The organism is Streptomyces sp. SID13666 (genome assembly GCF_010548325.1).
GTDB lineage: Bacteria > Actinomycetota > Actinomycetes > Streptomycetales > Streptomycetaceae > Actinacidiphila > Actinacidiphila fildesensis.
The window spans coordinates 1-57417 of the sequence record NZ_JAAGLX010000006.1 but is presented as its reverse complement, the minus strand read 5'-3'; the positions used below and the strand labels follow the sequence as shown (position 1 = coordinate 57417).

Genomic DNA, 57417 nt, shown 5'->3' with positions numbered 1-57417 from the left:
ACGGGTGCGCCGCACCCTCGTCGACGAGCTGGCCATCGAGCCCGGCCCCCGGCTCCAGCGGCTGCACCGGCGCATTCTGGCCGGGGACGCGGCGCTGCTGAGCTCGGGCTCCAACGGTGGCAACGGCGGCGCAGTCGTCGTCGGAACGGCGACCGGGTCGGGATCCGGTGCTGCGGACGGGCCGGCGCAGAGCCTTCCCGAACGGCCCGCGTTCCAGGCCGTCACCTCGCTGCCCGCGGCGGACGGCGCGTTCACCGGCCGCGATGCGGTGCTCGCCGAGGTGGAGCGGCTGCTGCGGGACGCCCCGGCCGGGACCAGCGTCGCCCTCACCGGCAAGCCCGGCGTCGGCAAGACGGCGCTGGCCGTCGAGGCCGCGCACCGCAGCGCCGACGCCTTCCCCGACGGCCGGATCTTCCTCGACCTGGAACCCGACCCCGGACGGCCGCTCGGCGCGGCGGACGCGATGACCCGGCTGCTGCGCCGCGCGGGAACGCAGGTCACCCTGCCCGCCGAGGCGCAGGACCTCCAGGACGCGCTGCGCCATCTGCTCACCGACCGCCGGATCCTGCTGGTCCTGGACAACGCCACCTCCGAGGCGCAGCTGCGCCCGCTGCTGCCCGCCACCGCGGGCTCCACCGCTCTCATCACCGGCCGCCGGCTGCCCGCAGGACTCGGCGGCGTCCGCCCGGTGGTGCTGGACGCCCTCGGCCCCGAGGAGTCGCTGCGGCTCTTCGACGCGCTGGCGGGGCCCGGCCCGGCGGCCGCTGAGCCCGCTGCGGCGGCCGAGATCGTGGAGCTCTGCGGGCATCTGCCGCTCGCCGTGCACATCGCGGCCGCCCAGTTGCGCGCCCGGCCGCACTGGACCGCCGGTTCGCTCGCCGCCCGGCTGCGCGACGAACGCTCCCGGCTGACCGAGCTCCAGCTCGGCGATCTCGACGTGCGCGGCACCCTGATGGTCGCCTATCTGGACTCCTCCCCCGCCGCGCAGCGCGCGTTCCGTCTCCTGGGGCTGCTGCCCGCAGGACCGTTCGGGCTGTGGGCGGCGGCCGCCGTCCTCGGTCTGGAGGAGGGCGAGGCCGGCCGGATCGTCGAGAACCTGGTCGACGGGCGGCTGTTGGAGGCGTCCGTGCACGACGGGCTCCGCCAGGGCCGCTACCACTTCCATGAGCTGCTGCGGATCCTCGCCACCGAACTCCTCGCCGCCGAGGAGACCCCGGAGTCGGCACGCGCCGCCACCGAGCGGATGTGCGAGGCGTACACGCAGGCCGCCGAGCGCGCCGACGCGGCGCTCACCCCGCGACCGGTGACCGGACCGGTGGCTGTCCCCGGTCCGGTCACCGACCACCCGCAGGAATGGTTCGCCCAGGAGCAGCCGGCCCTGGTGCACGCGGTCCGCGCGGCGCACGCCGCCGGGCTGTGGTCCGCCGCGCTGCGTCTCGTCGACGCCATGACCGGTTATCTGGAGGCGCACGCCTCCTGGGCCGACTGGCAGGCCACCCACACCTTCGCGCTCGACGCCGCCCGGCAGAGCGGCGACCGGGCGGGCGAGGCCCGGATGCTGCGTTCGCTGGGTGACCTCGCCTGGCAGAACCGGCGGCTCGCCGAAGCCGCCGACCTGTACACGCGGGCCCGGGACACCGCGGAACTCTGCGACGACCCGTACGAGTACGGCCGCGCCCTGGTCGGCCTCGCCGACCTCCACCTGGACAACGGCGACACGTCCGCGGCCGCCGCCCTGCTCGAACCGGCCCTGGCCGCCCTCGCCGCCCCGGCCCGGGCCCGCGGCCGGTACGACGCGCTGCGCGCACTGGCCCTGCTCGCCCTGGAGGCGGAGGGCCCGGAAGCGGCCCGGGCCCGGTTCACCCAGTGCCTGGACCTCGCCACGGCGCTCAAGGACCGCCGGCTGGAGGCGTACGCCCGCCGAGCGCTGCGGGCGCTGCGTGACCCGGCACCGGCCGCAGGCAAGCCCACCGACCTCGAAGTACGCCCCGGCATCTGGCGGCTGCGGGCCCCGGCGCCACGCCGGTCGCCGCTCCCGGCGCCCGGCCGTCTTTCGGCCCTTACCGCCTGATCCGCACGCCCGGCGCCAGGTTTTAGTACTGCTTTGGCCGAGGGGCCGACCATGACCGCGTCCTATGAGGGCAGGGGGAACGATGCCGGTATCGCAGCAGGAACGGGAACGGCGGCACGACCGCCCGCAGGCCGGTCCTGAACGGTTCGGACCGCGCCGGAGTCTGGTCGGGCGGGAGACGGAAACGGTCGTACTGGCCGGGCGGTTGCGGGATCCGTCGGTGCGGCTGCTGACCCTGACGGGGCCCGCCGGGGTCGGGAAGAGCCGGCTCGCGGCGGAGGCCGCCGCCGGGGCGGCGGACTTCTTCGACGAGGTGCGGTGCGTGGACCTGGCGCGGGAGGCGCTGCCCGACCGGGTGCCGGACGGGCACGTGCTGCTCGTCCTCGACGGCTGCGACCAGCCGGACGTCCCCCCGGTCGCCGGGATCGGCGAACTCATCGCGTCCAACGATCACTTGGTGGTGCTGGCCACCGGCCAGGAGCCGCTGCGCGTCTACGGGGAGCGGCTGCTGCCCGTCGCACCGCTGCCGGTGCCGGAGACGGCCGCAGCGGCGGAACCCGATGTGCAGGAGGTCCAGGACGTTCCGTCGGTCGCACTGTTCATCCGGCGGGCCCGGGACGCCGACCCCGGCTTCGCGCTGACGGCGGAGAACGTCGCGGCCGTCGCGGAGATCTGCGCTCTGCTGGAGGGGCTGCCGCTCGCCGTCGAGCTGGCCGCCGGGCGGCTGCGGCTGTTCCCGCCGCACGTCCTGCTCACCCGGCTGCGGCACCGGACCACGATCCTGGCCGGCGGCCCGCTGGACGCGCCGGAACGGCACCGGTCGCTGACGGCGCTCGCGCGATGGAGCTGCCGGCAGCTGGACCCCGAACAGCGCGCGCACCTGGAGCAGCTGGCCGTCTTCGAGCGGGGATTCGGACTGGCGATGCTGGTCCGGGTGGGCGCCGAGGACGTGCTGGAGACGCTGATCGACAAGAACCTGCTGACCGTCGTCGACCAGGAGCTGGGCGAGCCCCGGTTCGCCGTCCCCGAGCCGGTGCGGTCGTTCCTGCTCACCGAACTGGAGCAGGCGGGCGGCACCGACGCGGCGCTGGACCGGCACGCGAGCGAGTACCAGCGGCTGGTGACGGCCACCGAACCGCGGCTGGCCGGCACCGAACAGGAGAAGTGGCTCGGGGTCCTGGCCGCGGAGAGCGGCAACATCAGCGCGGCGCTGCACCGGCTGCGCGCCCGGGGCGACCGGGAGGCCGTCGCGGCGCTGGTCACCGCGTGCCGGCAGCCGTGGCTCGTCCAGGGGCGGCTGCGCGAGGGCCTCGACTGGTGCGACGGCCTCGCCGAGGACGGGCCGGGTGACGGCGGCGGAACGCTGCCGGAGCCGGTGCGGGCCCGGCTCGTCGACCTGTCGGGCACCTTCACCGCGGCGCTCGGCGACCCGGACATGGCGGTACGGCGGCACCGCCGCGCGCTCGCGCTGTGCAAGCGGCTCGGCGACCGCCGGCAGGGCGCGCTGGTGACGGCGCGGATGGGCAGGGCGCTGCTGCTCCTGGGCGATCCGTCCGGGGCGCAGGCGGCGCTCGGCCCCGCGCTGGCCACCCTGGAGTCGCTGGGCGCGGCGGGACCCGCGGCCGAGGCCGGCACCGCGCTGGCCGGGGCGCTGCGCGTCCAGGGCGAGACCCGTAAGGGCAAGGAGCTGCTGGACCGCGCGCTCGACGCGTACCGGCGGATCCGCGACCCGCGCGGACTGGCGACCGCGCTGCGCGAGTCCGCGGCCTTCGCCGAGGACGCCGGGGACCTGGACGCGGCGGACCGTGCGTTGCGCGAGAGCCTGCGGCTGTACGACTCGATCGGCGAGCGCACCGAACTCCCCGCCACCCTGGAGTCGTTCGCCCTGCTGCTGCTCCGCGCCTCCCCCGGCCAGCAGCCGCGCGCCGTCCGGCTGATCGCGGCCGCCGACGCGCTGCGCCGCGGCTTCGGCGGCAAGGTGCCCGACGAGCGGTGGGGGGTGCTGGAGGAGGCGCTGGCCGGGCTGCGGGAGCGGCTGCACTGGACGGGCTTCGCCACCGCGTGGGCCGAGGGGCTGCGGCTGGCGCCCGGCGCGGCCGTGGCGGAGGCGCTGGCGGCGGCCGTGCCCGCCCCGCACGCCGAGCAGGAGAGCCCGGCGGCCCAGCCGCTCACCCCGCGCCAGGTCCAGGTCGCGATGCTCGTCTCGGAGGGTCTGACCAACCGGCAGATAGCCGGTCAGCTCGGCATTTCCGAATGGACGGTGGTCAACCACGTCCGCCAGGTGATGCGCCGGCTCAACTGCACCTCCCGGGTGCAGGTGGCCTGGTCGGTCGGCCGATGGCCGTAACCGTGAACGGGCGTACGGAGACGGCCGCGGACCCGGCGGAGCAGGCGACCGGACACCTGTCCGGGCTGCTGGCCGCCGTCGCACCGCCCGAGGAGGTGGCGGCCCGGTTCCGGGCCGAGGGCTGGTGGCGGGACGAGACGTTCCTGTACGACCTGTACCGGACCGCGGCCACCGATCCCGGCCGGCCCGCGATCGTCTCCCAGCGGATCCACCGCCCCGCCGACCGCCGTACGGTCACCGTCAGCTACGCACAACTCGCGCTGTACGTCGACCGGTTCGCCGCCGCGCTCGACAGTCTCGGGATCGGCGCGGGCGATCCGGTCGCCTTCCAGCTGCCGAGCTGGTGGGAGGCCGCCGCGCTCACCCTGGCCTGTCTGCGGGTGGGCGCGCTCGCCGTTCCCGTCCTGCCGACCGTGCGCGCGCACGGCCTGGAGCGGATCCTGGAGGGCAGCCGGGCCCGGATCTGTGTGGTGCCCGACGTCTGGGAGGGCTTCCCGCACGCGCAGGCCCTCGCCGATCTCGCCCCGGCGCTGCCCTGGCTGCGGCACCGCGTGGTGATCGGTGACGCCGCCGCGACAGGAGCCCTCGACTTCGCCGGGTACTTCCAGCGCACCCCGCACGAACGCGGCCCGCGGGCACGCCGGTTGGGCCTGCGCTCCGACCGGGCGGACCGGATCAGCCTCATGATCACCGTCATGAGCCTGGGCGACGCCTACGCCGCCGCCCTGCACACCCCCAACACCCTGTACGCGAACATCAGCACCCAGCGGGACCCTGCGGGACCGGGCCGGCGGCCGGGCGAGGTCTTCTACTCGGCGCTGCCGCTCACCTCCCTCGCCTCGCTGCTCTACAGCGTCTGCTGGCCGCTCGCGGTCGGCGGCACCGGGGTCTACCAGGACGTCTGGGATCCGGGCAGCTGCCTCGACCTGATGGCCGCCGCCGGGGTCAACCAGGCGTACGCGGCGCCCGTCTACTGGTCCGAGGTGCTCGCCGCGCAGCGGCACCGCCCCCGCGAGCTCGGCGCCCTGCGCCTGCTGCTCTCCGGCGGGCGCACCAGCACACCGGCCCAGCTGCTCGCCGATCTGCCGGGGGCGCTGGGCGCCCCGGTCCGTACCGTCTGGGGCGCCCCGGAGCTGGGCATGGGCACGGTGACCCGCGGCGACACCCCGGCCGAGCGCAACGCCGAGAGCGACGGGCGCCCGCTGCCGGGTCTTGAGGTCTCCGTGGTGCCCGCCGAGGGCGTCGGCGACGCGCGGACGTCCCAGCTCCGGGTCCGCGGTCCCTCCGTCTGCCTGGCGACGTGGCAGCGCGGCGGCGGACCGGCCCCGCTGATCACCTGGGACCGCGACGAGGGCTGGCTCGACACCGGGGACCTCGCCAAGGCCGACGGTCTCGGCGGCGTCCAGGTGATGCGGCGGGCCGGTGAGCGGCTGGGCGGCATCTTCCTGGTGCCGGTGGCCGAGCTGGAGGAGCGGCTGCTCACCCATCCCCGGGTGCGCGAGGCCGCGGTGGTCGGCTACGTCGATCCGGAGTACGGCGAGATGCCGTGCGCCGTCGTCGTGCCCACCACCGAGGCGGAACCGCCCGGCCTCGTCGAACTGCGGGACCATCTGGCCGGCCGGGGCGTCGCCGCCGCGTTCCTGCCGACCCGGCTGGAGCTGGTCGGTTCGCTGCCCAGGGACGACCGGGGCGAGCTGCGCAAGGAGGGCCTGCGCAGCTGGCTCGCCCGCATCCGGCCGGGCGTGCCCCGCCCGGTCCCGGTCCCCGCGCCCGACGCGTAGGGCCGGTTCATGGTGCGGGGGCCGGGTTACTCCGACAGGCCGGAGATCCGGATCGCGAACGCGGCGAGTTCGTCGCGCCAGCCGGGGGCGAGCGGCGCGGCGTCCACGACGCGGTCGGCACGGGCGACGAGCTGGGAGATGATCCGCTCCGCCGTGTCCCGCTCCTCCGTGCCGAGCAGCACCTCGCGCAGCATCTGGGCGTCCCAGTCGTAGCCGGGCCCGCCCTCCAGGAAGCCGCGCAGCCGCCAGGCGGCGTGCAGCGGGCGGGCGTAGTCCCGGTACGAGGCGGCGAGGTCCTGTCGGCCGGCCAGCGCGGCGCCGAGCTGCAGCGGGTGGTGCAGGGCGTACCAGCCCGCCCCGCAGCCCTTGGCGCAGCCCGCGATGCAGCGGCCCGGCCACGGGTCGTCGAGGTATTCGGTCGCGCAGGCGGCGTCGGTGTGGGCGCCGATGACACGCTCGGTGCGCAGCTCGTCCCACAGCTGCCACGCGGCGGCGGGCAGCCGGGACGCGAGCCGGTCCGCGTAGGCGAGCGCCAGATCGCCCGCGAGCACCGCGGTGCCCTCGCCGAAGCGCCGGGACTCACCGCGCCAGCCGCTGCGCTCGTGCTCGGCGGCGTGGCTGACGTGCAGGGTGGGGATGCCGTGCCGCAGCGGGGCGTTGTCGCGGATGTCGCTGCGGATGAGGAAGCAGGTGTCGAGCAGTTCCAGCGCGGCCGCCGCGTCGACGATCGCGGTCGAGGTGGGGTCGCCGCCCGCGGCGAGGTAGCCGGTGACGCAGATGGCGGGGCGGACCCGGTCGCCGCCCGCCCGCACCAGCTCGGTGATCGAACCGACCAGGCTCGCCGCCCTCGGGTTCACCGCGTGCCAGCGGTCGAACTCCCCGGCCAGCAGGCCGCGCAGCCGCTCCTCCACCTGGTCGAGCAGTCCGGCACGCAGTTGCCCGGGGACGGATGTCTTCGGCGGCAGAGGATGCGTGGTCATGATGAGCCTCCCTGGATCGGCTGCTCCGAGCCTTCCGGGGCGGTCGGTGCCGCTCAAGGGCGGTGGGCGGCCCGCCGGCCGAAACGGCCGCGCGGCGGCTTCCGAAGAGCCCGTTCCCTGCCATCCGCGGGAGCGCCCGGCAGGGGGTTGCTATGCGCTTGTCATGGCGCCGTGGTCCGGCACAAACCCCGCGCATACCCGGCTTTAGCGCGGTGTCGGTTCATGGGGGTGCTGCTCGACGCGGGCAGACCGGGCACCACGCCCGACCCACAGCACTGCTGCAGGAGGACTCGTGTCCAACAACTCGTCGAACAACAACAACGACTCGAACAACAGCAACAACAGCTCCAACAACAACGCGAACGTGAACAACAACGCGACCACGAACTTCGCGGACAACAACAACAGCAACATGAACAACAACGACTCGAACAACAACGGCAACAACAACGCCAACACCCCGCGCCTGCAGAGCGTCGTCCCGGCCGACCTCGCGCAGATCCTCGAGGACATCGACGCGGACAACGGCGACGCGTGACACCGCCGGGGCGGTGCGGTCCTGACGACCGCACCGCCCCGCGCGCACGCACCACCCCGCGCACAAGCACCGCCCCGCGCACCCGCACCCGCACCCGCACCACCCCGCCGTAGCGCGGCACCGCCACCGGGAAGGAACCGCGATGAATCGCATCAGGGTCGTCGGGCTCGGCGTCCAGGGGATCGAGCAGCTCACCCTCGCCGGACTGCGCCAGTTGCGGGAAGCCGAAGCGGTGCTCCACCTGGTCGACCCGGCCGTCGACGTCCGCGAACTGACCGACCGGCCCACCGAATCGCTGCACGCGCTGTACCTGGCCGGTGTACGCGACCACGACGACTTCGGCCGGCTGCTCGGCCGCATCCTGGACCGGGCACGATCCGACGGCGATATCGCCGTCCTGCTGCCCGGCGATCCACGGCTCGGCGTCACGGTCGTCCAGCAGCTCCAGCGACTGGCCGACGCGGGTGAGCTGACCCTGCATGTCGAGCCGGGCGTCTCGCACTTCACCACCACCGTCAACAACCTGGGGATCGACCCGCTGGAACGCGGCACCCTGGTCGTCGACGCCCATCGCCTGCTGCTCTTCCAGCAGCTGCCGAACCCCGCGTTCAACACCTTCGTCTACCACGTCGACGGCGCGGACCAGGCGGAACTGCTCCAGCGGCTGCTGCTGCGGTCCTACGCCGCCGAGCACCCCGCCTGCCTGGTCGAGGCGGGCCCGGCCGCGGACGGCACCTCCGCCGTGGCATGGGGCCGGGTCGGCTCGCTGTGCGAACTGCTCGCCAACGTCCCCTTCGCGAGCCCGCTCTACCTCCCGGCCGCCGTTCCGCACCGTGTCGACCGCGCCGTCCTGGCCCTGCTGACGCCGTTCCGCTCCGAGCCGGCCGAGCCGGCCACCTGGTGAATGAGCCCCCGGAACACCGCGGTTGACGCACCCGGCGCACGCGTACCCGCCGATGCCGTCTTCCCGGGCGACGCCACCGCCGTGGCCGCGTACCGGGACCAGCGCCGCCTGCTGCAGAAGGAGGCGGTCCTGGGGCGCGGCGAGCTGATCGAGAGCGTGCTGCGCGGCCGCCGGGCGGCCCTGGCCGGACTCCGCGGAACCCCTTGGCTGCGGCGGCTGATCGACAGCACCCACCGGCAGGTCCGGCAGGTGATGGCGCGCCCCGAGTACGCGGACGTCCTGCCGCTGCGCCGCTCGATGCTGACGTTCCTCGCCGAACTGCCGCTGCCCATCCCGGCCGACAGCGTCATCCTGCGTCACCCCACCCACGCGCCCGCCGCCGAGATCCTGGCCGGGCTGCCGGAGCTGCGGCACCGGCGCCCGGAGGTGACTCGGATCCTGGCCGAGTCCTCGCTCCAGGAGACCGGCACCCCGTTCCGCACGGTGGACGACGACAACGGCCGGGCGATCGTGCTGGGCCAGGACGCCCCCACGATCGACGCCCTGGCCGGCATCGCCCACGAGCTGGGCCACTGCCTGTACGAACGGGCCCGCCCGGGGCGCTCGGTCCGGTCGCAGTTCGCGTCGGAACGGCTCGCGCACTGCCTGGAGGAGCGGCTGGTCGCCGCGTACCTGCGGGAGCGCGGCAGCCCCGAGGAGTGCCGCGACTGGTGGTCCTACCAGCGCCGGGTGGACGCCCACAATCTGTACTTCTTCCGGCTGGAGCGGGCACTCATGTACGAACAGCCCGACTCCGTACCGGAGTTGATGCCCGAGTCGACGACGTCGTTCCGTGAGTCGCTGTTCATCCTGCCGGGCTACCAGGTGGTGTACGCCCGCGCGTCACTCGCCCGGCTGCCCGCTCATGGCGGCGCGTAGGCTCACCGGCCGCATGTCCGTCCAGTGCGCCTCGATGTGGTCCAGGCAGGCCTGCCGGCCGCTCTTCTCCAGGACGATCCGCCAGCCGGCGGGCACGTCGTTGGCGGCGGGCCACACGGAGTACTGGCCCTCGTCGTTGACCAGTGCCAGATAGGTGGCGTCCGGGTCCTCGAACGGTGTGCTCAACTGCTCGTCCTCTCCCTGGGTACGGGTTTTTCTGCGGTTTGTGGACTTCCAACAAGTGTGCGACGCACGTGAGTTCAGCGGTCACGCCATTTCGGTGACGCTGAGCTGAAGGTCCACCGGCAGCTCCTGCCGGCTGCTGATGCTGAGCTTGCGGTAGACCCGCGTCAGGTGCTGCTCGACGGTGCTGACGGTGATGTAGAGCTTCATCGCGATCTCCCGGTTGGTGTGCCCGTGCACCGCGAGCATCGCCACCCGCTTCTCGGAGTCGCTGAGCTTGGCCTCCAGGTCCGCGTAGGCCGCCACCGGCGCCGGATCCTCCGGCACCCCGCCCGCGGCGCTGTGCCCTGGGAGGGTCTTCTCGCGCAGCGCCTCGGCCCCGCACTCCTGCGCCAGGTGCCAGGCCCGCCGGTTGACCATGTTGGCGCGGGTGGGCTCGCCCAGTTCCTTGAGCACCTGGCCGAGTTCGGCCATGGACCGGGCCAGCTCGTAGCGGTCGCCCGAGCGGCGCAGCTCGTCGACGGACTTGGCGAGCAGGATCTGCCGCTCCCTGGGCTCACGCGTCGCGGCGCGCAGCCGCAGCGAGATACCGGACACCCATGGGTTGGCGGCGTCGCGGGTGGCGAGCTGGTCGGTCACGAAGCGCTCCGCCTGGTGCGCCTCGCCGAGCTGCAGCAGCGCCTCGGCGGCGTCGGTGCGCCACGGCAGCAGCAGCGGCCGGTCCAGCCCCCAGCGCTTGGTGCGCCGGCCGATGTCCAGGAAGTCGCCGAGCGCGGCGTGGTAGCGGCTGGTCGCCAGGTGGTACTGACCGCGGGCGCGCAGATAGCCGAGCCCGTGGAAGCTGCCGGCCAGGCCCTCGGGGACCGGCTGGCTGAGCACCCGTGCGGCCGCGTCGTAGTGGCCCATCGCGGTACGGGCGCGGACCAGTGTCGCCGCCACCCCGCACAGGAAGACGCTGCCGCCGCGTTCCGGCACCAGCTTGAGGGCATGCGCGGCCCGCTCCTCGGCGCCCTGCAGATCCCCCTGGCGCAGCAGGGCCTCGGCCCACAGCGAGGTGAACAGCGCCTGCCAGCCCGGGGCTTCGCGGCGGGCGGCCTCCTCGCCGATGACCTGGCTCCAGTGCACGGCCCGCTGCGCGCCGCCCAGGTGCAGCAGGACCCGCAGGGCCTGCACGATCGGCTCCACGGTGGCGGCCGCGAGGGTCGTGCCGCGCAGGAACAGTTCGGCGTCCTCGGCGGCCGTGCCGTCCTGCACGCCGTCCGGGATCGCCCACAGGGCGGCCGGCGCGACGGCCACCGTGGCGGCGTTGACGCTGGAGTGCGCGGCGGTGGACGGTGGCGGCGAGCCCGCGGCGCGGGTCCGCCCGCCGGACCAGCGCGGGAAGGCGGACAGCCCGTCCAGCGGATCGTCCCGGTGCCCCGGCAGCTGGCCGCCGGGTCTGCTGCCGAGCGCCGAGCCCAGCGACGAGACCGGTGCCGTGCCGTGCTGCGGGTCGGGCCGGCGGCCCGTGTCACCGGTCGCGGTCGCGAGCCGGGCGAGTACGTCGCCGGCCTCGTCGATCCGCCCTTGGGCGGCCAGCAGCCGGGCGAGCGGGCCCATCCGGGCGGGGGCGGGCCGGTCGGCGCGCAGCGCGTCCAGCGGTTCGGCGAGGTGCCGTTCCGCGGCGCCCGGGTTGGTCCGCCAGGTCACGGCGGCCAGCCGGGTGCGGAACTCCGCGCGCTGCTCGTCGTCGGTGCACCCCTGGTACGCCAGCTCCAGGCAGGCGGCGGCCGGTACGGCCTTGCCGTCGGCGAGCAGCTGCTCGGCCGCCGCCCGCAGGACCGGCACGGCCCAGTCCTCGTCCGCGTGCTGGGCGGCGAGCAGCTGGCCGGCGACGGCCGACGCGGGCATGCCGTACTGGTGCGCGAGCCGGGCGGCCCGCCGGTGCAGTCCGGTGCGGGCGGCCGGATCCATCCGGTCGAGGAGCGAGCGGCGCACCGCGGGGTGCCGGAAGCGGAAGCTCTCCAGGATCCCGGCGGCGTTCAGCGCGGCGACCCCCTGGACCGCCGCGGGAGGGGTGATGCCCAGCAGTTGCGCGGCCAGTTCCGCGGTGCCGGTCCTGCCCAGGACGGCCAGCGCCTCGGCCAGCTGGGTGGTCCGCGGCCCGCAGCGGTACAGGCACGCCAGTACCGCCTGGGTGAACGCGCCGCCCGCTTCCGGCTCCGGGATCGCGCCCGCCGGGGAGTTGCGCCGGGCGACCCGGTACTCCTCGACAAGCGCGCGCAGCAGCAGCGGGTTGCCGCCGCTGACGGTCCAGAAGTGGCCGGCGTGGTCGGCGAGCCGCTCGTCCCCCGCCGTGTCCGGCTGCCCGTCGAGTCCCTGGGCGAGCACCTCGGCGACGGCGTACCGGCCGAGCCGCTCCAGACGGACCCGGGTGAAGTTGGGCTGCCGCAGCAGCTCCGTGCCGAACACCGGGTCGTCGCTGCGCTCGTGCACCGGTTCGGTCAGCACCAGCAGGATCCTGGCGTTGCGGGCCCTGCGGGCCAGCTGCAGCAGATAACGGCAGGACAGGTCGTCCACCAGATGCAGGTCGTCGACGCAGATCACCACCGGCGTCCGCGTACTGAGGTCATGGACGGCGTCGCTGAACGCCTGCATGGCCTCGATCCTCGACGGGCCCTGGTTCTGCGCCGGTTCCGGCAGTGTCCCGGGCGGCGCGCTGTTGACGAGCTGCCCCAGTACAGCCAGTGGCAGGGCCCGTTCCGCCGCGGATCCCATCGCGCGCAGCACGACGGCACCGGCCTTCTCGGCCGACTCGGCGACGGTGTCGGCGAGTTCGCTCTTCCCGCAGCCGACCGCGCCTTCCACCAGCACGATCCGGGCATGTCCTGCCATACATCCGGCCAAGGCCGTATCCAGTAGCGCCAGTTCCGCCTCACGGTCGATCAGCACCATCTTCGCCCCACTGTCCCCGTAATCCAGTGCGGTCCTCGCTCCCACCGGCCGGAATAACCGGCCATTTTCCCCAGGGGAAGCGCATTGGCACTGGCGAATTGAAACGGAGGATTCTCCCCGTTGAATCAGGAATCCAGTGTAGGCAGGGAACTCGCGCCCCACGGTGGCCGGAAGTTGCCCTGCAGTAAGTACTCCAGCGGCGCGCGAGTGCCCGCCCGGGGTGCTGTCGGGCGGGGCAGGTCAGAGGGCCGTGGCGGGTTCCGGAAGGATCTGCCGCGGTACGTTCCTGGGGTGTCCTGGAGTGCGCCACTCACGGGGGTAGCCGACCGACACCTCTTCGAACCGAACGCCGTCGTACCAGGTGGTGCGCGGAATGTGCAGGTGCCCGTAGACGACGGCGGCGGCCCGGAATCGGGTGTGCCAGTCCGCGGTCAGCTCCGTTCCGCACCATTGGGCGAATTCGGGATAACGCAGGATATTCGTCGGGTCCCGCACCAGGGGGAAGTGGTTGACGAGGACGGTCCGCAGTTCGGGATCGCAGGCTTCCAGCCGCTGCGCGGTCTCCGCCAGCCGGGCCCGGCACCACGCGTCCCGCGACGGGTAGGGATCGGGGTGCAGCAGGAACTCGTCGGTGCAGACGATGCCGGCCTCGTAGGCCTGCGCGAGCGACTCCTCCTTCGTGCCCGCGGTGGGCGTGCGGAAGGTGTAGTCGTACAGCAGGAACAGCGGCGCGACGACGACCGGGCCACCGGGGCCGCTCCACACCGGATACGGGTCCTCCGGGCTGTGCACGCCCAGTGAGCGGCAGACCTCCACCAGATGCCGGTAGCGGGCCTCGCCGCGCAGCTGCACGGAATCGCCGTGCGGGGTCCACAGGTCATGGTTGCCCGGCGCCCACACGACATGGGCGTAGCGCAGGCTCAGCAGTTCCAGCGCCCACTCGATGTCCTCGAGCATCTCGCCCACGTCGCCCGCGACGATCAGCCAGTCCGACGGGTTGTCCGGGCGCAGCTCCTCGAGGATCTTCCGGTTCTCCGGATGCGCGACATGCAGGTCACTGATGCCCAGCAACTTCCCTTGAGACATCCGATGAGGGTAGAACGGCGAAGAGTGGGGAAGAACCCCTAAGTCCGGGCAGGCACCCCCTGCCCCCGGCCCCACGGGCCGCCTTGCCATGGCGTGTAGCAACCGCATGGCAAGCCGGCGCGCGCCCGTGCCTGCCGACCGGCAGGCCGTCCGCACGCCCGCTCCCGGATAGCAGCTGCCGACCATGAATCGGGTCCGTGACCTGCCCTGTCAGCACCGCCGGAGCATCGTTCGTTGTCCCGTGACCCCCCGGAACGGCAGCGTGGAAATCGCTCGCCACACACCGGAGCGAGCACGCAGCAGACGCCGACGAGGCGTCGGACGAAACGGGGCTCCCATGATCGCGCAGCTGCTTCCCACCGAGGTCGTCGCCGTGGACGCGACGATGGATCCGCCCGAGGCGACCCTGTTCCCGGAGGAGGCGGAGCAGATCCGCAACGCGGTGGAGAAGCGGCGACTGGAGTTCACCACGGCGCGCTGGTGCGCCCGCCGCGCCCTGGCCGGGCTCGGCCTGCCGGCGATGCCGATACTCCCCGGCACCCGTGGCGCGCCGCAGTGGGCGCCGGACGTGGTCGGCAGCATGACGCACTGCAACGGCTACCGTGCGGCGGCCGTGGCTCGCACCAGTGACATCGCGGCGATCGGGATCGACGCCGAGCCCAACGACACCCTCCCGGAGGGCATCCTGGAGTCCATCGCGCTCCCCCAGGAGCGGGGTTGGGTGCGTCAGTTGATGCGGACGGCCCCCGAGGTGTGCTGGGACCGGCTGCTTTTCAGCATGAAGGAGTCGGTCTACAAGGCCTGGTTCCCGCTCACCGGCCGGGAGCTGGACTTCGAGGACGCGCTCATCACCGTCAACCCAGTGGCGCGTACCTTCCGCGCCCGGCTGCTGTTGCCGGCGTCCGCCCTGAAAGAGGGGGACCCCACGGGTTTCAGCGGCCGCTGGTCGGCGGGCGGTGGCGTACTGGTCAGTGCGATCGCGGTTCCGGCCACGGTTCCCGCGACGGTGGGGGCACAGCAGAACGCTCCCTACCAGATCCTGGTAGGGAGCGCTGCGTGAATCAGGCCGAACGACCGGGGATGGTCAGTCCCCCGGGATGGTCAGTCCCCCGGGATGGTCAGTCCCATTCGTCGTCATCAGCGTGTACGTGCCCCGTGTTGTAAGCCACGGGAGTGCTGATGGCATCCCCCGCCTGACGTTCCAAGGTCTGCGCCTGCGCCGGGGAGTACCCGACCGCCAGCGCCGCGACCGCACTTGCGACGAGTACCGCCCGTACGGTCACACTCTTCATATTCGCCGAAACCCTCATGTTTCCCCCAAAAGGATCGGTCTAACGGACTTCACTGCTGTGCTGCCGTCACTTGAGGCTCACTAGAGCCACTGTCCGACCCGCACACAATGCCCAGGTTCGAATCCCCGCTCCAAGGCCAACCCGATGGCCTAAGCTTGCATGGCAGCAACTTCACAGCTCACGGGGGAGCGCCACGGATGGCCGGAAGCGGCAATTCCAGTTCGGAGTTCGCCGAGTTGGACGACTTGAGCGCTGCCGCCTACGGGGCCGCCGTCGAGTTCGGACGGTTCGACCGGGCGGACATCGCGGAGCGGCTTTCGCTCACCACGCCCGAGGTCGACCGGGTGGAACACGTCCTGCGACTTCTGCATCTTCTGCAGCCGATGCCGGGTGATCCCGACGTGCTGGTTCCGGTGGGACCTGACGTCGCGGCCGCGGATCTGGTGGGATCCGCCGAGCATCAGATCCGGGATCTGCAGCAGGCCGTCACCGATGTGCGGTCAAAGCTGCTCTCGCTGATGCCGCGGTACTTCGAGGGACGCCGGATGCGCAACCGGCTGGAGGCCTTCGATGTCATCAGCGACAAGGACACCATCCAGTCGATGATCAACCACCTGACGCAGCAGTGCCGCAAGGAGCTGCTCACGGTGCAGCCCGGCGGCGCCCGCTCGTCACCGTCGCTGGCGTCGGCCCGCCAGCGCGCGCTGAACACACTGGACCGGGGGGTGCGGATCCGCACCATCTACCAGCACACGGCCCGCAGCGACCTCGCCACCAGAGCGTATGTCCGGGACATCTCCGCCGAGGGCGCCGAGGTCCGCACCGCGGACGAACTCATCGACCGCATGATCATTTACGATCGGGAGACCGTCTTCCTGCCGGAGCGCAAGTCGGCCTCGAAGACCCCCGGCGCGGCGATCGTCCGCGAACCGACGCTGGTCGCCTTCCTCTGCGCGGTCTTCGAGCACCTGTGGGACGGCGCCACCCCGTTCAACCCCGACAGCCAGTCGACGTCTTCGGGGACCGACGATCTCCGCGCGTCGATCATCCGGCTGATGGCCAAGGGGTACAAGGACGAGATGGTGGCCCGCCGGCTCGGCATGTCGGTACGCACCTGCCGCCGCCACATATCGGAGATCACCGAACAGCTCGAGGCCACCAGCCGGTTCCAGGCGGGGTTCAACGTCGCGCTGTCCGGGATGCTGGACCAGTTCGGCCTCAAGGAGTGACGACCCCGGGGACAGCGACCCGGAGAAACGTCACTCCTGCTCATTGAGCGCGGCGGTGATCGCCTCCGCGGCGTCCTGGTCGAGCATGGTCGTGATGTCGGTGTCCAGCACCGCGCCGAAGCCCGCGTCGTACACCGCCGCGCTCACGCAGTAGCCGGTGTCGAGCACGAAGGTACGGAACGCCCACTCGGACCCGGTCCCGGCCGTGCCGTCCGGGCGCTGCACGCGTACCGGCTTGCCGTCCGGGCCGAACCCGAACTCGCTGAACCGGAACTGCATGCCCTGCCCGATGGCCTTGCTGTACGCCTCCTTGAGGGTCCACAGCCGCACCAGGCTGGGGTTGCGCTGCTCCTGTTCCAGCGAGGCGAGGGTGACCAGTTCGTACGGCGTGCACACATGGCGGCCCAGGCCGCTGCCGTACATCTGCCGGTCGGTCCGTTCGGCGTCCACGCCGATCAGACCGCGGGTGGTGAGGCCGACCAGCAGCAGGTCCTCGGTGTGGCTGAGGCTGATGTCGATCTGGTCGCAGCCGCGCAGATACGGCCGCCCGGTCGGCCCGTAGGCCAGCTCCAGGTCGTCGGGGTCGCCGTTGAGCACCGCGCCGGCGGCGAACTTCAGCAGGATCCGCGAAGCGGCGTAGCGGCTGCGGACGGCGGGGTGGGCGAGGTCGAGATAGCGGGACCAGTCCCGGCCGAGCAGCGCGCGCAGTTCCTCGCCCTCGGGCAGGTCCGGCTGCAGATCGGCCAGCTGGGCGTAGATCAGCGCGGTTCCGTAGGCCGTCAGGTCGGCGCGGACCCTGTCCCAGGCGGCAACCCTCGCGCCCACCTCGACCGGCTCGCCGAGGGGTGGGCCGAGAGTGGAGTTCCCGGGGACGGTCATCCTTGCTCCTCCAGACGGTGGATCAACAGCATTGGGTGTTCCAGGTGCGCGGTGGCGCGGGTCTCACGGTGCGGCGGCTCTCGCGCCGCCGGCGACCAGGGAGTGGATCTGCTGGAAGGTGCGGGCCTCCAGGACCTGCCGGACCGGGATCCGGCGCCCGGTCTCGTCCTCCAGCAGTGACACCAGCCGGAGCAGGTGCAGCGAGTCCCAGCCCTCGACGTCCGCGAGGTCGGTGTACGCGTCCCGGTCGGACAGTTGCAGGCCCAGTTCGGTGCGCAGCAGCCGCAGAAAGCCGCCCAGTTCGTCGATGCCGCTCATCGGCGGTCCCCTTCCGGTCCGTCGTTCCGGTCCTGCCCGTCGTTCGGGTCATGTCCGTCGTTCGGGTCGCCCGCGTCGAGCCGTTCGATCCGGGCGTCGAGGGTGAGGTGTTCCGGCACCGGCAGAACCGTTCGCAGGTCATGGCGCAGCAGTACGCCGGCACCGTCGCCGTCCTCCCCCACCTCCTCGAAGCCGAGCGAGGGATAGAAGTCCCGCACCCGGTGGTTCTTCGCGGTCGGCCGGTACCGCGCGTGCACCGCGGCGAGCCCGGCGTCCCGCGCCCGCTCCAGCAGGACGGCAACGCAGCCCTGCTCGATGCCCCTTGCCAGAACTCGGCAGCTCAACCAGATGTTGTCCAGATGAAGTCCGTCGGCCGCGCGATGGCCGAGCACCGCCCCGACGAGCCCGTTGTCGCCGAACCGGTCGGTCGCGCGCGCGACGAGCACCAGCTGCCGCGGATCGGCGGCCCGTGCCTCCAGGTCCGGCTGCGCCAGCCGCAGTCCGGTGAGGTTGAACTGGTTGGTGCGCTGCGTGAGCTGGGCGAGCCGGGCGAACTCGTGCCCCAGGGGCGCGCTCAGCTCCACCCCCACCTTGAGCTCGCGCAGGAAGTCCGCGTGCGAGCCGCTGCCCTCGCGCAGCTCCCGGCGTTCGCGCTCCACCCGGTACTGCCCGGTCCTGGCCCGGTCCTCGTCCGTCAGCCGGGGCGTGTCGAACCAGCCGTCCGCCAGCAGCCGCGTCACATGCAGCGCGGGTTCGTCGTCGAGCGGGACGACGGCGACCTGCGGGGCGCCGTGCCGCACCTGGGCGCGTTCGGCCGGGGAGTCGTCGGCGAGGACGAGGGAGTCGAGGCCGATGCCGAGGCGGTCGGCGATATCGGCGACATTGCCGTCCTTGGGCCGCCAGTTGGCGTTGACCTGCACGAAGTCCGTCTCACGCAGCACCATGTCGGGGTGGTCGCGGAGCACGGCGAGCACCGGCTCCGCATCGTTCTTGCTGCTCACGGCGAGCAGCACGCCCTGCGAGCCGAGCTGCTTGACGGTCCGCTGGAACGCCCCGAAGGCCTCGCCGCGCAGCGTCCCCGCCGCCGCGATCCCGTCCGCCCCCGCGTCGCCCAGGATGCCGTCCCAGAGCGTGTCGTCCAGGTCGAGGACCAGGCACTTCTTCGTCATCCCGCGCAGCGACCTGGCGAGATGCGCGGCCTCCCGGGCGTAGGCGGCGAGCAGCGCCGCGGTGTACTGGGCTTTGGCGTAGCCGGCCAGCCGGGGATCCGAGACGGGGCCGGTGTCGGCGATCAGCGGATCGAGGTCGATGACGGCCAGGCCCGGGAAGCGTTCGGTCAGCCGGAGCAGCGCCGCGTTGAACTCCCGCCACACCGCGCCGAGTCGGGCCCGCGAGCGGTGGTCGACGAGCTGGTGGGTGTGGCGGCGCAGCAGCGGCAGGGTGTTGAGCACCAGCGTGCCGCCGGTTCCGTCCGCCGTCCCGGCGAGCCGGGCGTGCTCGGCGGCCAGGCCGGTGAGCCGCTCCAGTACGCCGTCGGCGGCGCGGGACAGCGCGGCGACGTCCCAGGGCAGCGGCACCTCGGAGAAGACGGTCTCGGCGTCGAGCAGGCACAGCGAGAGGTCGGCTCCCAGACCGTGGAAGAGCCCCTGCTCGGAGGTCAGATCGTGCAGGTAGGCGCCGTGGTCGCCGAGCACGGGGTGCAGCAGCAGCCCGTGCCGGGCCAGTTCCGCGGTGAGCGGGTCGACGAGCTGGGCCACGGTGGACTGGCCGGTGACGGCGACGGTGACGACAGGGGTGCCCGGATGGGCGGCCAAAACGGCGGCGCGGTCGAGGCCGGCGAGCAGCCGGCCGGCGCGCGGCAGATCGGCGGCCGCGGACGTGCCGGGGTCGTCGGTGAGCTCCGCGAGCAGCGGGGCGACCCGGTCGTACTCCGCCTCGAGCCGCCCGAGTGCCTTGAGCTCGCGCAGCCGTTCCAGTCCTGTTGTCATGTAACGCAATCCGTCCTTCTCAGACCTTCTCAGACCTTCTCCAGAGCGAGCCCGGTCTTGATCCACTTGCTGGACTCCACCGCGATGGCGAGCGCCCGCTGGCCGACCCGCAGTTCCGGCAGCAGTCGGTCGATCTGCTGGAAGGGCAGGGCGTTGCCGGTGTTGCCGGTGTCGGAGACACAGCTGATCTCGTGGGCCCCCGGCACCGCCAGGTGCTCGACGATGCGCTGGGTCATCCGGGTGGAGAGCTGCGGCGGCAGCAGGAAGTCGAGGTCGTCGATGCCCCAGTCCAGCAGGCCCAGGAGGTCCCAGAGGATCTCCACGGCCATGACCGGGACGCTCTCCTCGATCTCCTTGTAGTCCTCGGAGATCATCTGGCGTTCGGTGTGCCGGTCGGTGATCCCGTACCAGTCGATGATCTGGCCGGGCGGCCGGCCGAGCCCGGCGAAGCGGTTGAGCACCCCGCGCAGCGCGACCCGTTCCCCGGCCGGCTCCGCGGTGAGGACGGCGGCGCCCGCGCCGTCCCCGAACAGCACGTAGTTCACCAGCTCCTCGGTGGGCATCCGGCTCAGGTCGCGGCGCAGGTCGAGATGGCGATTGGTCACGTCCCCGCCGATCACCAGCCCCGCTCCGCAGCCGCCGGCGATCAGCGAACGTCCCAGGTCGATGGCCTGCACCGCGCCGGAGCAGCCGGCCTGGAGCTGATACGCGGGCAGGTAGTTGAGCCCGAGCCGGTCGGCGACCCGGGCGGCGGTGGTCGGCAGCAGGGTGTCGGGGGTCGCGGTGGCGAGGACGAGGAACTCGATGTCGGAGGCGTCGAGTCCGGCGCCGGCGATGGCCAGGTCCCCGGCTTCCGCGCAGAGGTCGGTGAGGCTCTGGTGGACCTCGCCGGTGGCCAGGTCCCAGGCGAAGTGCCGGGTCCTGGTGCCGACGAAGATGTCGATCCACTCCTCGCTCACGCTGAGCAGCTTCCCCAGGGTGCTGTTGTCCACCGGCGCTCCGGGCAGCGCTGTACCGGTGGAGGCGAGGTACGCCGTCGTCCCGGTCATGGCGTACGCACGCTGACGCACTCGGTCAGGAACTCAGCCAGCGAGCCGACGGACCGCAGCGCGGGCAGGAGTTGCTGTACGGAGATCTCGCCGGCGCTCGACAGCCGTGCCTCGATCCGGTCCTTGAGCTGCATGATCATCACCGAGTCGAATCCCAGGTCCTCGTAGAAGCGCGCCGAGGCCACCACCTGCTCCAGCGGATAGCCGCCGACCTCCGCGACGGCCTCGACGACGGCGGCCAGCACCGGGTCCCGCTCCTGCGACAGCGCGTCCAGCCGGGCGGGTGGAGCGTCCGCCGGCTCGGCGAACTCGGCCGGGAGCGCGGCCGGGGGGCCCAGCGCGAGCACCGGCTCCACCGGGCGTACGGCGGCCTTCGGGCTCCTGGCGGTCTGCTCCGACGGCTCGGCCGGCCGGTTCCAGAAGCGGTGCCGGTCCGAGAACACATACGGCCGCAGCCGTTCGGCCGTGCGCTGCCGCGGTGCGTAGAGCGCGTCCCACTCCGGGTCGAGTCCGGCCCGGTAGAGCGCGGCGACCAGTTCGGCCAGGTCCCGGCCGGACGCCTCGGCACCCGGCGCCGGGTGCAGGAACTCGATGTCCCCGCGCAGCCCGGCCCGTCCCGCCAGCGGCAGCAGCTGCGGCTTGGGGCCGATCTCGATCAGATGGGTGGGTGCCAGCGCCTCGTTGAGCGCGCCCAGCGCGGACGAGAAGAGCACCGGCTCGGCTGCCTGGCCGGTCCAGTACGCGCCGTCCATCGGCTCGTCGCGCAGCATCCGCCCGTAGCGGGTGGAGGCCAGCGGCACCTGTGGCGGCGCGGCGGCGACGGTGCCGGCCGTCTCCGCGAACCGGGACAGCGCCGGGGCCATCAGCGGTGAGTGGAAGGCGTGCGAGACCGGTACGGCCCTGGTCCGCACCCCCCGCGAGCGCAGGATCTCCGCGATCCGCTCCAGCGCCTTCACGGCGCCGGACAGCACCACGTCGGCGGGCCCGTTGACCGCGCCGAGGCCCACCTGCGGCTCGTCGTCGAGCAGGCTCCGCAGATCGGCGGGGCTCGCGTTGACCGCCAGCATGCCGCCGCCCGCGGGGAGTTCCTGCATGAGCGCGCCGCGGACGGCCACCAGCCGGGCCGCCTCGTCCAGGCTCAGCACTCCGGCGAGCACCGCCGCCGGGTACTCGCCGATGCTGTGGCCGAGCACGGCGGCAGGCTGGACGCCGAGTTCGGTGAGGGTACGGGCCAGGGCGTAGCCGACCGCGAACAGGGCGGGCTGCGCGGTGCCTGTCTCGTGAATGCGCTGCTCACCACCCAGGATCAGATCGCGGACGGAGCCCCCGGTGTGCGGGGCGAGGGCCGCGTCGGCCTCGTCGAGAAAGTGCCGGTACACGGCGGAGTCACGGTGGAGCCCTGCGGTCATCGCCGGGAACTGGCTGCCCTGGCCGGTGAAGAGGAACGCCACCACGGGCCGGCTCCACGGCCGGTGCGCGACCCCGCCCGGCAGGTCCTGCCCGGCGGCCTGCCGCAGCCCCGCGGCGAGTTCCGCGGTGTCGCGGGCGGTGAGGGCGAAGCGGAACGGCAGCCCGGTCTTGATCCGGTTGCTGCTCCAGCACAGCGCCGCCGCCTCGCCGCGCGGCCGCTTCGCGACGGCCTCCGCCTGGTCCGCGAGATTGCGGCGCAGCGCTTCCGGGGTGTCGCCGGTGAGGGTGAAGACGCCCGCCGCGCCGGCGGCCGTGTCCCGCCGGACGCCGGACCCGACGGCCTTGTTCCTGGTCCTGGGCGCGGTGGCGAGCACCGCGTGCGCGTTGGTACCGCCCATGCCGAAGCTGCTCACCCCGGCCACGGCCTCGCCGGGCGGCAGCCGCAGCGGCGACTTCAGCAGCCGCAGCCCGCGCTCCGCGAGCCGCAGCTGCGGGTTCTCGCGGTCCGCGAACCGGCTGGCCGGGACGATCCGGTGGTGCAGCGCCAGCGCCGCCTTGATCAGCCCCGCGATGCCCGCCGCGCCCTCGGTGTGCCCGAGGTTGCCCTTCACGGAGCCGATGGCGCACGGTTCGGCGCGCTCCACACCGTGCACCGTGCCCAGCGCCGCGCATTCGATGGCGTCGCCCAGCACCGTGCCGGTGCCGTGCGCCTCGATGAACGAGACCTGCTCCGGAGTGACGCCGGCCCGCCGGTACGCGGCCTCGACGACCTTCTGCTGCGACCAGCGGTTGGGGGCGGTGACACCGTTGCTGCGGCCGTCCTGGTTCACCGCGGTGCCGCGGATCACCGCGTAGATCCGCTGCCCGTCGGCGAGCGCGTCCACGGTCCTGCGCAGCACGACCAGGCCGACGCCGTCACTGCGCGCGATGCCGTCGGCGTCCGCGCTGAACGGACGGCAGCGGCCGTCCGAGGAGGCCAGCCCCAACTGGGTGTAGACGATGCCGAGCGCCGGGGACAGCACCAGGTTCACCCCGCCGGCCAGCGCCGTGTCGCACTCGCCGGACAGCAGCGCGTTGGCGGCCAGGTGCACGGCGACCAGCGACGAGGAACAGGCGGTGTCGACGGCGAGGCTCGGCCCGGTGAGGTTCAGGTGGTACGAGATCCGGTTGGCGGTCATCCCCGCGCTGCTGCCCGCGCCCAGCTGCGGGGTGATCTCCGTGTGGTCGCCCATCCGCAGCCGGCCCCACTCGCCGCCCATCACCCCGACGAAGACACCGGCGTCCGTGCCGGCCAGCGCGCCCGGGGCCCGCCCGGAGTCCTCCAGGGCGCGCCAGGCGCACTGCAGCAGCAGCCGGTGCTGCGGGTCCATCGCGGCGGCCTCGCGCGGCGCCACCGAGAAGAAGTCGTTGTCGAAGGCGTCCGCGTCGTCGATGAAGCCGCCGCGCGTCATCTCCGAGTGCACGGCGCCGGGCTCCTGCGAGGCGTAGTCGCGGGGGTTCCAGCGCTGCTCCGGAATGTCGCCGACGGCGTCGCCGCCGCGCATCAGCAGGTCCCAGTACGCGTCGCTGCCCGGCGCTCCGGGGAACGCGCAGTCGAGCCCGACGATGGCGATGGAGTCCATCAGCGGTTGCCCTCCGCGACCCGTGGGATCTCCACTGCCATGTACCCGACGAGGCTCTCGACCGTCGGGTGGTCCCACAGCAGGGTGGGCTCCACGTACAGCCCGAACTGGTCCTCCAGGTCACCGCACAGGCTCAGCGCGGCCACCGAGTCCATGCCGAACTCGGCCAGCGGCACCGTCGGGTCGATGCTGTCGGCCGGGCGGTTGAGGTAGAGCGCGAGCCGGTCGAGCAACCAGCCACGGTGCAGGTTGTCGGCGAGCACAGCACTGTGCCGGGTCGTCGGAGCGGTCATCGCTGGACTCCTTGGGTACGCGTCAGGCCCATGAACCGTCAGCCGGGAATGGGAGTGTTGTAGAGGTCGTAGCTGCGCTGGGCGCTGAAACGGACGTGGACTTCGTGCCGGAGCCGGGTCTCGCACTCCCCCGGCAGATCGGGGACCTTCGCGCCCAGCCGCCGCGCGATGCGGTGCAGGGCAGCGGCCGCCCAGGCCGGGTCGGCCAGGAACGGGTCGGAGCCGTCCTGGTTGTGCCGCCACACCCCCAGCACGGCGGACGCCGCGAGCAGCAGCGCGTACCGGTCCATCAGGGCGAACGAGGCAGGACCCACCGGGGTGGTGCGGTCCGCGGGCTCCAGGGCCAGGACCCGGTCGCGCAGATCGCGGAACTCCTCCACCAACTGCCCGGCCAGCCCGCGCAGCGCCTTCTCCACCGGGCTGCGGCCCGGAATCGCGGCGGCGACCGACAGCAGCGACGCGCTGAGGCTGTCGCGGCCGCAGGCCAGGCTGAGCGACTCGGTGCGCAGCGGCGGCAGTTCGGCGCGCGGCCGGAAGAGCCCGGCGGGCGCGTCGTCCTCGACGAACCAGGACTGCCGGGCCAGCCGGTGCAGCTGCGGGATGACGGTGGCCTGGCAGGCCACCGATCCGGCGTGCCCGAGGCTGAGCACCGGCACGTCCCTGACGTGCTTCTGGAAGATGCCCAGCGTGCCCTCGCGGGTGTAGAACCCGGCGCCGAGCACGATCGACAGGTCGTACATCGTCTCGGTGAGGATCCGGGGCAGCAGGTACTTCAGCGCCGCCGAGTACACGCTGGTCTGCGTCGGCAGCAGATGGATCGCGCGCATCGCGACGAGCGCCAGGCTGTCGTACAGCAGCAGGTTGACGAAGGCTCCGGTCGCGGCGGCGTCGGTGCGCTGCGCGTCGGAACGGGCGCCGGCCCAGCCGCCGCCACGGTGCTCGTGGTCGAAGCGGACCGCCGTGCGCAGGCTGGTGTCCACGGCCGCGAGCGCGGTCGCGGCGATGACGGTACGGCTGATCTGGAAGGACCGCAGCGCCGTCTCGATACCGCTGCCGACCGGCCCGAGCAGCGCGGACTCCGGCACCGGGCAGTCGTCGAACTCCAGCCCCGCGAAGGCGTTGCCGCGCAGTCCGACCGGCATCTGGTGCGGCACGATCCTGGAGCGGTCCACGGGCAGCTCGCCCGGGTTCAGCAGCAGCACCGAATGGCTGCGGCTGCCGGGAGCCGGGTCGGTGCGGCAGAACAGCACCAGGGCTTCGGAACGGGCCAGGTTGTTGATCACCGGCTTGCCGCCGCTGAGCAGGAAGCCGCCGCCGTCCGCCCGCCGCGCCGCGACCTGGCTGCGGACCAGCTGGTTGCTGTGCGCCGTCTCGTGCTGCGCGATGGCCGCCTTCGCGCCGCGCAGCATCGAACCGGCGAGCCACTCCTGCTGCTCGTCGCTGCCCGCCATCCAGACGTCGGAGGCGGCCATGTACGACATCATCCCGTAGCTCATGCCGAGCCCGACGTCCCGGCGGAAGACCGGGCGCATGACGCGGACGAGGGTGTCGATGGAGTCCAGCCGGCCGCCGAGCCTGCTGGGGACGAACTCGCGGTTCATCCCGAAGTCGTCGAGCAGCCCCTCGCCCCGGCTGAACGGCACCGCGGCCCGGTCGGCGTTCAGCACCGCCTGGTAGCCGCAGGGGTTGCCGGGGTCGGTGGGGTCGCCGAGCAGCGCCTCCAGCTCGGCGACACGCGCCTGCACCGCAGCCTCACGCTGCTGCGGTGCGGGCGCCTCGGCGAGGGCGGCGGGACTGCCGGTCGCGGGTCTGGTCACCACGGCCTGCCTCTCCCGCCGGCCGGTTCCGGTTGCAGCAGGTCCTCGCCGAGCAGGGTGTCGCGGGCCCGCACCACGGCGTGCACGGCCGGGTCCAGCGCCTCGTACTCGCCGCGTAGCTCACCGTCGAGGAAGAGCTGCCGCATCAGGGTGCGCTGCACCTTGCCGCTGGTGGTCCTGCGGACCGTGCCCGGCCGGACCAGCAGGACGTTGCCCGCCGGGATGTTGAAGTCCTGGCCGATCATCGCCTGCACCTGCTGGGCCAGTACCCGCAGGCTCGCCGCGCTCGCGCCCTCGCCCTTGACCTCCTGCACCACCACCAGCTGCTCGCGCCCGGCCTCGACGCTGAAGGCGGCTCCGGCACCGTGGGCGAGCGCCGGGCTGATGGCGCGCACCGCGAACTCGACGTCCTGCGGGTACACGTTCCGCCCGTTGATGATGATCACTTCCTTGAGGCGGCCGGTGACGAACAGCTCGCCGTCCTCCAGCACACCCAGGTCCCCGGTGCGCAGGAACCCGGTCTCGCCGTCGTTCAGGGTGCCGTGGAAGGTCGCTTCGGACTCCTCCGGTCGCCGCCAGTAGCCCTGGGCGACGCTGTCGCCGCGCAGCCAGATCTCACCGACGGCGCCGGCCGGCAGCTCCCGGTAGCCGGCCGGGTCCACGATCCGTACGTCGAAGTCGGTGACGTGTCCGCTGCTGACCAGGGTCCGCTGCGGCCTGCCCGGCTCGGCCGCCGCCAGCTGGTCGCGCTCCAGGGCCTTGGTGTCCGCCTGCTTCTCGGTGAACGGGGCGTCGGGGACGCCGCCGGACACGATGAGGGTGGCCTCGGCCAGCCCGTAGCAGGGGTACAGCGCCTGGGGCCGCAGCCCGGCGGGGGCGAAGCGCTCGGCGAACGCCTTGAGGGTGTCGGCGCGGACCGGCTCGGCGCCGTTGAGCGCGAGCCGCCAGCGGGACAGGTCGAGCGCCTCGATCTGCTCGTCGGTGACGCGGCGCAGGCACAGTTCGAAGCAGAAGTTGGGGCCGCCGCCCGCGGTCACGCCGTACTCGTCGATCGCCTGCAGCCAGCGCACCGGCCGCTTGATGAAGGAGCTGGGCGACATCTGCACCGAGGAGCTGCCCAGCCAGAGCGGGTGCAGCAGGTGGGCGATGAAGCCCATGTCGTGGAAGTGCGGCAGCCAGCCGCCGAACCGGTCCTCCGGCGTGGTGCCCAGGGACCGGGCGATGGCCGCCTCGTTGGCCATCAGGTTGCGGTGCGAGACCATGACGCCGCGCGGGTCGGAGACCGAGCCCGAGGTGTACTGCAGGAACGCCAGGTCGTCGGGGCGGGCCGCGACGGGCTGCCAGGCGGCCGGGTCGCCGAAGCCGGTGTTGTCCGTGGCCAGGCAGACCACGTCCTCGCGGCGGGCCCGGGAGAGCCACAGCGCGATGTCCGGCGCGTTGGCCCGGTCGGTGAGCACCAGCTTCGCTCCGGAGTCCCGGATCACCGCGGAGGTACGGCTCAGCCGCTTCTCCTGGCCGGCGTCACCGGGCAGCGGCGCCGGCACGGCCACCGCTCCGGCGTACAGGCAGCCGATGAACGCCTTCAGGAACTCGGCCGTCGTCGGGTACAGGAGCAGCACCGGCTGCCCCTCCACGCCGTGCAGCTGCAGGACGGAGGCGATCCGCCGCGCTTCCCGGTCCAGCTCCGCGTAGGTCAGATGCTCGGCCGCCATGGCCGGTCCCGCGTCCCGGAGGAAGACATGGGCGTCCGCGTCCGCGAGCTCCGCGGCCCGTTCCAGGACAAGCTCGGTGAAAGTGGCGAAGCCTGACAATGACATCCCCTCGACATCCCCTCGCGGCGCAGCCACCGGTCCGCTGACAGACCGGCGTGGAACGGGTCCCGCACATGTCGTTGGAGGATCGGTCGAGTGGCTAAAGCAGCGGTTGCGTGAACCGGTTGACACGGCCGACCAGCGGCCAAGAGGATGGATTGGAGGTTGGTGACGTGCGTCACCGATCCTGCGGAGCGGGACCCCCGGCAGTTCCTGGAGGAGCCGTGCGGAGCCCGGCATTCCGGACAGTGTTTCCTCCCCCCGCCCCCGGGGCCCGGCCACAGCGGCCCGGCGGCGACGTGCGACCGCGATGACCGGCCATCTGCTGGCAGCGGGCCGCTGGCATATGGCACAACCGTTGCTAAAGTCGCCTCTGGGTGAGGGGGTAGCCATGGCTGTGACTGTTCGAGGCGGGGCGGCGGAATCCGACGATGTCGGTCTTGCCTTGTACCAGGCATTGCGTGATCAGGGGTCGTGCCCACCGGCGACGGCCGCGGCACGACTGGGTCTCACCGCCACCGAGGCGGCGACCGGCTGGGCCGAGCTCCGGGAGCTGGGGCTGATTCGCGCCGGACGCAGCCCGGAGGAGGTCGACCCCGTGGATCCGGACACCGCGCTGATCAGCCTGCTGGACCGGCAGCGGGCCGCACTGCAGGCGCAGCGTGAAGAGCTGACCGCGATCGTCAGGGCGTCGGAGTCCTTGATGGAGCGTTACCGTCCCGCGGTCCAGCGGGACGCGGCCAAGGTCGAGGTCGAGATCATCACCGGTGACGGCCGCAAGCGGCAGATGGTCGGTGACTACTACGCCACCCTCACCACCCGCTCACGGTCCATGCATCCGGGGCCGCTGCCGCCGGCCGAGGTACTGGCCGAGTCCCTGCAGGGCGACGCCGACATGGTCAAACGCGGTATCCGGGTGCAGGCGATCTACACCCAGGGCATCAACTCGGCGCCGCGGCAGCGCAAGTACCTCTCCGAGCTGGCCTCCGCGGGTGTGGAGGTCCGGCTGGCGCCCCAGGTCCCGCTGGACCTGAGCATCGGCGACATGCACACCGCGATCCTCGCGGCCAACCCCGACAACCCGTCGGAAGCCGCGCTCCTGGTCCGCGGTACGGCGCTGGTCCGTACCTACAGCGCCCTCTACGAGGACTGCTGGTTGCGCTCCGTGCCGTACTCGACCAAAGTGGCTGACCGGTTCGACTCCGCGAGCGAGCTGACCGAACAGCACCGCACCGCCATGCGTCTCCTGGCCAATGGACTCACCGATGAGCGGATCGCCAGGAAACTGGGGATCTCACTGCGTACGGTGAGCCGTCTGGTCTCCGAGGTCATGAGATACCTGCAGGCCGAGAGCCGGTTCCAGGCCGGCGTCCTCGCCGTCACTCATGGGTTCATCTGACCTCATGACCTTCCGATTCGCGCCATTGCGCACTTACGCACCTGCCCTAACTGGCCACTTGCCGTCCATTTTTGGCACTCTGGCATTGCTACAAGGGCATCCCGAACCCGTGAGCAATCTCCTGCCTTCCCAGACAAGGATCACGATGTCGAGCATGCAGCACCTGACCAAGATCACTGCGGTCGCAGCCCTGGTGCTCGCCCTTTCTTCAGTCGGCGGGACCGCCATGGCAGCGACGCACGACTCCGGCACGGAGTCGCAGCGCACGTCACAGAGCGCCAGCCCGGAGTTGTGGGACCAGACAGCAGCACCCGCCATCTGGGTGCCCGCCTCGGCGACTGCCTGACAACAGACCTTCCCCCCTCCCCCACAGCGCTGTACGGCTCGCGGCTACGCCGCGGGCCGTACAGCGCTGTGTACGTCCGGACACGTTTCGGCCAGAGCGACAGCGATTTTCAGCCATGTCGCTCGGAAGACCGCCCGGATGCGTGGTTACGCGGGTTACGGAGTGCGGCACGAGGCAAGGGTGCCTTTTCAGCCATGAGGGGCCGTTCCCGGCCAGCCGGCACCGAATCTTTTCAGCCGTTCTCGCCCGGCCGCTCACGGACCGTCGCCGGCCCGGGTCCGCTCCGTGCAGGCCGGGGCGCGCTCAGCCCGTGAGGCGGTCGCGGCCCAACGTCCGCAGCACGTCCTCCTGGGCGTAGAAGACCTGCCGCCCGTCGCGCTTGCGCCGCCACTGGTGCTCATTGGCGAGCCAGTAGACGGTGCCTGCGGGAATCCGCCAGGCCGAGGAGATCTCGCGGGCGCTGAGCCCTGGCGGGACCCCGTCACAGGCCCGGCCCCGGTACAGGGCGCGCCAGCGCTCCGGCGGCCAGACGTGCGCGCGCTCCGTATCGCACTCCACAGCCGGGGGAAGCGTGGAACCGGGTTCACGGACGACGGCGGTGAGGCGGCCGGGGCAGGACTGCACGATGCACGGGCCAACGGGGATACGGCGCTCCAGACGGGGTCGGGCGATCTTCATGCAGCGGCGCACGAGTGCGTCGACCTCGGCCGCGGCGTCCTCGGCGGCGGGGTGGACGGCCAGCCACGCCAGATGGCGTCGTAGGAATGCGGCGAGGGCCGGCACCGTCCGCAGGGGGAGGCGGACGGTGCGGCCCTCGACTATCAGATCGGCCCAGGAGGCGAGGGTGCCTCGGATGTCGGCGCGCGCATCGACAGCCGGCCCGTTCAGCGGGATGCCGGGCCGGCCACCTGCGGTGACACGGTCGCCACCGTCCACAGCCGGAACGAGCGCAGCCTCCAACTCGCCATATACCCGGGGAAGCAAGGCGAGTTGCCGATCCAACCGCTCCTGGCAGGGGAGGCACAGCGCAGGATCCGTGTCCACGCATAGATGCCCGGTACGGAATTCGCTCTCCTGCACTCCGCTGTCCCTTCCTCGCCGAGGCGGTAAGAAGAGAAAAGCAGGAGAGCGACCACCCGGACAATGAGTTCCAACGTGCCGGATCGCGCCATGGCGTGGCCTCGCCCTTAGGGGCCCCCGAGGCGATCTTGCGAGGTCAGGCGGGCAGCACGGCTTCGATGGCTTCGACCAGCTCAGCGGCCTCGGGCTCGGTGCGCGGCCGGAACCTTCCCGCCACCTCGCCGTCCGGGCCGATCAGGAACTTCTCGAAGTTCCACTGCACGTCACCGGCCTCGCCCTCGGCGTCCTTCGCCTGCGTCAGCTCGGTGTACAGCGGGTGCCGCTCCTCGCCGTTGACGTCCGCCTTCTCGAGGAGCGGGAAGCTCACACCGTAGCTGGTGGAGCAGAAGGTCTGGATCTCCTCCGCGCTGCCGGGCTCCTGGCCGGCGAACTGGTTGCTGGGCACACCGAGCACGGTGAAGCCGCGCTCCGCGTACCGCTGCTGCAGCCGCTCCAGGCCCTCGTACTGCGGGGTGAGACCGCACTTGGAGGCGACGTTGACGATGAGCAGCGCCTTGCCGCGCTGGTCCGCCAGCGAGGCGGGCTCGCCGGACAGGGTGCGCAGCGGGATGTCGTACAGGCTCACAGGGGTCTCCTACTTGTCCTTGACTACTTGTCCTTGACGGTGATGCCGAGGGTCTGGGCGAGCACCGGGGCCAGGTCGAAGAGCTGGAGGGTGGTGATGAGGGCACCCTTGAGCGATTCATGGCCGTCGGCGAGTTCGAGGGTGGTGGCGCCGCGCAGATCGGTCTTCTTCAGCGTGGCGCGGGCGAGGTGGACACGCTCCAGCCGGGTGCCGGGGAAGGTCACCCCGGTGAGCTTGGCGCCGCCGAGGTCGACGTCCCGCAGCACACAGTCCTCGAAGACCACGTCGTGCAGCGTGGTGGCCCGCAGGTTCACCGAGTCGAACTTGCACTGGCGGAACACCACCCGCCGCAGCACCGAGCCGTACGCCTCGATGCCCGCCAGGGCGCACGCCGAGAAGGTGGTGTCGAGCCAGGAGGACTCGGCGAGCGCGGTGCCGGTGAAGCGGGTGGCCTGCGCCCAGACGTCGTTGAACCGGGCGCCGCGCAGTGGGGTGCCGGTGAAGCTGCAGTCCGTGATGGCGCACTCGAGGAAGTGTGCCCCCGAGGCCTTCTCGTCCTCGAAGGTGAGCCGGTCGAAGTGCACGGTGTCGTACCGCTCGTCGACCTCCAGGCCGCCCTCGTGCGGGCGCAGCAGGTCGGCGTAGCGCAGGTCGGCGAGCTCCTCGGGTGGTGTCACATCCTGCAGCCTACGTCCCGGCTCCGACAGCGGGGCTCGCGGTGCCCATCGGTCACATAAGGGACATTGGCCCCGCCGCTTGCTACGTTGCAGCCCATGAGCGCAACGACCACCGACGCTCCCCCGCCCCTCGTGCTGCTGCCGAAGCGGCGCGGCGTGGAGCTCTCCCTGCTGATCGGTGCGGTTCTCATCTCGGTGTACGGCTACGCGGAAGTGGGACTGGCCAGGAACGGCGCCGTGCCACCCGACGCGGCGGGGTACGGAGCGGGGCTCGGCGTGCTGGCCCTGCTCGCCCATGTCGCGGTCAGGGCCCGCGCGCCCTACGCCGACCCGCTGCTGCTCCCGATCGCCGTCCTGCTCAACGGGGTCGGGCTGGTCCTCATCTACCGGCTCGATCTGGAGCCGGTGCTCGGTGCCGAGGGCGCTCCCACCCAGCTGGTCTGGTCGACGCTGGGCATCGGGCTCTTCATCGCGGTGGTCCTGGTGCTGCGCGACCACCGGGTGCTGTCGCGCTACGCGTACGTCTGCTGCGCGGCGGCCCTGTTCCTCATGGTCGTCCCGATCTCCTTCCCGGCGATCAACGGCGCCAAGATCTGGATCCGGGTCGCCGGCTTCTCGATCCAGCCGGGCGAGTTCGCCAAGATCCTGCTCGCGCTGTTCTTCGCCGCGTATCTCGCCACCAACCGCAACGCCCTGGCGTACACCGGCCGCACCTTCTGGAAGCTGCAGCTGCCCACCGGCCGGGTGCTCGGTCCGATCGTGACGATCTGGCTGCTCAGCGTGTGCCTGCTGATCGCGGAGCGGGACCTGGGCACCTCGCTGCTCTTCTTCGGGCTGTTCGTGGTGATGCTGTACGTCGCGACCGGCCGGACCGGCTGGATCGCGGTGGGGCTGCTGCTGTCGGCGCTCGGCGCCTTCGCCGTCGGTGCGGTCGAACCGCATGTCCACGCGCGGGTGGAGGACTGGCTGCACCCGTTCGCCAGCATCGAGGCGGGCGACGGACCCAACCAGCTCGCCCAGTCGCTGTTCGCCTTCGGCGCCGGCGGCATGCTCGGCACCGGCCTCGGACAGGGCCACTCGTATCTGATCGGCTTCGCCACCAAGTCCGACTTCATCCTCTCCACGGTGGGCGAGGAGCTGGGCATGGCGGGGCTGACGGTGCTCCTCGTGCTCTACGCGCTGCTGGTGGCCCGCGGCTACCGGGCGGGGCTGGCGCTGCGCGACCCGTTCGGCCGGCTGCTGGCGATCGGCCTCGCCTCGATCCTGGCCCTGCAGGTCTTCGTGATCGCGGGCGGGGTGATGGACCTGATCCCGCTCACCGGCATGGCGATGCCGTTCCTCGCCCAGGGCGGTTCGTCCGTCGTCACCAACTGGATCATCGTCGCGCTGCTGATCCGGCTCAGCGACAGCGCGCGCCGTCCCCTGCCGGACGCGGGTGCCTGGTGATCCGCTACATCCGGCGGGCCGCCGCCTGCTGTCTGGTCCTGCTGGTCGCGCTGCTGATCAACACCAGCCGGGTGCAGATCTTCCAGGCCGACTCGTTCAACGCCAATCCGGCCAACCGCCGCGCGATGATCGCCCGCTACGACCAGCCGCGCGGCGACATCCTGGTCGCGGGGAGGCCCGTCACCGGCTACCGGGAGACCGACGACCAGCTGACGTATCTGCGCACCTACACCCAGGGGCCGCTGTACGCGCCCGTCACGGGCTATGTGTCGCAGCTGTACGGCACGAGGATGCTGGAGGGCACCGAGGACGCCGTGCTGTCCGGCACGGACCCGCAGCTGGCCTCGCTGCCGCTGTGGAACGAGATCACCCGCGCCCGGCAGAAGGGCGGCGACGTCCACACCACCATCAACCCGGCCGCCCAGGAGGCCGCCTTCACCGGGCTCGGCGACCGCACGGGCGCCGTCGCCGCGCTCGACCCGGCCACCGGGCGGATCCTGGCGCTGGTTTCCACGCCCTCCTACGACCCCTCGGGGATCGCGGGGACCGGCCGTGACGTCAACGCCGAGTGGGCCCGGCTCACCTCCGATCCCGAGCAGCCGATGCTGGACCGGGCGATCCGCCAGACATACCCGCCGGGTTCCACCTTCAAGGTCGTCACCGCCGCCGCGGCCCTGGAGTCGGGCAAGGTCACCGATCCGAAGGCCCCGACGAAGACCCCCGAGCCCTACACGCTGCCCGGCACCACCACCCAGTTGGAGAACGAGGCGGCGGGCTGCGCCGACGCCACCCTGCTCGTCGCCTTCACCGTCTCGTGCAACACCGTCTTCGCGAAGCTCGGCGTGGACGTCGGGCTGAAGGGGATGGTGAAGCAGGCGCAGGCGTTCGGCTTCAACGACCACCGGCTGCGGATCCCGCCGAGCGTCGCCCCGAGCAACTTCGACACCAGGATGGGACCCGACCAGGTCGCCCTGTCGTCCATCGGCCAGTTCGACACCACCGCGACCCCGCTGCAGATGGCGATGGTCGCGGCGGCGGTCGTCAACGGCGGTGAGCTGATGTCCCCGTACCTCGTCGACCGGATCACCAACTCCAACGGGGTCACGGTCGCCGCGGCCGCCGGCCGCCTCCTGCACCAGGCCGTCAGCTCCGGCACCGCCGTCCGGCTCCAGCAGATGATGGAGGCCGTCGTCACCAAGGGCACCGGCACCAACGCGGCCATCCCCGGCATCACGGTCGGCGGCAAGACCGGCACCGCCCAGCACGGCGTCGGCAACAAGGGCATGCCGTATGCCTGGTTCATCTCCTACGCCAAGTCCACCGCCGGCCAGCCGGCCGTCGCGGTGGCCGTCGTCGTCGAGGACGCCGAGGCCGTCCGGGCCGACATCTCCGGCGGCGGCAGCGCGGCCCCCATCGCCCGCGACGTCATGCGGGCCGTCCTGGGCTGACCGGCGCCACCGCTGAACGGGGCTGCGGGGCTGCGGGGTCTAGTAGATCTTCGGGAAGCTGAACGCGTAGCCCTGCTGCTTCAGCCACGGAAGCACCTTCTCCAGGGCCGCGACCGTCTGCTCGCGCTTACCGCCGCCGTCGTGGAAGAGGAGGGTCGGACCGCCCGCCACCTCCTTCTTGACGGTGCTCACGATGGCGCCGACACCGGGCTTCTCGAAGTCCTTGGAGTCCACGTTCCAGCCGAGCGGCCGCATTCCGTGCGCCGCGGCGAGCTTGCGGTTGAAGGGGGTGAAAGCACCGCCCGGGGCCCGCCAGTACTGCACCTTCACACCACCGGAGGCCTCCTCGATCATCCGCTGCGCGTCGAGGATCTCCTGGCTCTGGTACGCCTCGGACTTCTTGTCCATCCCCGTGTCGTGCGTCATCGAGTGGTCACAGAGCCGGTGTCCGGCGGCCACGATCTGCCGGATGAGGTCGGGGTGGGCCTTCGCCTGCGGACCGATCACGCAGAAGACGGCCTTCACATCGTTCTGCTTCAGCACCTCGAGCACCTTGGGCGTCCAGGTGGGGTCGGGGCCGTCGTCGATGGTGATGTTGACGGCCTTGCCGCCGCTCTCCGGCATGTGCACGATCTCGATCGGCACCGGCCGGGCGGGCTTGGCGTCCACCGTGGGCTTGGATTCCTTCGCGTCCGCCTGTGCCTTGTTGTATCCGGACACCGCCAGGGCACCGGCTATCGCGGCTATCAGGGCGATGACCGAGGCAACGGTTATCGCTACGTTCCGCTGGCTCGCGGTGAGTCGCGCCATGGGTTGAGTCCCCTTCTCTCGTCGCGTCGCAGCACGGCAGGACTGAACACACAGCCAAACCCCCGTACATCTGCAGTGATAGATGCCGGTGACAGCGCGGCGGTTCCTACTTCTTCGGCGCCGCTGACAATCCCGTGCAGCCGCGCAGCCCGGCGCGGCGGTCGTTGATGCGTTTGGCCCCGGCGTCCTCCTGGGGCATGGGCACACCGTGGTTGTCGACGAAGGCCGGCGTGAAGCGCTCGCCCGCGACCTTCCCCTTGGCGATGGTCAGGGTGGTGATGCCGGTGTCGTTGGAGTTCGGGTAGGGCGAGGTGCCGTACCAGAGCAGATTGCCCATGCCGTAGGCGACATAGGTCTGCCGCATCATCCCGGAGCCCAGCATCACGTGTGCGTGCGTGCCGACGACCGCGGTGGCCCCGGCCGCCGCCAGCTTGGCCGCGATGGACTTCTGCTCGGGCCCCGGGCAGGACTGCCCCTCGGTGCCCCAGTGCAGATAGACGACCACGACGTCGGCCTTCTTCCTCGCCGCCTTGACCGCCGCCACCAGCTTGGTCTGCTCCAGTGCCGAGGCGATGCCCGGCTTGGACGCCGTGGCGCGCCAGTTCTGGTTGGTGATGTCCTGCACCTGGCTGGCCGCGAGGACGGCGAGCTTCACCCCGCGGATCGTCTTCAGATACGGACGGTAGGCCTGGGCCTCGTTCGCACCGATGCCGACGACCGGGATCGGCGCGTCCCTGACCGCCGCGAGGGTGTCCGTCAGCCCCTGCGCGCCGTAGTCGACGGCGTGGTTGTTCGCCATCGAGACCGCGTCCACGCCCGACTTCTTGAGGACGTCGAGCGCGGTGGCGGGGGTCCTGAAGTGGTACGTCTTGGGCTGCGGGGTGCCCCGCGTGGTGATCGCCGTCTCCAGGTTGACCATGGAGAAGTCGGCCGCCGCGAGGGTCTTGGAGAGCGGACCGATCGCCGGCTCCGTCATCCCGTTGACCAGCCGGGGCTGCGTACGCTCCGTGAAGTGCACGTCGCCGCCGAACGCGAGGGTGATCGTCCCCGGTGCGGCCGGTGTCGTCGCCTCCGGCGCCACCGAGCCTTCGGGCAGGCCGTCGACCTGTGCGGTGGGCGCGGCGGACACCGGCGCCAGTACCTCGGGCGACGGCTTCGAGCCGGATCCACAGGCGGCGCTGAGGGTCAGCAGTGCGAGCCCCAGCGCCATGCGTACGCGCCGTCGCGCTCTCGGTCCTTCAAGCATCGAGCAAGCGTACGACTCCCGAGCAGATGTTTTTGACGTCCTGGGAACTCTCCCCGGGATTCAGGCGGTCTCCGTTCCCGAGCCGAGGGTGATCGCGTCGGCGACCTCCGCGACGCGGGCCGACTCCTCGGCGGCGAAGCGCTCGGCGTCGAGCTTCTCGGCGATCTCCTCGTCCTCGGCCATGAGCAGATCGAGATTGGAGTCGCCCATGTCGAAGACGCCCATGTCGACATAGGCCTGTTGCAGCCGAGGGCCCCACAGACCGATGTCCTTCACACAGGGCACGATCCGGCTGAAGAGCAGTTTCCGGAACAGGTGCAGGTACTCGGAGTTCTCGCTGAGTTCCTCGGAGTCCTTTCGCGGGATTCCGAAGTTCTCCAGGACCTCGACCCCGCGCAGCCGGTCGCGCATCAGATAGCAGCCCTCGATGACGAATTCCTCACGTTCCCGGAGTTCACCGTCGCTGAGCTGCTGGTAGTAGTCACGCAGGGCCATCCGCCCGAAAGCGACGTGCCGGGCCTCGTCCTGCATGATGTAGGCCAGGATCTGCTTGGGCAGCGGTTTGTCCGTGGTGTCGCGGAGCATGCCGAACGCGGCGAGGGCGAGTCCTTCGATGAGGACCTGCATTCCGAGATAGGGCATGTCCCAGCGGGAATCGCGCAGGGTGTCGCCGAGCAGGCCCTGCAGGGAATCATTGATCGGATACAGCATCCCGACCTTTTCCTGCAGGAACCGGGCGTATATCTCGGCGTGCCGGGCCTCGTCCATGGTCTGGGTCGCGGAGTAGAACTTGGCGTCCAGGTCGGGGACGGATTCGACGATGCGGGCCGCGCAGACCATGGCGCCCTGCTCGCCGTGCAGGAACTGGCTGAACTGCCAGGACGCGTAGTGCCGTCGCAGGTCCTTCTTGTTCTGTTCGTCCATCTTGTCCCAGTAACGGGTCCCGTAGACGGTGAGCGCCTCGTCCGGGACGCCGAGCGGGTCGTAGGGATCGACCTCCAGGTCCCAGTCGATCCTCCGGACGGCGTCCCACTGCTTGTCCTTGCCCTTCTGGTAGAGGGCCAGCAGCCGGTCGCGCCCGTCGTCGTACTCCCAGGAGAAGCGGGCCGCGCCGCTCGCCGTGACCTCCCAGAGCGCTTCGGTCGGTGCTGTCGTGTAGAGCTCGTGCGTCGACACTGACGCCTCCTCGTGGCTCGCCCGAAATTCGTTACGGGGTCCGGTCGTTGGCCGTGCGGTCGTTGGCGGTCGTTCGCAGACTCACACGCCGGTTACCGCCGGGTCAACAAGTTCTGCGCGAGGGATTGACGTCCTTGCTGACACGCAGTCTCATAAGCGTATGGCCCCCATCATGACCAAAATCACGGAGCGCGAGAAGGTCGCGGAGCGGCTGCTCGACGCCTCCGCCAAGCACTCCTTCGACCCCGACACCGAGCTGGACTGGGACGCCCCGTTCGAGGACGGCAAGTGGTTCTGGCCCCCGGAGCTGTGCTCGCTCTACGACACACCGCTGTGGAAGCACATGTCGCAGGAGCAGCGGATCGAGCTGAGCCGGCACGAAGGCGCGAGCATCGCCTCGATGGGCATCTGGTTCGAGATCATCCTGATGCAGCTGCTCGCCCGGCACATCTACGCCCTCGACCCGACCAGCCAGCACGTCCGGTACGCGCTGACCGAGGTCGCCGACGAGTGCCGGCACTCGATGATGTTCGGCCGGCTGGTCAAGAAGTCCGGCACCCCGGTCTACCGGCCCAGCAAGCTCCATCTGCACCTCGGCCGGATCCTGAAGACGTACTCGACGACGCCCGGCGCCTTCACCGGGACGCTGCTCGTCGAGGAGATCCTCGACTGGATGCAGCGGCTGACCTTCCCGGACGAGCGTGTCCAGCCGCTGGTGCGCGGGGTGACCCGCATCCATGTGGTCGAGGAGGCCCGGCACGTGCGGTACGCCCGTGAGGAGCTGACCCGCCAGATGTCGACCGCTCCGCGCTGGGAGCGCGAGCTCACCCGGCTGACCTCCGGGGAGACCGCCAGGATCGTGGCGGGCTCGCTGGTCAGCCCGAAGGTGTACGCGGCGGTCGGGCTGAACCCGGCCTACGCGATGGCGCAGGTGAAGGCCAGCGGCCACCGCCGGGACGTCATGCTGCAGTCCTCGAAGCGGCTCGTCGAGTTCCTGGAGGAGATCGACGTGCTGCGCGGCCCCGGCCGCCGGCTGTGGCGCGCTTCGGGCCTGCTCGCCTGAACGACCCGTTACGACCTGGTGCGCGGCCGTTACCGGACCCGCGCCGGGCCCCACCGGTTAGGCTGCGCCCATGAACGGCAGCGCGGCGCCCGCATACCGCCGACTCAGCGTCGAGCAACGCCGTACGCAGTTGCTCGCGGCAGCGGTGGACCTCTTCGGGCACCACCGCCCCGAGGACGTGTCGGTCGACGATGTCGCGGCCGCCGCCGGGGTGTCACGGCCGCTGGTCTACCGGTACTTCCCTGGTGGCAAACAGCAGTTGTACGAGGCCGCGATGCACAATGCCGCCGATGAGCTGCGGAAATGCTTCGTCGAACCGTCGCAGGGCGCACCGACGCAGCGACTGGCGCACGCCCTGGACCGCTATCTGGCGTTCGTGGACGAGCACGACGCCGCCTACTCCGCGCTGCTGCGCGGCGGCAGCGTCGCCGAGACCAGCCGGACCGGCGCGATCGTCGACGGGGTGCGGCGCAGCGCGGCCGAGCAGGTGCTGCTGCACCTGGGGGCGCCGGATCCCGGCCCGCGGCTGGCGATGATGGTCCGCTCCTGGATCGCCTCCGTCGAGGCGGTGTCCCTGACCTGGCTGGACGAGGGCAAGCAGCCGCCGCTGCCGGAGCTGCGCGGCTGGCTCGTCGACCATCTCACCGGCCTGCTGGTGATCACCGCGACGACCGACCCGGAGACCGCCGGGATCGCCGCGGCGGCGCTGGCCCTGGAGACCCCCGACAGCCCGGCCGGCGAACTGGCCCGGCGGCTTGCCCCGATCGTGGAGGCCGTCGCGCATCTGCTCCCCGACGACGACGGCCGTGGGATGCTGGGCGGGTGAGAAGCGAGAACACGGAGTTCGTCGGCGGCCCGCTGGACGGACGCCTGATGGGCGTCCTGGTCGGGGCGACCGGACAGCCGCCGAAGGTGTACACCGTGCCGGTGCCGGACGCCGACGGGGGCAAACCCGTGGTGCACGTGTACCACCGCGAGCCGAGCCCGGGCCCGCGCGCGGCGCGGCAGACCCGGTGGGTCTTCGTGTACGACCCCGAGGGGACCGTCCCGGACACCCGGCTGAAGTGGCCGTGGTCGAAGAGCGTACGGAACAAGGGGACGCGGCCGCCCGGGGATTGACGCACAGCGGCGGATGACGGCCGCGCGGGGGCGCGGTGACCACCGAATGTCGCACGGGTGTTGGTTCAGACCATTGACAGGATTGGTCCAGACCTGTTTGCTGCGCCTTGTCATGCGCACTGCGTCATGCGCACTCCTTGAAGCAGAAGGAGCATCCCCCCGTGCTCACATCCCCCTTCCGCGGCCGGTCGAGATCCGCCATCGCCGGCGCCGCCACCCTCGCCTGCGCCGCCACCCTGGGCGGCCTGGTCGCACTCGCCCCCTCCGCCACCGCCGGTGAGTTCCTGGCCAACGGCGGTTTCGAGACCGGATCCCTGTCCGGCTGGACCTGCGACGCGAGCGCCAAGGCCGTCACCGGCCAGGCCAAGAGCGGGAGTTACGCGCTCGCCGGCACCCCCGGCGCGAGCGACACCGCCCAGTGCAAGCAGACCGTCACCGTCGCTCCGAACACCGCCTACACCTTCTCCACCCAGGTCAAGGGCTCGTACGTGTACATCGGCGTCGACGGCGGCACCAGCACCTGGACGCCGGGCACCGGCGGCGCGTACCAGCAGCTGAGCGTCAACTTCACGACCGGCGCGAGCCAGACCAGCGCCACGGTCTATCTGCACGGCTGGTACGGCCAGCCGGTCTACTACGCCGACGACGCCTCGCTCAGCGGTCCTGGCGGGCCGACCACCCCGCCCACGACACCGCCGACCACCCCGCCGACGACGCCCCCCACGACACCGCCGACGACTCCTCCGACCACGCCGCCCACCACCCCGCCGCCCTCCGGCGGACTGCCCACCCACGCGCTGGTCGGCTATCTGCACGCGAGCTTCGCCAACGGCGCGGGCTATACGCGCATGGCCGACGTTCCCAGCACCTGGAACGTCATCGACCTCGCCTTCGGTGAGCCGACCTCCGTCACCTCCGGGGACATCCGCTTCAACCGCTGCCCCGTGACCGAGTGCGCCGGCGTCGAGTCCGACGCCGAGTTCAAGGCCGCCATCCAGGCCAAGCAGGCCCAGGGCAAGAAGGTCGTCATCTCCATCGGCGGCCAGAACGGCCAGGTGCAGCTGACCACCGCCGCGGCCCGCGACACCTTCGTCTCCTCGGTGAGCGCGATCATCGACAAGTGGGGGCTCAACGGCCTCGACATCGACTTCGAGGGCCACTCGCTCTCCCTCAACACCGGCGACACCGACTTCAAGAACCCGACGACGCCGGTCGTGGTGAACCTGATCTCCGCGCTGAAGACCCTCAAGGCCAAGTACGGCAGCGGCTTCGTCCTGACGATGGCGCCGGAGACCTTCTTCGTCCAGCTCGGCTACCAGTACTACGGCTCGGGCCCGTGGGGCGGCCAGGACCCGCGCGCGGGTGCCTATCTGCCGGTGATCTACGCGATGCGCGGTGATCTGACCCTGCTGCACGTCCAGGACTACAACTCGGGTTCGATCATGGGCCTGGACAACCAGTACCACTCCATGGGCGGCGCGGACTTCCACATCGCCATGACCGACATGCTGCTCACCGGCTTCCCCGTCGCGGGCAACACCGCCAACATGTTCCCGCCGCTGGCGCCCTCCCAGATCGCCATCGGCCTGCCCGCGAGCACCAACGCCGGCAACGGCTACACCGCACCCGCCGAGGTGAACAAGGCGCTGGACTGCCTGACCAAGAAGACGAACTGCGGCAGCTACACCACCCACGGCACCTGGCCCGCGCTGCGCGGCCTGATGACCTGGTCGGTGAACTGGGACAAATACAGCAACTGGGAGTTCTCCAACAATTTCCGGTCGTACTTCGGAAGCTGAGATCAATCCGTAGCAACCAGAAGTAACCCCGCACCGCCCCCGGCCGGACTGGATTCCGGCCGGGGGCGGTCGTAGTCTCCCTCGACAGGTCCAGGCCGGAGGGGGCACGTACGCCATGTCGGAGCAGCCCGCCGGGATGTCGCGCCGGGCTCTGCTGACGGTGTCCTTCGGCGGTGCCGCGATGGCGAGCGCGGCCGGGATCGCCTGGCTGCGCAACGCCCCCGGCGGACACCGCAGCGACGTCGGCGCCGCCGGGCCCTCCCCCTCCGGCAGCCGGTCCTCGCAGCCCCATCCCAGGGGATCCCGCCCGCCTGGCAGCGCGCCGCCCCCGCTGTGGACGTACGACGGCCCCGAGCTGGTGGACGTCGCGCCGGTGGCGGTGAGCAGCACCCTCCTCGTCCTCAAGGGCTACGACGGTCTGATCGGCCTCGACACCCGCACCGGGAAACCGCTGTGGACCGCCGGCGGCTTCGAACCCGACGGCTCGCCGGTGCCCACCGGTGACGGTCTGCTGGCGGACGTGGCCTACACCGTCGGCGCCGCGGCCCCGCGCGCGGTCGACCCGGCTGCCAAGGGCCGGGTCCGCTGGACCCTGGAGCCCGCGGCCGGTCTGCGGTTCGCCCAGGACGCGCTGCTGGCCTCCGACGGCGGCGCGCTGTATCTGACGGCGTCCCAGGGCAGCCCGCTCGACGACGACTACGCGGCGCTGCTGCTCGCCTACGACCTCAAGGACCGCCGCGAACTGTGGCGGACGACCGCCGGACACATCCCCTCCGAGGCACCGGCTGCGGTGCTGCCGGGCGACCGGCTGCTGTACTGCGACGGCGACGCCCTGACCTCCCTCGACCGGCGGACCGGCGAACGGCAGTGGACGCGTGCCCTGCAGGGAACCGGCAACGGCCGCCCGGCGGTCGCCGGTCCGCGCGCCTACGTGGCGGGCGGCGGGATCACCGCGGTCGCGCTGGACGACGGCACCGTCGCCTGGCACCACGCTCCTCGCGACCGGACCTACAGCGATCCGGTGATCGCCGACGGCGTCCTGTACGCCACCGGATCCGCCGCCGGCGTCCTCGCCCTCGACGCCCGCACCGGCGGCACGCTGTGGGAGAGCGGCCCCGCGATACCGCTGGGCACGCAGTGCGCGCCGGTGGTGCACGGCGGGGTGCTGCACGCACCCACCGCAGGGGGCCGGCCGTGCGTCGCGGCGTTCGACCTCCGCACCCGTAAGGCGGTATGGAGCTATCGGGTTCCGGGAGCGGGGACCGGCGCCGCCGCGGGCATACGCCTCGCCGCCCGGGGTAGCGTCCTGTTCGTCCAGAACGGAAACACGGTGACGGCCCTGCCGTTGGGCTGAGCAGGTGAGGGGAAGGCACCACGGGGGTGACCGGATTGAGCGGAATCGCCTATTCCCACTGTCGAAGATACGACAATCCGTGACAGGATCTTGGCGCAGCAGGTGATCACCTCTGTGCAACCGAAGGTGAGGGGATGTCAGTGGCCCGACGGAACCGTGGGTGGATCCAAAGAGCGGTGATATGCGGTGCGCTCCTCGCGGCCGCCGCCCTCTCGCTCCCCGCCCAGCAGGCGGCCGCCGCGCCCCATGACCCCCCGTCACAGCCGCTGCCCCAGCTGCTGACCCAGCTCCAGACGCTGTATCTGCAGACCGAGCAGGCGACCGAGGCCTTCAACAAGGCGAAGGAAGCCGCCGCCAAGCAGCGGGCCACGGCCGTTCTGCTGGACAAGCAGCTGGCCGACCAGCGGGTCGCGGTCGCCGAGGCCCGCGACCAGATCGGGATGCTCGCCCGCCGGCAGTACCAGGACGGCGGGGTCTCGCCGTACCTCAACCTCCTGGTCGGCGACGACCCGCAGCAGCTCTTCTCGCAGAAGCACCTGCTGCAGCGGGCCGCCGGGAGCGAGGCCGACATCCTGGAGCAGCTGAAGACCGGTGAGGCCCGGATCGCGGTGCTGAACGCGGGCGCCCAGACGGCGCTCGGCCAGGCGCAGCTGCTGCAGACCCAGCAGGGCGCCGCGAAGGTCCAGGTCGAGGAGCACCTCAAGCGCGTCGAGACCATCATCGCGGGTCTGACAGGTGTTCAGCTCGACGAGCTCCAGAAGCTCGAGGAGCAGGGCATCAACCAGGCCCAGAGCGACTTCCTGGACTCCAAGGCCCTCGGCGCGGGCAGCCGGACGCCGTCCGAGGCGGGCAACCGCGCGGTCGGCTACGCGTTCCTGCAGCTCAGCAAGCCGTATGTCTGGGGCGCCGAAGGACCGGACGCGTACGACTGTTCCGGCCTCACCTCGCAGGCCTGGCTGCACGCCGGGAAGGCGATCCCGCGCACCAGCCAGGAGCAGTGGGCGCAGCTGCCCAAGGTTCCGTTGAGCCTGCTTCGCCCCGGCGACCTCGTCGTCTACTTCCCGGGCGCCACGCATGTCGCCATCTACATCGGCGACGGTCTCGTCATCCAGGCGCCGCGGCCCGGCTCCGTCGTGAAGGTCTCGCCCATCGCCGCCAACCCGATCCTCGGAGCGGTCCGGCCCGACTCGGCACAGGGCCCGATGAAGAACTACGTCCCGCCGGCCGTCCCCAAGGCGGACGCCAGGACGCCGATCGACGGTGGCTCCGACCAGGGCAACAACGTCGGCTAGGGGTGTTCCGAAAGCCCCGCCTGGCCCTCCGGGCGAACGGCGCTACTTTCGAAACACGCCCTGGTGGTACCGGGAAACTCCGGGGCCGGGCGGGCTCGTGTCGCGAGCCCGCCCGGCCCCGCCGTGTTACGCGCCCTGTGCGGGCTGCGCGGTCCGACCGGCCTGGACCTCGCCGAGGTAGGCCGCGGCCAGCTCCGGGTCGAAGAGCCACTGCCCGTAGTCGGCCGGGTCGTTGAACCCGTTGGCGAAGCGGTCCGCGACGGGTTGCAGCTCGCCCGCGGCGCCGATCACCTGGAGAACGTGCTCGGGCGGCGGCGCGAGCATCGCGTTCGTCCACTGGGTGACGGGCTCGGCGATCCGCCAGTACCGGTCGAAGGCGGACTGCATCCACGCGCCGTCGAAGGGCTGGTCGCCGCGCTCGATGATGCTCTCCAGGTAGGACGCGGCACACTTGGCAGCGCTGTTGGAGCCCTGTCCGGTGATGGGGTCGTTCGCGACGACGACATCGGCGACGCCGAGGACGAGACCGCCCGACGGCAGTTCGGCGACGCCCTGCCGGACCGTGGGCGCGTACCGGCCGGCGAGGGTGCCGTTCGCATCGGTGAGTTCCACCGAGCGGGCCCGGTCGTACTCCCACGGGGTGAACTGCCGCATCAGGTCGAGGGTGAGGCGCAGTTGCTCCTCGGGGTCCTTGACGCCCTGGAAGACGTCCAGCGGACCGCCGGGGATGCCCTCCCAGAAGAGGATGTCGGCGGGGCCCGAGGTGGTGAGGGTCGGGATCACGATCAGCTCGCCGATGCCCGGCACCAGGTTGACGTTGACCGCGAGCCGGCCGTCGCTCCCGGGGCGCGGTGCGAGGCCGTGCACGTACGACACGGCCAGGGAGCGCTGCGGAGCCTCGTAGGGCGAACGGGACGCGTCGCGGCGGAACATGGAGACCAGCTCGCCCTTGCCCGCGGCGACCAGCACCAGGTCGTAGGCGCGCGAGAAGTAGTCGAGGTCGGAGACCGCGACGCCGTGGATGACGAGCTTGCCGCCGCGCTCGGCGAAGGTCTCCATCCAGCCGGCCATCTTCACCCGCTGGTCGACGGACTGCGCGTAGCCGTCCAGCCGGCCCACCCAGTCGATGGGGCGCGACGCGTCCGGGGCCGCGACCGAGACACCGAGACCCTCGATGCGCGGGGTCTGCTCCTCCCAGAAGTTGATGCCCAGATCGCGCTCGTGCTGCAGCGCGGTGTCGAACATGCACTGCGTGGACATCACCCGGCCGTCGCGTATCTCGTCGGCCGTACGGTTGGACATGAGGGTGACTTCATAGCCACGGCCCTGCAGACCCAGGGCCAGTTGGAGCCCGGCCTGACCGGCTCCGACGATGAGTATCTTGCGCATGATGAAGGTCCGGCTTTCGTGAAAAATTCGGGAACGGATCGCTCAGAGCGGCTGTTCGGCCAGTGCGTGCGCCACCAGGGCCATGAGTGCCTCCACTACCGAATACCGCTTCCGGGCGTCGCAGATCAACACCGGTATGTGCGGCGGTACGGCGAGCGCCTCGCGGACGTCCTGCTCGGTGTACTCCGGAGTGCCCTCGAACTGGTTGACCGCCACCGTGTACGGCAGTCCGCAGCCCTCGAAGTAGTCGAGCGCCGGGAAGCACTCGGCCAGCCGCCGGGTGTCCGCCAGCACGATCGCGCCGATCGCGCCGCGCACCAGGTCGTCCCACATGAACCAGAAGCGCTGCTGACCGGGCGTGCCGAAGACGTACAGCACGAGGTCCTGGTCCAGGGTGATCCGGCCGAAGTCCATCGCGACGGTGGTCGTCGTCTTGTCCGGGGTCGAGCCGAGGTCGTCCACGGACTCGCTGGCCCGCGTCATCACCGCCTCGGTGGTGAGCGGCGTGATCTCGGAGATCGAGCCGACGAACGTCGTCTTGCCCACGCCGAAGCCGCCCGCGACCACGATCTTGGTGGAGACCGGCGCGCGCCCGCGCTCCGTCTGCCACTCCTGCGTGCCGCCGGTCTCCTCAAAGCCTGCGAAGTCCACCGAGCACCCTTTCCAACAGCGCGCGATCCGGGCTGCCGGGGCCGTGCCCGGTGCCGTAGACGCGGATCCTCCCCTGATCAGCCAGGTCGCTGAGCAGTACGCGGACGACGCCGAGCGGCATCCGCAGCAGTGCCGAGATCTCGGCCACCGACCGCATTCTGCGGCACAACTCCACGATCGCGCGCATCTCCGGCATCACCCGCTCGGCCCAGCGGCCGGCGGTCAGCACGAAATTCGGCTCCTGGCCGTCGATGCTCGCCACGAAGGTCTCGACGAACAGCACATGGCCGAAGCGAGTGCGTCCGCCGGTCAGGGCGTACGGGCGGACCCGGGCCGTGCGGCGGTCGAGGCCGCGCTGGGGCAAGGACATGGACATCAGCGACCGCCCCCGCTCTCGGCGCCGGCGGCTTCCTGGGACCGGCGCAACTCGTTGCGGAGCTGGGGCGTCAGCACGTGGCCGGCCCGGCCGACGAACAGGGCCATGTGGTACCCCACGACGCTCATGTCGCAGTCGGCGGAGGCGTGGACGCCGAGCAGCGACCCGTCGCTGATCGACATCACGAAGAGACTGCCCTCGTCCATGGCGACCGCGGTCTGCCGGACCCGGCCGCCGTCCATCAGGCGCGCCGCGCCGTCGGTCAGCGAGGCAAGGCCGGAGACGACCGTGGCCAGGTCCGCACGGGCGTCCGCGGGGCCGGCCGGCGGCTGCTGGCCGCCGGGTTCCGCCGCGGCCGCCGGATCCGGGTCGGAGTTGATCAGCAGCAGTCCGTCGGAGGAGACCACGGCGACCGAGTGGACACCCGGCACCTCCTCGACGAAGTTGCTCAGCAACCACCGCAGATTCCGGGCTTCATGGCTCAGGTCCTTCGTGTCCGTACTCGCCGCGTTCAACGGCTCGCCTCCTCGATGGTTCCAGCTGCGCCTGTGCCCCCCGTTGGGCCTGCCTTCTCCGGGGCCGCCGCCCGGGTCTCCTCTTCCGCGTCCCGTCGTCCGTCCCGAAGTCCTTGCTGCAATCCGCCGAACTTACGCCGTAGCGCCTCCGCGTCCACCGGCCCGGTCCGTTCCGGGCCCCGCGCGGCCGGCTCACCGGTCAGCCCGCTGCTGCGCGGCACGCGCTGCGGCAGGCCCTTGCCGGTGATGGATCCGTCGGGTCCGGCGGGTTCCGCCTGCGCGTCGTCGGGCGCGTGCCGCGGCCGTACGACGCCGCCCGTGGGCCGGTCGCCGGCCGGGTCCCGCTCGGGTCCCGAGTGCTCCACGGAAGCGTCACCCGCGGCCCCGGCCCCGGCCGCGTCCTGAACCGCCTCCGGCTCGGCGGGTACCCGTTCCGGTGCCCGCTCCGGAGTCTCCGACACGGCAACCGGCATCGGCCCGCCCGCGATCGCGGCCTCCACCGGGTTGGCCGGAGCCTCGTCGGGCCGGGCCGCGGGCAGCAGCCGGCGCGGCAGGATGACGACGGCAGCGATGCCGCCCTGCTTCTGCTCGCGCAGCTGGACGCGGATCCCGTGGCGGGCGGCGAGCCGGGCCACGACGTACAGCCCCATACCGGTCGCGTTGCCGGGCGCGGTCGGCTCGGGGTCGGTGAGCAGCGCGTTCAGCTCGGCGAGCCGCTCCGGCGGAGCGCCGATGCCCTGGTCCTCGACGGAGATCATGGCCTCGCCGTTCTCCAGCATCCAGCCGGAGAGCTGCACTTCGGCCTGGGGCGGCGAGAACGCGGTCGCGTTGTCCAGCAGTTCGGCCACCAGGTGACTGGTGTCGTCGGCGGCGTGGCCGGCCAGCTGCCCGGCGGGCAGCACCTGGATCCGCACCCGCTCGTAGCGCTCTATCTCCGAGATCGCCGCACGGGCCACGTCGACCAGCGGCACGGGCTTGACGGTGGCGCCGCCGTGGCTGTGCTCGGTGCCGGCGAGGACCAGCAGGTTCTCGCTGTTGCGGCGCATCCGGGTGGCGAGGTGGTCCAGCCGGAAGAGCGTCTCCAGCCGGTCCGGGTCCTGCTCGCGCTCCTCCAGGCCCTCGATCAGGGCGAGCTGGCGCTCCACCAGGCCCAGGGTGCGCAGCGACAGGCTGACGTACGTGGTGTGCCCGCCGGTCCGGTCGGTGCCGGTCCTGGCGCTCACGGTGCTCGCGGCGCTTGCGTCGTCCCGCTGACGCAGCAGGCTGTCGCGTTCCGCGGTGAGCGCGTCGCGGATTCCCAGCAGCCGGGTCTGTTCCGCGCCGAGTTCGAGGCCGCGGGCCTGTACGGCGCGCAGCTCGGTGACGAGCACGTTGATACGGCGGGCGACCGTCGCGAACTCGTCGTTGCCGATGACGCGTGCCTCTTCGGACCCGCCCTTGGCGAAGCGGTGCAGCGCGGCGAGCGGCCGGGTGAGGGAGCGGGCGGTGGAGACGAGGACGCCGACGGCGACCAGCAGGCAGAGCGCGGCGAGGGCGACCCGCAGTTCGAGGGCGGTCACCGCGTCGTCCCGCCGTTCGCCGGCCGCGTCGGCCTCGGCGGTGGCGAGCGAGGACTCGACGCTGCGCATGAGGTCGATCCTGGCGGTGAGCGCGGCCTTCACCTCGGCCGTGCCGAGCGCCCGGTCGGAACCGGTCAGCTGCGGCTGGTCGGTGAGGAGCCGGAGGTCGCTCTCGGCCTCGGTGACATCCGCGCCGGTGACGGTCTGGCTGTACTGGTCGCGGAGGTCCTGGGGCGCGGTGGCGCGGAAGTCGGCGAGCGCGGCCCGCTCCTGTACCGCGGCGGTCTGCGCGTCGGTGGCCAGCGGCCGCTGGGAGCCGGAGCCGGTGAGCGCGCTCACCAGCAGCCCGCGCTCGGTGGCGGCCAGCGCGGCGGCGCGGCTGAGCGGTGCGGTCACCGGACCCGTCACCCGGCCCAGGGCGTCCAGCAGCGGGGCGTACGCGGCGACGACGGCCTGCGGCGTACCGGTGCCGGTCAGCGCCTCCTGCCGGATCTGCGGGAGGGTCGCCAGCACTTCGCGCGGTTCCGCGCCGGTGTCCTCGTCGGCCGAGAGGCTCTGCGCCTGCCGGTCCACCCGGTTGCGCTGCGATTCGGAGAGTCCGGGGGCGCCGGTGCCGGGCGCGGTGGAGCGGCCGCCGGCGACGAAGGCGGCCATGTCGTCGCGTTCGTCGGCCAGTGAGTGCGACAGCGAGATCGCCCGGACGGCCAACTCGGCCCCCGTCACCTCGTCCTGCGCGTCGGACACGTCGCGCACGGCGACCGCCACACCGGGCGCGGCCGCGGCCGGCACGATGACAGCACAGATCAACAGGGCGGCCAGCAAGCGGCTGCGCACCCGTCCTTTGCCCGCTGCCGGGGGGACCCCGTCGCGCGGTTCACGTCGTCTTCGCACCGGAGCTCGCAATCCCGTCTCGCCTGGTCAATGGGCCCGACCTTCTCAGCCCGTTGTAGACGGGGCCGCGCGTCCCCCTCCCCCGACACCCGAACGAGTGAATCGCACCCATGAGTTGACGGACAAGTCCGGCGCGGAACGTCTCGATCCGTGATCGCCGAACGGGTTTGGCGTCGCGCCCGAGCCCTGGCAGGATGCCCGCCCGCATCCCATCCGCCCATGTCAGGCGCCATGGGATCCGCACCAAGCGCGATATGGGGCCCGTCAGGTACGGACCAAGAGGTTCGAACGGCGCTCCGGCAGAATTGAGCCATGCGCATCGAGAGCAGCACCGAGCCCGGCACCCCCGACCACCCCAACGAGGACTTCCTTTCGCTGGCCCTGCCCGCTTCCGGGCACGGTGGCGTGCTGGTTCTGCTGGATGGCGTGACGCCGCGGCCCGGCAACGGGGACTGCATCCACTCGGTGCCCTGGTTCGTGGCGCGGCTCGGCGGGGCCCTGCTCGAACTGTCCGTTTCGCGACCGGAGATGACTCTCTCCGACTGTTTGGCGTCCGCAATTGCCCGTACGGCGGACGCGCACCGCGACACCTGTGATCTTTATCACCAGCTCACACCGCAGGCCACGGTGGTCACAGTCCGGTGGAACCAGGACACCGTGGAGCATCTCGTGCTCTCCGATTCGGTGCTGCTCCTGGAGGCCGCCGACGGCAAGATCACACCGGTGCTGGACGACCGCATCGACCGGCTGGTGGCCGCGGGCCGCGCCGTCCCCGCGCTGCGCAACGCCGAGGGCGGCTTCTTCACCGCCGCCGCCGATCCGGCGGTGGTCTCCCGCGCGGTCACCGGCACCACCCCGCGCGGCGACGTCCGCGCGTTCGCGGCGCTGAGCGACGGGGCGACCCGGCTGGTCGAGGTCTTCCGCACGGACGACTGGGCCGGCACCTTCGCGCTGCTGCGCGAGGAGGGACCGCAGACGCTGATCCGGCGGGTGCGCGCCGTGGAGGCCGCCGACCCCGAGGGCCGCGCCGTCCCGCGCGGCAAGCCGTTCGACGACGCGACGGCCGCCCTCGTGGAGCTCTGACCCGGCGGGTCGCTTTCATCCGTCCGGAGGGGCCTCCAGGGCGTGCCCTAGTCCTCCGAGCCCTGCAGTTCGTTCAGCCGCTGCAGCAGCCGGGCCAGTTCGCTGACCTCGCCGCGGTCCCAGGCCGCCAGCCGCCGGAGGTAGCGGGAGCGCCGGGCGGCGCGCACGCGGGAGAAGCGCTCGCGGCCCTCGGCCGTCATCCGCATCAGGAAGGCGCGGCCGTCGGCGGGATCCGGCTCGCGGGTGATCAGCCCCAGCACCTCCAGCGCGCGCAGCTGCCGGCTCATGGTGGCCTTGCCGACGCCGAAGTACGCGGCGAGGTCGGTGGCGCGCTCGGGCTCGCACTCCTGGAGCCGGACCAGGAGCCCGTAGGCGGCGGGTTCCAGTTCCGGGTGCAGCTCACGCGCCATCTCGCCGGAGGACGCGCGAGCCCGTCGGTAGAACACCGTCAGCTCGCGTTCCAGGGCTTCCATCTGCTCGTCCACAGCGCTCCCGCTTTCAGGGGGCTGAAAGTTTCTTTCAGCGATCGTCGTTCCCGCAGCTGCTCAAGTATTTCGTAGGTGTAGACCAACGGCGGTTCCCGGGGACCCTTCCACGCGCGTAGTTTCCGCCCCTACCTTCGTCTTGTCATGGCCATCCCAAGGCCATGGTGCGCGTCAGGCCCCGTCCCCCATGGAGGAACATATGTCCTTCGGAGCCCAATCCGCCGTGCACAGATCAGGATTCTTCCGCACCCGGACGGCCTTCGCCGCCGGACTGCTCTTCGCTGTGCTCGCCCTCTTGTTCTCCCTGCCGAATTCCGCCGGCGCGGTCGGCAGCGGCCCGATGACCCACCCCGAACTCGACTGGATGGGCTCGACCATCCGCGCCCACGAGGGCGGCAGCACCACCGGAGGCGTGGCCACCCCACTGGTCACCCAGACTCGGGGCATGGACGTCAGCGGCTACCAGGGCAACGTCAACTGGTCCGCGGCCTGGTCCAACGGTGGACGGTTCGCCTACATCAAGGCAACCGAGGGCACCTCGTACACCAATCCCTACTTCGCCCAGCAGTACAACGGCTCGTACAACGTCGGGATGATCCGCGGCTCGTACCACTTCGCGCTGCCGGACAACTCCGGCGGCGCCGCCCAGGCCGACTACTTCGTCAACCACGGCGGCGGCTGGTCCGGTGACGGCAAGACCCTGCCGGGCGCGCTCGACATCGAGTACAACCCGTACGGCGCCACCTGCTACGGCCTGAGCGCGAGCAGCATGGTCAGCTGGATCGCCTCGTTCAGCAACGAGTACCGCGCCCGTACCGGCCGGTACCCGACGATCTACACCTCCACCAACTGGTGGACCCAGTGCACCGGCAACAGCAGTGCCTTCGCCGCCAACAACCCGCTGTGGATCGCGCGCTACTCCACCAGCGCCGGCACCCTGCCGGCCGGCTGGGGCTTCCACACCATCTGGCAGTACGCCGACTCCGGCGTCTTCCCCGGTGACCAGGACCGCTTCAACGGGGCCTACGACCGGCTGCAGGCCTTCGCCAACGGATAGCCGCCCGGCCCGCTGAACCGCACAGAACACGGAAACAGAACACAGAACAGGGCGCTCCCCTCCCCCCGGGGGGAGGGGAGCGCCCTGTTCTGTGTGCACCGTTCCGTTGCCGCCACGGCAGCGGTCCGACGGTCAGGCGGCGACCGGGACCCGGTCCTCCGTCACCGACTGCTCGAGCGCCAGCTTCAGCACCTGCCGGACGTCGGAGACCGGGTGCACCTCGAGCTTCTCCAGGATCTCCGCGGGCACGTCGTCCAGGTCGGGCTCGTTGCGCTTCGGGATGATCACCGTGGTGATCCCGGCCCGGTGCGCGGCCAGCAGCTTCTGCTTGACGCCGCCGATCGGCAGCACCCGCCCGGTCAGCGACACCTCACCGGTCATCGCCACATCGGTGCGGACCCGCTGCCCCGACAGCAGCGAGGCGAGCGCCGTCGTCATCGTGACGCCCGCGCTCGGGCCGTCCTTCGGGATGCCGCCGGCGGGCACGTGGATGTGCACACCGCGCTCCTTCAGGTCGCCGACCGGCAGCTCCAGTTCCGCGCCGTGCGAGCGCAGGAAGGAGAGCGCGATCTGTGCCGACTCCTTCATCACGTCGCCGAGCTGGCCGGTGAGGGTCAGCCCCGATCCGCCCGTCTCCGGGTCGGCCAGCGACGCCTCGATGAACAGCACGTCGCCGCCCGCCCCGGTCACGGCCAGGCCGGTCGCCACCCCGGGGACGGCCGTCCGCCGCTCGTCCGGCTCCTGCGCCGACTCGGGGGTGTGGTGCGGCCGCCCGATCAGTGCCCGCAGATCCGCGTCGGTGACGGTGAACGGCAGCTTCTGCTCGCCCAGTTCGTGCCGGGCCGCGATCTTCCGCAGGATGCGGGCGATCGACCGCTCCAGGGTGCGCACGCCCGCCTCGCGGGTGTACTCCCCGGCGAGCTTGCGCAGCGCCGAATCGTCGAGCGACACCTCGTCGGTGACCAGTCCTGCCCGCTCCAGCTGGCGCGGGAGCAGGTGGTCACGGGCGATGGTGACCTTCTCGTCCTCGGTGTAGCCGTCCAGCCTGACCAGTTCCATCCGGTCGAGCAGCGGCTCGGGGATCGAGTCCAGGACGTTGGCGGTGGCCAGGAAGACCACATCGCTCAGGTCCAGTTCGACCTCCAGGTAGTGGTCCCGGAAGGTGTGGTTCTGTGCCGGGTCCAGCACCTCCAGCAGTGCCGCCGCCGGGTCGCCCCGGTAGTCGGAGCCGACCTTGTCGATCTCGTCGAGCAGCACCACCGGGTTCATCGACCCGGCCTCCTTGATGGCCCGGACGATCCGGCCGGGCAGCGCGCCGACGTAGGTGCGCCGGTGGCCGCGGATCTCCGCCTCGTCCCGGACGCCGCCGAGCGAGACCCGGACGAACTTCCGTCCCATCGCCTTCGCGACGGATTCGCCGAGTGACGTCTTGCCGACCCCGGGAGGGCCGACGAGCGCCAGCACGGCGCCTCCGCGACGGCCGCCCACGACGCCCAGACCGCGGTCCGAACGGCGCTTGCGCACCGCCAGGTACTCGGTGATGCGCTCCTTGACGTCGTCGAGGCCCGCGTGGTCCGCGTCGAGCACCGAGCGCGCGCCCGGGATGTCGTACACGTCGTCGGTGGTGGTGTTCCACGGCAGTTCGAGCACCGTGTCCAGCCAGGTGCGGATCCAGCTGCCCTCGGGCGAGGCGTCGGAGGAGCGCTCCAGCTTCTCGACCTCCTTGAGCGCGGCCTCGCGGACCTTCTCCGGCAGATCGGCGGCCTCGACGCGGGCCCGGTAGTCACCGGCCTCGTCCTCCGGCTCGCCGTTCAGCTCGGACAGCTCCTTGCGGACGGCGTCCAGCTGCTGGCGGAGCAGGAACTCGCGCTGCGCCTTCTCCATCCCCTCCTGCACGTCCTTGCGGATGGTGTCCGCGACGTCCTGCTCCGCGAGGTGGTCGCGCAGCGTGGCGATGGCGATCCGCAGCCGCTCCACCGGGTCGCCGGTCTCCAGCAGCTGCACCCGCTGCTCGGTCGTCAGGAACGAGGAGTAGCCGGAGTTGTCCGCGAGCTGCGAGACGTCCTCGATCTGCTGCACCCGGTCCACGACCTGCCAGGCGCCGCGCTTGCGCAGCCAGCTGGTGGCCAGTGCCTTGTACTCCTTGACGAGCTCGGCGACCGCGCCGGGCGCCTCGGTGACCGCCGGCTCCTCGACCTTGGTCGCCTCCACCCACAGCGCGGCGCCGGGTCCGGTGGTGCCGGCCCCGATCCGCACCCTGGTCACCCCGCGGATGACCGCGCCCGGGTCCCCGTCGGGCAGCCGGCCGACCTGCTCGATCCAGCCGAGCGTGCCGACCGCGGCGTACGTGCCGTCGATCCGTGGAACAAGCAGCACCTGCGGCTTGCTCTTACTTCCTGAGACGTGCGCGGCCTGCGCGGCTTCCACGGCCGCGCGCACCTCGGTGTCGGTCAGGTCCAGCGGCACCACCATGCCGGGCAGCACCACAGCGTCATCCAGTGGCAGCACGGGCAGGGTGAGCGGTCCGGACGATGCGGTTACAGCAGCCATGATCTCTCCCTAAGCAAGCAAGTTGAGCTATGTGGACTCAATGCATCTGATGCCCCCGGTGTTCCCCAACGGATGTTCGCTCTGAGCGATCACGTTCGTGACGCCCGGCAAGGACGCCGGGTGCCCCTTTTGGGCCACGTAGCCGAGCGCGCCGACCGCCCCGTACGCTGCATGCCAACCGGGACGACCTTGTGGGGCGGCAATGGACAGCACACAGACGACACCAGGCGCACAGCGCCGGGTGCTGGTGGTGGAGGACGATCCGACGATCGCCGACGCCATCGCGGCAAGGCTGCGCGCCGAAGGGTTCCAGGTACGCACAGCGGGCGACGGACCCACCGCGGTGGAGACCGCGATCGCCTGGCAGCCCGATCTGCTGGTGCTCGACGTCATGCTGCCCGGCTACGACGGCCTGGAGGTCTGCCGCCGGGTCCAGGCGCAGCGGCCGGTGCCGGTGCTGATGCTGACCGCACGTGACGACGAGACCGACATGCTCGTCGGCCTCGGGGTCGGCGCGGACGACTACATGACCAAGCCGTTCTCCATGCGCGAGCTGGCCGCCCGGGTGCACGTACTGCTGCGCCGCGTGGAGCGCGCGACGATAGCGGCGCACAGCCCGCGCGGCGGCAGTCTGCAACTGGGCGACCTGGAGATCGACAACTCCCAGAGACGGGTCCGGGTGCGCGGCACGGATGTGCACCTGACCCCGACCGAATTCGACCTGCTGGTGTGCCTGGCACAGCAGCCGCGCGCCGTCCTCTCCCGCGAGCAGCTGCTCGCCGAGGTCTGGGACTGGGCCGACGCGTCCGGCACCCGCACCGTCGACAGCCACGTGAAGGCGCTGCGCCGCAAGATCGGCGCCGAGCGGATCCGTACGGTGCACGGCGTCGGCTACGCGCTGGAGACCCCGGCCCCATGAGGCTGTGGGCGCGCCTGTGGGCGGCGCTGAGGCCCTACGACCCGCTGCGGTCCATCAAGGCGGCGCTGCAACTGCTGGTCGTCGTCTCGGTGCTGATCACGACGCTGCTGGTGATCGTCGCGATCCACTCGGCCACCGAGCTCCGGGTGATCACGATCTTCTCGATCATCGCCTGTCTGCTGATCACCCAGTTCGTGGCGCACGGGCTGACGGCGCCGCTGCGGGAGATGACCGCGGTCGCGCGGGCCATGGCGCAGGGCGACTACAGCCGACGGGTGGCGCAGGTGCGCCGCGACGAGGTCGGTGAGCTGGCGGAGACGTTCAACCGCATGGCGGCCGATCTGGAGGCCGTCGACCAGCACCGCAAGGAACTGGTGGCGAATGTCTCACATGAGCTCAGGACGCCCATCGCGGCGCTGCGCGCGGTCCTGGAGAACGTCGTCGACGGGGTGTCCGAGGCCGATCCCGAGACGATGCGGACCGCGCTGCAGCAGACCGAGCGGCTGGGCAAGCTGGTCAGCCAGCTGCTGGACCTGTCACGGCTGGACAGCGGCGCGGTGCACCTGGACGCCAAGCCCTTCGAGGTCTGGCCCTATCTGTCGGCCGTCCTGAAGACGGCCAGCCTGGGCATGGAGGGCGCCGCCCGCGCCGGCCGGCGCAGCCGCCCCCGCGCCGACGTCCATCTGCACCTGGACGTCTCACCGCCGGAGCTGACCGCGTACGCCGACGCCGAGCGGCTGCACCAGGTGGTGGCCAACCTCGTCGACAACGCCGTCAAGCACAGCCCGCCCGGCGGCCGGGTCACCGTCCGCGCCCGGCGCGGGGCGGTGCCAGGGAGCCTGGACCTGGATGTGCGGGACGAGGGTCCGGGCATCCCGGAGGCCGAGCGCAACCGGGTCTTCGACCGCTTCAACCGGGGCGCCCACCCCGGCGGCGACGGCGGTACGGGACTGGGGCTGGCCATCGCCCGCTGGGCGGTCGATCTGCACGGCGGGGACATCGAGGTGGCCGAATCCCCCCGTGGCTGCCGGATCCGCGTCACGCTTCCGGGTTCGGTTCCCGCGCAACGTTGACATAGGCTGGCAATACGGGTGCGGCGGACAGCGGGCCGTACTCGTACGGGGGGACGCCGTCACAACCCCTTAAGAGGGACCAATTTCCCGCCATGCACAGCGCCGAAACCCCTCTTCCGGTGTGACTTACGCGACGACTGACCCCCGGGCCTGCGCCGAACGGCCCGGTAGGCGTAGCCTTTATTCCCGCTGTCCACCATCTTGTGAAGCGGAAGAGGGCGGTTGCCGCCGTGTCGCCACAGTCCCCCAATAGCTCGAGCACATCGATCGAGACCAACGGTCAGGGCAAGAGCCCTGCCGCGGGCTTCGGCCCCAACGAGTGGCTCGTCGATGAGATCTACCAGCAGTACCTCCAGGACCCGAACTCGGTAGACCGAGCCTGGTGGGACTTCTTTGCCGATTACAAGCCAGGGACGGATACGGGTTCGTCCGTGGCCGCCCCGGCCGCGCCGGCCCAGGCCGCCCCGGTCACGGCTGCTGTCCCTGCCCCACAGGCCGCGCCGGCCGCTGCGAAGGCCGCCGCTCCGGCGCCGGCCGCC

Annotated in this window: 49 protein-coding genes (1 of these 49 only partly in view); 23 read left to right on the top strand and 26 right to left on the bottom strand. The window is 71.8% G+C overall.

Annotated features, from left to right (window positions below; all coding sequences use genetic code 11):
• The 3 genes from G3I60_RS12095 to G3I60_RS12085 all read left to right on the top strand — a co-directional run.
• Window positions 1-2071: the 3' portion of an AfsR/SARP family transcriptional regulator gene (locus G3I60_RS12095; RefSeq protein WP_164293336.1), read on the top strand. 698 nt of this gene lie to the left of the window's left edge; the window shows 2071 of its 2769 coding nt (coding positions 699-2769); its start codon lies off the left edge, out of view; its stop codon occupies window positions 2069-2071.
• 82 nt (window positions 2072-2153) lie between these two features.
• Window positions 2154-4418: a LuxR C-terminal-related transcriptional regulator gene (locus tag G3I60_RS12090; protein WP_164293335.1), complete on the top strand. Its 2265-nt coding sequence runs from the start codon at window positions 2154-2156 to the stop codon at window positions 4416-4418.
• Window positions 4409-6199, top strand: coding sequence for an AMP-binding protein (locus G3I60_RS12085; RefSeq protein WP_164293334.1), 1791 nt, complete (start codon window positions 4409-4411; stop codon window positions 6197-6199). The genes G3I60_RS12090 and G3I60_RS12085 overlap by 10 nt, the downstream gene beginning before the upstream one ends.
• 26 nt (window positions 6200-6225) lie before the next feature.
• On the opposite strand, the gene G3I60_RS12080 is transcribed toward G3I60_RS12085, so the two are convergent.
• A complete protein-coding gene (locus G3I60_RS12080) occupies window positions 6226-7179 on the bottom strand; it encodes a polyprenyl synthetase family protein (protein ID WP_232484643.1) in 954 nt (317 codons plus the stop codon).
• A gap of 292 nt (window positions 7180-7471) precedes the next feature.
• On the opposite strand from G3I60_RS12080, the gene G3I60_RS12075 reads away from it, so the two are divergent.
• The 3 genes from G3I60_RS12075 to G3I60_RS12065 all read left to right on the top strand — a co-directional run bounded on the left by G3I60_RS12075 (window position 7472) and on the right by G3I60_RS12065 (window position 9539).
• On the top strand, window positions 7472-7717 hold the full coding sequence (locus G3I60_RS12075; RefSeq protein WP_164293333.1) for a hypothetical protein: 246 nt from the start codon (window positions 7472-7474) through the stop codon (window positions 7715-7717).
• A gap of 142 nt (window positions 7718-7859) precedes the next feature.
• Window positions 7860-8621: an SAM-dependent methyltransferase gene (locus G3I60_RS12070; protein WP_164293332.1), complete on the top strand. Its 762-nt coding sequence runs from the start codon at window positions 7860-7862 to the stop codon at window positions 8619-8621.
• The gene (locus G3I60_RS12065; RefSeq protein WP_164293331.1) at window positions 8622-9539 is read left to right on the top strand and encodes a hypothetical protein; all 918 of its coding nucleotides are present in this window, start codon (window positions 8622-8624) and stop codon (window positions 9537-9539) included.
• On the opposite strand, the gene G3I60_RS12060 is transcribed toward G3I60_RS12065, so the two are convergent.
• From G3I60_RS12060 to G3I60_RS12050, 3 genes are all read right to left on the bottom strand, one after another.
• A complete protein-coding gene (locus G3I60_RS12060; RefSeq protein ID WP_164293330.1) occupies window positions 9504-9725 on the bottom strand; it encodes an MbtH family protein in 222 nt (73 codons plus the stop codon). The genes G3I60_RS12065 and G3I60_RS12060 overlap by 36 nt on opposite strands.
• An 81-nt stretch (window positions 9726-9806) precedes the next feature.
• On the bottom strand, window positions 9807-12701 hold the full coding sequence (locus G3I60_RS12055; protein WP_343241936.1) for an AAA family ATPase: 2895 nt from the start codon (window positions 12699-12701) through the stop codon (window positions 9807-9809).
• A gap of 195 nt (window positions 12702-12896) precedes the next feature.
• A complete protein-coding gene (locus G3I60_RS12050; RefSeq protein ID WP_164293328.1) occupies window positions 12897-13742 on the bottom strand; it encodes a metallophosphoesterase in 846 nt (281 codons plus the stop codon).
• Window positions 13743-14079: 337 nt separating this feature from the next.
• Between G3I60_RS12050 and G3I60_RS12045 the strand changes: the two genes are divergently transcribed.
• A complete protein-coding gene (locus tag G3I60_RS12045; RefSeq protein WP_138350854.1) occupies window positions 14080-14802 on the top strand; it encodes a 4'-phosphopantetheinyl transferase in 723 nt (240 codons plus the stop codon).
• A 58-nt stretch (window positions 14803-14860) separates the two neighbouring features.
• Here G3I60_RS12045 and G3I60_RS12040 read toward each other — a convergent pair whose 3' ends face one another.
• Window positions 14861-15034 (bottom strand): hypothetical protein, encoded by a 174-nt coding sequence (locus tag G3I60_RS12040; RefSeq protein ID WP_164293327.1) that lies wholly within the window; start codon window positions 15032-15034, stop codon window positions 14861-14863.
• 197 nt (window positions 15035-15231) lie between these two features.
• Here G3I60_RS12040 and G3I60_RS12035 point away from each other — a divergent pair, with 197 nt between their 5' ends.
• Complete coding sequence (locus tag G3I60_RS12035; RefSeq protein ID WP_138350855.1) at window positions 15232-16263, top strand: LuxR C-terminal-related transcriptional regulator; 1032 nt, start codon at window positions 15232-15234, stop codon at window positions 16261-16263.
• Between the two features lie 30 nt (window positions 16264-16293).
• Here G3I60_RS12035 and G3I60_RS12030 read toward each other — a convergent pair whose 3' ends face one another.
• The 8 genes from G3I60_RS12030 to G3I60_RS11995 all read right to left on the bottom strand — a co-directional run bounded on the left by G3I60_RS12030 (window position 16294) and on the right by G3I60_RS11995 (window position 27456).
• Window positions 16294-17142: a 4'-phosphopantetheinyl transferase superfamily protein gene (locus G3I60_RS12030; protein WP_138350856.1), complete on the bottom strand. Its 849-nt coding sequence runs from the start codon at window positions 17140-17142 to the stop codon at window positions 16294-16296.
• 63 nt (window positions 17143-17205) lie between these two features.
• Entirely contained in the window at window positions 17206-17460 is a 255-nt protein-coding gene (locus tag G3I60_RS12025; protein ID WP_164293326.1) for a phosphopantetheine-binding protein, read from the bottom strand.
• Window positions 17457-19448 carry an HAD family hydrolase gene (locus G3I60_RS12020; RefSeq protein ID WP_164293325.1) on the bottom strand — a complete coding sequence of 664 codons (1992 nt, stop codon included), beginning with the start codon at window positions 19446-19448 and terminating at the stop codon, window positions 17457-17459. Before G3I60_RS12020 ends, G3I60_RS12025 begins: the two co-directional genes overlap by 4 nt.
• A gap of 29 nt (window positions 19449-19477) precedes the next feature.
• A complete protein-coding gene (locus G3I60_RS12015; RefSeq protein WP_164607110.1) occupies window positions 19478-20497 on the bottom strand; it encodes a 3-oxoacyl-ACP synthase III family protein in 1020 nt (339 codons plus the stop codon).
• Window positions 20494-23529, bottom strand: coding sequence for a type I polyketide synthase (locus G3I60_RS12010; RefSeq protein ID WP_164607108.1), 3036 nt, complete (start codon window positions 23527-23529; stop codon window positions 20494-20496). Before G3I60_RS12010 ends, G3I60_RS12015 begins: the two co-directional genes overlap by 4 nt.
• Window positions 23529-23822: an acyl carrier protein gene (locus G3I60_RS12005; protein WP_164607106.1), complete on the bottom strand. Its 294-nt coding sequence runs from the start codon at window positions 23820-23822 to the stop codon at window positions 23529-23531. Before G3I60_RS12005 ends, G3I60_RS12010 begins: the two co-directional genes overlap by 1 nt.
• A gap of 38 nt (window positions 23823-23860) precedes the next feature.
• On the bottom strand, window positions 23861-25639 hold the full coding sequence (locus tag G3I60_RS46760; protein WP_138350862.1) for an acyl-CoA dehydrogenase: 1779 nt from the start codon (window positions 25637-25639) through the stop codon (window positions 23861-23863).
• Complete coding sequence (locus G3I60_RS11995) at window positions 25636-27456, bottom strand: fatty acyl-AMP ligase (RefSeq protein ID WP_164607104.1); 1821 nt, start codon at window positions 27454-27456, stop codon at window positions 25636-25638. Before G3I60_RS11995 ends, G3I60_RS46760 begins: the two co-directional genes overlap by 4 nt.
• A 385-nt stretch (window positions 27457-27841) precedes the next feature.
• On the opposite strand from G3I60_RS11995, the gene G3I60_RS11990 reads away from it, so the two are divergent.
• Both G3I60_RS11990 and G3I60_RS11985 read left to right on the top strand, forming a co-directional pair.
• Window positions 27842-28849, top strand: a complete 1008-nt coding sequence (locus G3I60_RS11990) for a LuxR C-terminal-related transcriptional regulator (RefSeq protein ID WP_164293321.1) — start codon at window positions 27842-27844, stop codon at window positions 28847-28849.
• A 154-nt stretch (window positions 28850-29003) separates the two neighbouring features.
• A complete protein-coding gene (locus G3I60_RS11985; RefSeq protein ID WP_138350865.1) occupies window positions 29004-29195 on the top strand; it encodes a hypothetical protein in 192 nt (63 codons plus the stop codon).
• Window positions 29196-29498: 303 nt separating this feature from the next.
• On the opposite strand, the gene G3I60_RS44545 is transcribed toward G3I60_RS11985, so the two are convergent.
• From G3I60_RS44545 to G3I60_RS11970, 3 genes are all read right to left on the bottom strand, one after another.
• Complete coding sequence (locus G3I60_RS44545; RefSeq protein ID WP_198356987.1) at window positions 29499-30131, bottom strand: hypothetical protein; 633 nt, start codon at window positions 30129-30131, stop codon at window positions 29499-29501.
• A 280-nt stretch (window positions 30132-30411) separates the two neighbouring features.
• Window positions 30412-30900 carry a glutathione peroxidase gene (locus tag G3I60_RS11975; RefSeq protein WP_138350866.1) on the bottom strand — a complete coding sequence of 163 codons (489 nt, stop codon included), beginning with the start codon at window positions 30898-30900 and terminating at the stop codon, window positions 30412-30414.
• 23 nt (window positions 30901-30923) lie between these two features.
• Window positions 30924-31577, bottom strand: coding sequence for a pentapeptide repeat-containing protein (locus G3I60_RS11970; RefSeq protein ID WP_138350867.1), 654 nt, complete (start codon window positions 31575-31577; stop codon window positions 30924-30926).
• A 96-nt stretch (window positions 31578-31673) separates the two neighbouring features.
• Here G3I60_RS11970 and G3I60_RS11965 point away from each other — a divergent pair, with 96 nt between their 5' ends.
• Together G3I60_RS11965 and G3I60_RS11960 are read left to right on the top strand one after the other, a co-directional pair.
• The gene (locus tag G3I60_RS11965) at window positions 31674-33023 is read left to right on the top strand and encodes an FtsW/RodA/SpoVE family cell cycle protein (RefSeq protein ID WP_138350868.1); all 1350 of its coding nucleotides are present in this window, start codon (window positions 31674-31676) and stop codon (window positions 33021-33023) included.
• Window positions 33020-34471, top strand: coding sequence for a penicillin-binding transpeptidase domain-containing protein (locus tag G3I60_RS11960; protein WP_164293319.1), 1452 nt, complete (start codon window positions 33020-33022; stop codon window positions 34469-34471). The genes G3I60_RS11965 and G3I60_RS11960 overlap by 4 nt, the downstream gene beginning before the upstream one ends.
• 39 nt (window positions 34472-34510) lie before the next feature.
• Here the strand turns inward: G3I60_RS11960 and G3I60_RS11955 are convergent, their stop codons facing one another.
• The 3 genes from G3I60_RS11955 to G3I60_RS11945 form a co-directional block, all read right to left on the bottom strand.
• Window positions 34511-35281, bottom strand: coding sequence for a polysaccharide deacetylase family protein (locus G3I60_RS11955; RefSeq protein WP_138350870.1), 771 nt, complete (start codon window positions 35279-35281; stop codon window positions 34511-34513).
• 106 nt (window positions 35282-35387) lie between these two features.
• Complete coding sequence (locus G3I60_RS11950; RefSeq protein WP_164607102.1) at window positions 35388-36527, bottom strand: CapA family protein; 1140 nt, start codon at window positions 36525-36527, stop codon at window positions 35388-35390.
• Window positions 36528-36587: 60 nt separating this feature from the next.
• Window positions 36588-37703, bottom strand: a complete 1116-nt coding sequence (locus G3I60_RS11945) for a ferritin-like domain-containing protein (protein WP_164293318.1) — start codon at window positions 37701-37703, stop codon at window positions 36588-36590.
• A gap of 172 nt (window positions 37704-37875) precedes the next feature.
• Between G3I60_RS11945 and G3I60_RS11940 the strand changes: the two genes are divergently transcribed.
• The 6 genes from G3I60_RS11940 (at window position 37876) to G3I60_RS11915 (ending at window position 44330) form a co-directional block, all read left to right on the top strand.
• Window positions 37876-38766 carry a diiron oxygenase gene (locus tag G3I60_RS11940; RefSeq protein WP_232484645.1) on the top strand — a complete coding sequence of 297 codons (891 nt, stop codon included), beginning with the start codon at window positions 37876-37878 and terminating at the stop codon, window positions 38764-38766.
• 70 nt (window positions 38767-38836) lie between these two features.
• Window positions 38837-39592 (top strand): TetR/AcrR family transcriptional regulator, encoded by a 756-nt coding sequence (locus tag G3I60_RS11935; protein WP_164293317.1) that lies wholly within the window; start codon window positions 38837-38839, stop codon window positions 39590-39592.
• On the top strand, window positions 39589-39885 hold the full coding sequence (locus G3I60_RS11930; protein ID WP_138350875.1) for a hypothetical protein: 297 nt from the start codon (window positions 39589-39591) through the stop codon (window positions 39883-39885). Before G3I60_RS11935 ends, G3I60_RS11930 begins: the two co-directional genes overlap by 4 nt.
• Window positions 39886-40121: 236 nt before the next feature.
• Complete coding sequence (locus G3I60_RS11925) at window positions 40122-41684, top strand: chitinase (RefSeq protein WP_239069770.1); 1563 nt, start codon at window positions 40122-40124, stop codon at window positions 41682-41684.
• A gap of 115 nt (window positions 41685-41799) precedes the next feature.
• Complete coding sequence (locus G3I60_RS11920) at window positions 41800-43038, top strand: PQQ-binding-like beta-propeller repeat protein (protein WP_164293316.1); 1239 nt, start codon at window positions 41800-41802, stop codon at window positions 43036-43038.
• A gap of 176 nt (window positions 43039-43214) precedes the next feature.
• Entirely contained in the window at window positions 43215-44330 is a 1116-nt protein-coding gene (locus tag G3I60_RS11915; RefSeq protein WP_307811123.1) for a C40 family peptidase, read from the top strand.
• A 126-nt stretch (window positions 44331-44456) separates the two neighbouring features.
• Here G3I60_RS11915 and G3I60_RS11910 read toward each other — a convergent pair whose 3' ends face one another.
• Genes G3I60_RS11910 through G3I60_RS11890 form a run of 5 tightly spaced genes read right to left on the bottom strand, consistent with a single transcriptional unit; the run spans window position 44457 to window position 49654 of the window.
• A complete protein-coding gene (locus tag G3I60_RS11910) occupies window positions 44457-45719 on the bottom strand; it encodes a styrene monooxygenase/indole monooxygenase family protein (protein WP_164293315.1) in 1263 nt (420 codons plus the stop codon).
• 42 nt (window positions 45720-45761) lie between these two features.
• Entirely contained in the window at window positions 45762-46370 is a 609-nt protein-coding gene (locus G3I60_RS11905) for an ATP/GTP-binding protein (protein ID WP_138350878.1), read from the bottom strand.
• The gene (locus G3I60_RS11900; RefSeq protein ID WP_138350879.1) at window positions 46351-46746 is read right to left on the bottom strand and encodes a DUF742 domain-containing protein; all 396 of its coding nucleotides are present in this window, start codon (window positions 46744-46746) and stop codon (window positions 46351-46353) included. The genes G3I60_RS11905 and G3I60_RS11900 overlap by 20 nt, the downstream gene beginning before the upstream one ends.
• A complete protein-coding gene (locus tag G3I60_RS11895; RefSeq protein ID WP_187145008.1) occupies window positions 46746-47261 on the bottom strand; it encodes a roadblock/LC7 domain-containing protein in 516 nt (171 codons plus the stop codon). The genes G3I60_RS11900 and G3I60_RS11895 overlap by 1 nt, the downstream gene beginning before the upstream one ends.
• Window positions 47258-49654, bottom strand: coding sequence for a nitrate- and nitrite sensing domain-containing protein (locus G3I60_RS11890; protein ID WP_343240899.1), 2397 nt, complete (start codon window positions 49652-49654; stop codon window positions 47258-47260). The genes G3I60_RS11895 and G3I60_RS11890 overlap by 4 nt, the downstream gene beginning before the upstream one ends.
• A gap of 369 nt (window positions 49655-50023) precedes the next feature.
• Between G3I60_RS11890 and G3I60_RS11885 the strand changes: the two genes are divergently transcribed.
• Window positions 50024-50794 (top strand): hypothetical protein, encoded by a 771-nt coding sequence (locus tag G3I60_RS11885; RefSeq protein ID WP_164607100.1) that lies wholly within the window; start codon window positions 50024-50026, stop codon window positions 50792-50794.
• A 47-nt stretch (window positions 50795-50841) separates the two neighbouring features.
• Here the strand turns inward: G3I60_RS11885 and G3I60_RS11880 are convergent, their stop codons facing one another.
• On the bottom strand, window positions 50842-51267 hold the full coding sequence (locus G3I60_RS11880) for a MarR family winged helix-turn-helix transcriptional regulator (RefSeq protein ID WP_138351069.1): 426 nt from the start codon (window positions 51265-51267) through the stop codon (window positions 50842-50844).
• A gap of 211 nt (window positions 51268-51478) precedes the next feature.
• Here G3I60_RS11880 and G3I60_RS11875 point away from each other — a divergent pair, with 211 nt between their 5' ends.
• Window positions 51479-52336, top strand: coding sequence for a lysozyme (locus G3I60_RS11875; protein ID WP_164607098.1), 858 nt, complete (start codon window positions 51479-51481; stop codon window positions 52334-52336).
• A gap of 132 nt (window positions 52337-52468) precedes the next feature.
• On the opposite strand, the gene lon is transcribed toward G3I60_RS11875, so the two are convergent.
• The gene (lon, locus tag G3I60_RS11870; RefSeq protein ID WP_164293313.1) at window positions 52469-54886 is read right to left on the bottom strand and encodes an endopeptidase La; all 2418 of its coding nucleotides are present in this window, start codon (window positions 54884-54886) and stop codon (window positions 52469-52471) included.
• A 202-nt stretch (window positions 54887-55088) separates the two neighbouring features.
• Between lon and G3I60_RS11865 the strand changes: the two genes are divergently transcribed.
• From G3I60_RS11865 to G3I60_RS11850, 3 genes are all read left to right on the top strand, one after another.
• A complete protein-coding gene (locus G3I60_RS11865) occupies window positions 55089-55805 on the top strand; it encodes a response regulator transcription factor (RefSeq protein ID WP_138350883.1) in 717 nt (238 codons plus the stop codon).
• A complete protein-coding gene (locus G3I60_RS11860; RefSeq protein ID WP_164293312.1) occupies window positions 55802-56878 on the top strand; it encodes an ATP-binding protein in 1077 nt (358 codons plus the stop codon). The genes G3I60_RS11865 and G3I60_RS11860 overlap by 4 nt, the downstream gene beginning before the upstream one ends.
• A gap of 230 nt (window positions 56879-57108) precedes the next feature.
• On the top strand, window positions 57109-57417 hold a 309-nt coding region (locus tag G3I60_RS11850), incomplete at its 3' end, for a hypothetical protein (RefSeq protein ID WP_164607096.1).

Coding starts and splice junctions, on each gene's coding strand:
- G3I60_RS12090 (WP_164293335.1), top strand. CDS start 2,154: ATGCCGGTATCGCAGCAGGAACGGGAACGGCGGCACGACCGCCCGCAG.
- G3I60_RS12085 (WP_164293334.1), top strand. CDS start 4,409: ATGGCCGTAACCGTGAACGGGCGTACGGAGACGGCCGCGGACCCGGCG.
- G3I60_RS12080 (WP_232484643.1), bottom strand. CDS start 7,179: ATGACCACGCATCCTCTGCCGCCGAAGACATCCGTCCCCGGGCAACTG.
- G3I60_RS12070 (WP_164293332.1), top strand. CDS start 7,860: ATGAATCGCATCAGGGTCGTCGGGCTCGGCGTCCAGGGGATCGAGCAG.
- G3I60_RS12065 (WP_164293331.1), top strand. CDS start 8,622: ATGAGCCCCCGGAACACCGCGGTTGACGCACCCGGCGCACGCGTACCC.
- G3I60_RS12050 (WP_164293328.1), bottom strand. CDS start 13,742: ATGTCTCAAGGGAAGTTGCTGGGCATCAGTGACCTGCATGTCGCGCAT.
- G3I60_RS12045 (WP_138350854.1), top strand. CDS start 14,080: ATGATCGCGCAGCTGCTTCCCACCGAGGTCGTCGCCGTGGACGCGACG.
- G3I60_RS12040 (WP_164293327.1), bottom strand. CDS start 15,034: ATGAAGAGTGTGACCGTACGGGCGGTACTCGTCGCAAGTGCGGTCGCG.
- G3I60_RS12035 (WP_138350855.1), top strand. CDS start 15,232: ATGGCCGGAAGCGGCAATTCCAGTTCGGAGTTCGCCGAGTTGGACGAC.
- G3I60_RS12030 (WP_138350856.1), bottom strand. CDS start 17,142: ATGACCGTCCCCGGGAACTCCACTCTCGGCCCACCCCTCGGCGAGCCG.
- G3I60_RS12025 (WP_164293326.1), bottom strand. CDS start 17,460: ATGAGCGGCATCGACGAACTGGGCGGCTTTCTGCGGCTGCTGCGCACC.
- G3I60_RS12020 (WP_164293325.1), bottom strand. CDS start 19,448: ATGACAACAGGACTGGAACGGCTGCGCGAGCTCAAGGCACTCGGGCGG.
- G3I60_RS12015 (WP_164607110.1), bottom strand. CDS start 20,497: ATGACCGGGACGACGGCGTACCTCGCCTCCACCGGTACAGCGCTGCCC.
- G3I60_RS12010 (WP_164607108.1), bottom strand. CDS start 23,529: ATGGACTCCATCGCCATCGTCGGGCTCGACTGCGCGTTCCCCGGAGCG.
- G3I60_RS12005 (WP_164607106.1), bottom strand. CDS start 23,822: ATGACCGCTCCGACGACCCGGCACAGTGCTGTGCTCGCCGACAACCTG.
- G3I60_RS11995 (WP_164607104.1), bottom strand. CDS start 27,456: ATGTCATTGTCAGGCTTCGCCACTTTCACCGAGCTTGTCCTGGAACGG.
- G3I60_RS11990 (WP_164293321.1), top strand. CDS start 27,842: ATGGCTGTGACTGTTCGAGGCGGGGCGGCGGAATCCGACGATGTCGGT.
- G3I60_RS11985 (WP_138350865.1), top strand. CDS start 29,004: ATGCAGCACCTGACCAAGATCACTGCGGTCGCAGCCCTGGTGCTCGCC.
- G3I60_RS11965 (WP_138350868.1), top strand. CDS start 31,674: ATGAGCGCAACGACCACCGACGCTCCCCCGCCCCTCGTGCTGCTGCCG.
- G3I60_RS11955 (WP_138350870.1), bottom strand. CDS start 35,281: ATGGCGCGACTCACCGCGAGCCAGCGGAACGTAGCGATAACCGTTGCC.
- G3I60_RS11950 (WP_164607102.1), bottom strand. CDS start 36,527: ATGCTTGAAGGACCGAGAGCGCGACGGCGCGTACGCATGGCGCTGGGG.
- G3I60_RS11940 (WP_232484645.1), top strand. CDS start 37,876: ATGACCAAAATCACGGAGCGCGAGAAGGTCGCGGAGCGGCTGCTCGAC.
- G3I60_RS11935 (WP_164293317.1), top strand. CDS start 38,837: ATGAACGGCAGCGCGGCGCCCGCATACCGCCGACTCAGCGTCGAGCAA.
- G3I60_RS11920 (WP_164293316.1), top strand. CDS start 41,800: ATGTCGGAGCAGCCCGCCGGGATGTCGCGCCGGGCTCTGCTGACGGTG.
- G3I60_RS11910 (WP_164293315.1), bottom strand. CDS start 45,719: ATGCGCAAGATACTCATCGTCGGAGCCGGTCAGGCCGGGCTCCAACTG.
- G3I60_RS11900 (WP_138350879.1), bottom strand. CDS start 46,746: ATGTCCATGTCCTTGCCCCAGCGCGGCCTCGACCGCCGCACGGCCCGG.
- G3I60_RS11885 (WP_164607100.1), top strand. CDS start 50,024: ATGCGCATCGAGAGCAGCACCGAGCCCGGCACCCCCGACCACCCCAAC.
- G3I60_RS11880 (WP_138351069.1), bottom strand. CDS start 51,267: ATGGAAGCCCTGGAACGCGAGCTGACGGTGTTCTACCGACGGGCTCGC.
- G3I60_RS11875 (WP_164607098.1), top strand. CDS start 51,479: ATGTCCTTCGGAGCCCAATCCGCCGTGCACAGATCAGGATTCTTCCGC.
- lon (WP_164293313.1), bottom strand. CDS start 54,886: ATGGCTGCTGTAACCGCATCGTCCGGACCGCTCACCCTGCCCGTGCTG.
- G3I60_RS11865 (WP_138350883.1), top strand. CDS start 55,089: ATGGACAGCACACAGACGACACCAGGCGCACAGCGCCGGGTGCTGGTG.
- G3I60_RS11860 (WP_164293312.1), top strand. CDS start 55,802: ATGAGGCTGTGGGCGCGCCTGTGGGCGGCGCTGAGGCCCTACGACCCG.